The sequence below is a fragment of the Candidimonas nitroreducens genome, from assembly GCF_002209565.1.
Taxonomy (GTDB): domain Bacteria; phylum Pseudomonadota; class Gammaproteobacteria; order Burkholderiales; family Burkholderiaceae_B; genus Candidimonas; species Candidimonas nitroreducens.
Genome location: NZ_NJIH01000006.1, coordinates 170,569 through 228,239 on the forward strand (window position 1 = coordinate 170,569; position 57,671 = coordinate 228,239).

The following is a 57,671-nucleotide window of genomic DNA, read 5'->3' on the forward strand; positions in this document are numbered from 1 at the left end:
GACTGTCGGCCGTCCAGGCGGAAGGCTGCTTCAGATAAGCCTGATTCGCTTCTTCAACCGCACGAATGAATGCCTCCAGGGATTGCGCGTGCGATTCGGCAAATTTCGTGTTGACGACCCACACGTTGAAGGTGGGATACCCCCACTTGGCGACATCGTCGGCGCCAATCAGGCGCTTGCCCGTCTTGAGGATCTCTGTTTGGGCGGGCGGCCAGACGAATGCGGCATCTATCGCCGCTTGCTGCCATGCGGCAACTATCTGGTCGGGTGACATATTCAAGATGGTCAGCTCATTGCTTTGAATTCCCGCATGCTTCAAAGCGCCCATCAATGAAAAGTGTGCGGTCGAACCAACCGGCACTGCAACCCGTTTGCCCTTTAGATCGGCCAGAGACCCAACACCGGAACCATTTCGAACAATCAAGGATTCCGACTTGCCGATGACATAGTCAATCATGAATACTTTCAGATCGACGCCCTGCGTTGCCGCGATCGCGAGCGGGGAAGAGCCCAGCTCCGCAATACTGACATCCCCCGAAGCCATTGCTGCGATGACATCGGTTCCCGACGCGAACTTGCGCCAATCGACATTCCAGCCGGTTGCCTTGCTAAACTTGCCGTCATGAGCAGCCATCTGGGCTGGAACTGGGTCGCCATACGTTGCGATCAAGACCTTTTCAGCCGCCCGTGCCGTTGTGATTGAGGCTATCGACAACAGCAGCGCCCCCATGGAAAAAATAAAATGCTTCCCGATCATTTTTTGCTCCTCCGTGTTTAATTCCCTTCTCGGCCTGATCATTTTTAATAGGCCTCAGGGACGACATTCAACTGGTTATTGACTCAATACAACCCCATCGAAGGGTTATTCAAAACCCGGCTGAGTCCGGGCACTACTGGGCACTACCAACATGCTTCATCGACATAGCGGCCATCGACATTTACTGCGCACAGGTCTCTTCGAGACACCTCAGGATGATATTGCCGATAAGCCGACAATCCGCGATCGAAAAAGTTAAAGGCAGACGCATATCGAAAAGGCTGGCCAATGTGGCGTCTGTATGCGGCAAGGATTGTGGATCGAGATACCTCCAGTTCCTATGGCTGCTGGTAAATCCTTTGGGCCCGGCATCACCGAACCAACTTATCTCCACCCCTTGTTTCGCACACCGGCTCACGAAGGCCCTTGCCTTTTGCGCAGAGATCCCCGGAAACAGAAATTGAATCGAACTGCCCACATAACGCTCCTGGAGCGGTCGATTCGGCAAATAAACACCGGGAATGCCTCGTAGACACGCCTCTACCGTCTGATAACGCTTATTCCAGCGCTCTGTCTTGGATACAAGCTCGGGAATCTGCGCCCTCAGGATTGCCGCACGAACATTGTCCATACGGCCCGAAAAGTTGGGGGTATCAAACTTGGCCCGGGAGAAGAAGCGCGCCTCCGGTGCGGCACCGTGCCGCTCGTAAAGCATATAAGACCCGGACATTAGAATCGCACGCCCCATGAACGCCGGGTCGTCGGACATCAGCAGCCCCCCTTCTCCCGAATTTATGTGCTTATACGTCTGGGTGCTGAAGCACCCGGCAAGTCCAAACGAGCCACTCTTCCGCCCATCCCAAGAAGCCCCCATGGTATGGGCACAATCTTCGATCAATGTCAGATGCAGGCGCCCGGTTAGCTCCATCAGTGCGTCCATATCGGGCATATGGCCACGCATGTAGGAAAGCACCATGAAGCGAGCACCAGACTTGCTGGCCTTCTGCTCAAGATCTACAAGATCAGGAACCAAGTCCATGGTGGTCTCGACGAGCACAACGCGACCACCCGCATTGACGATGGCGCCGGGCACCGGAGCAAGCGTAAAAGCATTGGTCAGCACCGGCTCGTCGGCCCGCAAGCCAGCGGCGCGCAGGGCGATATGCAACGCATAACCTCCCGAACTGCAAGCCAGGGCATAACGGCTGCCTTGATACGCGGCGAATTCCCGCTCGAGAAGAGAGGCCTCCGAGAGCTCGTCCCGCTCGGCGTTATAGCGATGCAGCCGGCCCGAACGCAGCACTTTGACCGCCGCGGCGATCCCTTCCTCGCTGATAGGCTCCTGTTGTGTGAAGCTACCTTTGAAAATATTCAGTCTCATCGGACTTGCCTCCACCCAGACACCCAGGCTACGTGTTAATTGCTGGCCGTCGGCACCACATCGAACGCAGACAGATAACCAAATAACGCTGCCGACCCTCCAGTATGAATAAACACGATTTTCTCGCCTTTCTTGAAATGTCCTTTTCTGACCAGATCGAGCATACCTGCCGCGCCTTTACCGGAATAAACAGGATCCAGGAGAATACCTTCGAGTTGAGCAAACATTTCAATCGCCTCGATAGTGCTGGCGGCAGGAATACCGTAACCCTCACCCACATAATCTGAATTGGCAACCACGTCGGAGCGCTTAACTACACCCGGACAACCCAGCTTTTCTGCGGTCGCGCAGGCCAGTTTATAGACGCTTTCCTCCTGCTTGGGCCGCGGCGCACGCACACCGATCCCCAGCAGTGGAATGTGGACATTCATCGCCTTCAGCCCGGTAATCAGCCCGGCCTGCGTCCCAGCGCTTCCGGTGGCATGCACAATATGATTAATCGTCAGCCTGCGATCATTGGCTTGCGACACCAACTCGAATGCACAATTGACATACCCAAGCGCCCCCGTCGGATTGGATCCGCCCCCGGGGATGATATAGACCTTACGGCCCTGCGCCCTGAATTTCTCGGCAACGGCTTCCATTTCGGCCTGCATATCCAAACCACCAGGCCGCCTTTCTGCAGTAGCCCCGTGCAGATAATCCAGAAAAACATTACCGCTACGGTTGTAGTTGTCATCTTTAGAGCCCGTGCGATCTTCCAGCAATAAATGACAGCCAAACCCCAGTTTTGCCGCGCAAGCCGCTGTCTGACGTGCATGGTTGGATTGAATGGCGCCCTGTGTCATTACGATTTCCGCCCCCAGCGCCTCGGCTTCCGCCATCAGAAACTCGAGCTTGCGGGTCTTGTTACCTCCGGTAGACAAACCGGTGCAGTCGTCGCGCTTGATCCAGATTTCCGGCCCACCCAACTCTTTCGAGAGTCGAGTCAAAGGCTCTAACGGAGTGGGAAGATGTGCTAAGTGAGTTCGAGGGAAACCAGCAAGATTCATTTTTTCTTTCTCCGATTAAAACATGCATATTTTTCATTTTGAATACGAAATCCATGGATTGCAAATGCTTTTTTTTGGGAATAACATGCAGTTTCCGCATATTAATGCCTTAGAGATCAAGAGACCTTATGCGCCTGGAATGGATTGAAGACATCTTGGCAGTCTTGAATGCCGGCTCGCTCAGCGAAGCGGCGAAGATACGCTACCTGACACAGCCGGCCTTCTCCCGGCGCATCAAGTTGATTGAAGACTATATTGGTATTGAACTTCTCGACCGCACACACAAGCCGGCACATTTGTGCAATGCCGTCATCGTCCAACAGCGGCAGCTCGAACATCTGGCGACGAGCATGCGCGACCTGCTCTACAACCTGCGCCACCAGGATCGCTTGCTCAAAAGCCGGATCATCATCGCGAGCCAGCATTCGATCACCGCTTCTACGGGGCCCGTGTTAGTTAAAGAACTTACCGCGGGGCTCGACACACGGGTTCAACTGCTTTCGGCAAATCGCAATGAATGTTTTTCTATGCTTGTTACCAAACAGGCAGATTTCGCGCTCTTTTATCGATTCGACGATGAAGAGCTACCCATGGGCACCGAATTCGTCGAAGAAATAGACTTCGGCGAAGAGCTTTTCGTGCCGGTATTCCAGACAGCCAATCTCAAAGAGCTGAATATGCAATATCGGAACGGCGAACTGCCAATCGTCGTTTATCCACCAGACGTGTTCATGGGCGAAGCCATGCTTCGTGAAATACTTCCCAGCTTGCGCAAAAACCTATTGCTGCAGGAAAAGGCCGAAAGCTCCTTGACACTGGCTGTCATGCAGCTTGCTCTTGCAGGGGTCGGTGTAGCCTGGATACCGCATACCTTGGCAGCCAAGGAAATCACCAACGGCAGCCTGACAGAACTGAGCCATCTGCTCGGCATGGAAAAATTTCGAATTTATGCAATTCGCCTATCCGGAGAAAAATCGGCCGTGGAACAAAAAGCATGGTTCGTCATGCAGGAAATGGCTAAGATTCGGTAGCCTTCCTGCACGTGCCGCTATGCAGCGAGCACAGCACCACTCGCTCGGCGCCCGGGCATGGGCCACCAATACGCACCTGCCGTCAACTGCTGCCTTGTGACTGGCCAAGTGCGCTTCAGGCACTCTTTGGCCTGGCCTATGTCCGGCCCATCGACGCCTGGGGCCCCTTTGTTCGCCTTCACGCTGTCAAACGCAATTGCAATGTGAGCCACTTCGCGCGTCGGCGCGCAAAGTAAATCTGGGCCATTCAGTTAACTTTTAGCGACCGGGACAAGCCCGGCTTTACGTTGCTGTTTCAGGCGGTAGCTATCTCCCTTGATTTGAATGATGTGGGCATAGAGCAGGATGCGGTCGGGCATGGCGACCATCAGAGTGGTGTTGCCATCGAAGGTGGCATCCCATTGCGTGAACGGTAGGATTCTAGTCAGAATCATGGAACCACGCTCATATCGCTTGGCGATGATCTAGAAGAAGTGGCTGGCCCGGCCTCCAGACAGCGGCAGGTAGCCAATCTCATCGATGATCAACAAGCGTGGCCCCAGAATGTTGTGTCATAGAACCGCGTCGTATCGCCTCTGACGCTTGGCGAATTCGAGCTGCAGTATCAAATCGGCCGCAGCAATGAACTTGGTTTTAACACCAGCCTGGGCGGCCACATAGCCCAGCGCGGTGGCCAGATGCGTCTTGCCCACGCCGAAAGGCTCTAGCAGCACGGCGCTCTCGCATCGATTCATGAACCGCAGTGTGGCTAACTCCTCGATCAGCTTCTTGGAGCGCCCACGACAAAGCTGTGACCGCACTCGCCCAGGGCCCTGATGGCTGGGAATCCAGCCATACGAACCCGAGTCTGTCGCGAGCGCGCCTGCCCGGTGTCTCGCTCACGCGCCAGCACGTGCTCCAGATAATCCAGGAAGCTCCAGTCCTTGTTGGCAGCCTCGCCGGCTGCCGCCGCCCAGTAACACTGCATCAGCCCTTCGAGCTTGAACGTCTGGCAGTGCGCGTCGATGCGTCCCTGTTGTAGGTTCATGCGTGCATAAACACCTCGGTCAGCAGTTGCTAATAGGTAATAGGTCGACAGCGGGTACAGCAACGACGCTGCCAAGTTGGGTATTGCCCACTGAGCGAAGGTCGCCGGTTGTGTCGAGATGGCAAACCCACGCAATGGCTGCAAAGCGGCGCACTCTCGCTGCTCGAACAGTACGGCGGCCGCTGCACCCGTGACCAGATGCACACGCTGATTAGCCACCTCACGTAGCCATTTGCCCATTTCGGCGTTGGCCGTGTCCACTTCCAGCACCAGGCTTGACTGCTCGAGCCAGCCGGTGAGCGGCACATAGAAGTTGCCACACAGATAGCAGTGAAACCGCTCCACCTTGCCCATGGTCTGCGCTCGATAGGGTCGACACAACCGAGGTAGAAAACCTCTTTAACAGTCTGAACGTCAGAATGCCCGCTGGCAGCGGCACATACACGATTCTGTAGTGGGAATTTTTTAACGCGCTTCTATATAAATTAATAGCTTGGGCTTCTAACCGTCGAACTCAGGCGCACTACACCACCCCGCACACAGATTTCCGCCTTCATATGCCTGCATGGTGACGGCGGACAACTTTTTTATGCTGTTCGCACAACTACGTATTGGCGACATCGACGTCGGCAAGAATGTAGGCATTGGACAATATTGATCTCCAAAACCTCTTTTCAGGTACGAGGCTGGCAAGTGCACAACGCCCATAATGCTGCTTACGGTACTTCATCTGGATGGGGCGCTGAGTGCAGCTATTGAGCGTCGTGACTCATACGTGATGAATCCAGACGGTCTGCGGATCGCAGGAGGCTGAATAAGCCGCCTCGGTGCCCGGCCCCCTACGGTTCAATCCTCGAATCTTATCGATGCAGAAGGCAATTTCACCTCTATAAGAAGAGGCACCTTCTTGTCCCGAAGTTTGATTAGCTCCACGGCTTCGGCCAGTTCCTGTTTGTCCGTCACGACCTTGGTTTTGAATCCCATGGCGCTTGCGACTAATGCGAACGGAGGGGTTTCGATATTTGAAACGTCCGGATCGCGTCCATCGGCTTCCAACTTTGCGTATTCCGCGCCATATGTTCCGTCGTTGATAATGACCGTGATGACATCCAGTCCCATGGTTCGGATGGTAAACAATTCATTCATGCCGCCCAACATGAAGCCACCGTCGCCCACAACCGCCAACACAGGAACGTCTGGAACGGCCACCGCCGAACCGATCGCAAGACCTATGCCCATGCCAATGGCAGCAAAATTGGCGGGAGAAATAAAGTATTCAGGTTTGCTGGCGTGCAGGTTGCTCCACACAGAACGCACGAACCGGCCAACGTCGGTCACCACGATTTTTTCGGTCAATGCTTCATTCAGCTTGATGGAAGCAAAATCAAGTGTTAGCGCGTCACCACTAACTCGACGAAGATCATCCAGACGTGGTTGGGCAATAACCTGCGTTAAGGCGACGACGTCATGCTCGGTGGCGAAGGCCGAAGGCTCCAATTCCACGTCGTCCAGCCAGCTCATGATCTCCGCCAGAGCCGACGGAATGTGGCCGTTCACGGTGTTGCGGGGTCTCGCAAACCGGTACATCAGTTGATCTTCCACTCCTATCATGACCAACGTCTTGTCATTGACCAAGCTGCCCTTGGCCGTCGTGAAATAATTACAGCTCGCACCGATGGATATTATGCAGTCACTCTTGTTGATGACATCCAGGGCCTCGGCTCTGGCAAGCGTACCCATGACGCCGATATGCCACTTGTGGCCCAGAAAGCTGTCTTTAGCCCGCAGCGTCGTTGCTATGGGAGCCTCAAGACGCTCGGCCAGTTCGCTTACCTGATTCAGCGCATCATTTTTTATGGCCCCGTATCCTACCAGTATCAAAGGTCGTTTTGCATTCGCAATCGCCTCGACGCAGCCCTCCACCGCGCTGTGGGTAGTGACAGTGGCTCTCGTGTTCAGTACGCCCGAAGGCGCCGGCCTGTATTTCGCCCTCATATTCTTCATCAAGTCGTAAGGGAGGAAATTCAGAACGACGGGGCGCCTTTCGCGCGCCGCCTTTTCTATGGCTTCGATGACGGCATCCTGAACCCTATCGGCGTTCACTGGCTCCACATAGCCGAGTTCGCAAGCCAGCGTGACCGCACCATGATTCATTTCCTGCAGGTGTTCCTTAACTGCCGCCGGCGACCCTGCAGTAATAAGTACGACCGGAGTGCTGGATTTCCTGGCCTCTATCAGGGCGCTAATCGTGTTGGCAAACCCAGGGCCGCAGGTGCAAGCCACTACCCCGACCTTATCCGATAGCTGACTGTAGGAAATCGCCATCTGGATCGCGCTGCTTTCATGATATGCCTTGATATAACGCCCTTGGCAGTCATTCACATAATGCTCTATAAAATACATGACAGCGTCGCCAATGACTCCGAATAAAGTATCGACACCCACATCAGAAAGGGTTTTAGCCGCAATAAGGTTCAAATTCATTTCACTCATAAGCTCAATCCTGGTTTTCAAAAAATATATGAAGGAAAGATTCTTTCTTGACTTCTGGCCGTGTTTTCAAAGCCGACAGGCAATCACGAGATTAAGCATATTGCGTGTGAAGGATATTTCATTGTGTGCTAGCCAATGTGACGGTCGCAGCATCCAATTGTTCAACGCGATCATGACTTCGACCGCTGAGCCTTGGGCATTGAAATCGACTTTTCACTGCCGTCATAACGTGTGATCTGCGCACTCAAGCAGATCACCAATTGGCGCAGCAGACCGCTGGTGATTCGCGACGACAACGACCTAGAATATCTGCAGCGACCGTCGAGTGGGCTGCTACACGAGGCATCAAGCTGAAATATATCCAGCCGCACAAGCCGCGGCAAAACACTAGGTCTGTTTTACTCCGACAATCCCGCCCTAAAGGCAGGGTTTCAACCAGCGTTGACACGAATGCCCAAATATGGCTCTTGGTGGAACCCCCCCAAAACAATGATTTGGCATAGCCGCATAATAGCCCTACTTCTGAGTAACCATTAAGAATAGAGGGATTATCACTCTATGTCGTTTAAAGAACTCAGCTACTAGCTTACCTACAGCGCGACCTGACACAACTTCATTTCCGGGCTAAATGTATGCGAGCGACCAAATCCTTGAACATCTGGCCTTCTTGTCGCATACGCTCTCGCAACCCGTCAGTAGTCTCATCAGTCATAATGTAGCCAGACTGGATCATGCGATCTTTAAAACTCTTTTTATTAGCAATTTTACGCGTCGCTTCTGCGAGTTTGTTCACCATGCTGATGGGCATGTTGGCTGGGCCAAGCAGTCCGAACCATGCCGCGTAGGTAAAATCTTTGAATCCAGCCTCTACCATGGTGGGCACCTCAGGAAAGCTTGGGTTCCGCTCCGACGATGTCACCGCCAAGGCTCTCAGCTTACCGCTTTGGACATTGCTCATTGCCGTCGTTGTCAAATCGAACACAAAGGTCAAACGGCCTGCCATGAGATCAGTCAGTGCTGGTGCGTTACCTTTGTATGGCACATGAGTGAACTGTACTCCTGCCATTTCCGCCAGCATTTCTCCCGCGATATGGCTTGCCGACCCGACTCCTGACGAGCCGAACGTAACGCTGCCTGGATTCTTTTTAGCGTACTCGACAATGTCACCCACCGTCTTGTACGGAGACTCGGCATTGACCATCAACACAGACACATAATTAACTAAAGCTGCGATGGGCGTGAAGTCGGACAAAGGGTCAAATGAGACACGTTGGATCGCTGGTGTTAACGTAACCGTCGGGCTTGCCACAAAATACAAAATATGGCCGTCAGGCGCAGCCCCTATTACGGCTTGGGCACCGACTACCCCACTCGCCCCTCCACGATTTTCCACAACAACCGTTTGCCCCAGCTCTTTAGAAAGCTCCTGTGCGAAAATCCTGGCTACAACATCAGCAGAACCACCTGCAGCGTAGCCAACTATTAGCTTTACTGCTTGCGAGGGGAAATCGGAGGCTCCCTGCGCTAAGGCAGGAATAGAACAAAGAATCGCCAGTAACAGCTTCACTGCACCAAATCTCATGATGAACTCCTTATCTATAGTCTTATAATCGCGCCCTGCAGTTTGTTACATAAACTGGCGTATTCATCAGCTAGGGCAGCACCGTTAGGTAGCGCCTAATCCGATAGTTTCATCCAAGACCGCCTCGATCTCTGACCCGGTTATCCGCCTATTGTTGCGAGGTGCATCAAGCAGGCCGATACAGGCCATAATCCGATGCCGCTAAATATTGGGTTGACTGGTTATCTCACATAAGGACACCGTCAACCTGCCATTTATGCCGATACATGAAGCGTTCATCGGCATAGCGTGTAAATAACATCAACAAAAATTCCTAACTTTCTTCTTCGTATAGTCTGCATCCATGACACCCACAGACTTCCATCCTCCCGCATGTTCGACAACACTGGAATTTCGGACGCCCCTTTAGACCAGCGCTTGGGTCTCTAAGCAGCGAAAGGGTGGTTGAATTATGAAATTTAAGCGCATCGATCCGATAGGTGTCGTTCAAATCAAGTTTTAACCGAATCGCCCCTAACGATCAGGCCAACAACGCGCAGCGACTATATGGATCAGTCGGAGCACATACTATCGCATTACAAATGCGTTTCCGACACTTGCCCCAGTGTTAATCCATACCGTTTTGGTCTGCAGGTATTCCCGCACAGCATCAATACCATTTTCCCTACCAAGGCCTGATTCCTTGTATCCACCAAACGGGGATATATAACTAAGCACACGATAAGTATTAATCCATACTGTACCGGCCTTTAATCTTTCAGACATCCGCATCCCCCTAGCAATGTCCTGAGTCCACACGCCCGCCGCCAGGCCAAATCGCACATCGTTGGCGATGTCGAGGGCATCATCTTCATCTTTAAATCGTATGATAGATAATACTGGGCCAAATACTTCTTCCTGCGCGATACGCATAGCGTTGTTCACTTCGCCAAAAATCGTTGGCTCCACGAACCACCCTTTCCCGCATTCGGCTCGTGCCGCAGCCTTCCCACCCAACAATAGCTGTGCACCTTCCTTTATGGCAATATCAATATAATCTAATACTTTTCTATATTGCGGCGGAGTAGTCACAGGGCCTATTTGAGTATCTAAACTCATCGGGTTACCCAACTTCACGGTACGTGCAATCGCGATCAGCTTTGAAACAAAGACATCATAGATTGAATCTTGAACCAATAGCCGTGAGCCGGCAATGCAAGTTTGCCCTGTAGCTGAAAATATCCCTGATATGGCTCCCTGTGCAGCTTGATCCAAGTCGGCATCATCGAACACTATATTGGGCGATTTGCCCCCAAGTTCGAGCGACATATGTTTAAGTTGGGATGCTGCCTGCTGATTGATAACTCGACCGGTGGTATCTGAACCAGTAAATGAGATTTTGCGTACAAGTGGATGGCTGCTAAGTGCCGCGCCGACGTCTTTTCCAAACCCTGTGACGACATTAACCACACCTGGCGGAAAGCCAGCCTGCTCAAACAGCTCCGCGAATTCAAGAGTAGATGCGGAAGTAAATTCGGACGGCTTGAGAACAACAGTACAACCGGCAGCAAGTGCCGGAGCGATTTTCCATGATGCGAGCAAAAGAGGTGAGTTCCACGGGGTGAGCGCTGCAACCACTCCAAGTGGCTCGTGTCGCGTGTAGCTGAAATAACCCTTTTTATCTAGAGGAAGTGTTGCACCCTGTATTTTATCAGCTAAGCCTCCATAGTAATAAAACCACTGAGGCAAATAGGTAAGTTGGCCGTACATTTCGGCGAAAAGCTTGCCGTTGTCACGAACCTCTATCTCTGCAAGCCTCTTCGCGTTTGAGGCAATAAGGTCACCAACCTTATGCAATAGCAGGCCCCGTTCTGAGGGGGACTTAGCAGGCCAAGCCCCCTCCGTAAACGCTGTATGCGCCGCTAGCACAGCTCGGTCAACGTCCTGAGATGTGCCCAACGGAATGTTGGCCCAGGGCTCTCCAGTATATGGGTCGTAAGTATCAAACCATTCGTTGGAACTCGGCTTAACCCACTCTCCATTAATACGTAGATCGTAACGTTTCATATTTTCCTGCCCGATTAAATTGACACATGCCCCACTTCGTCAGGTTCAACTACATAGTGAAATAATAGCTGCCTTATTGCTGTGGGCCTTGAATTCCTGCTTTCTGTATTACGTTGCTCCATCGAGCATGATCGCTGGCGAGAAATTGGGAGAACTGTGCCGGATCGCTGTTTACGGTTAGCGCTCCTAGTGACGATAAGCGCCGTTGCACCTCCGGCTTATGTAAGGCTTTAGCTACTTCTTGATGTAGGAGCTTAACAATGTTCTTCGGCGTTCCTTTAGGCGCGAGAATACCTAACCAGATGGCTGTGCGTTCAAAGCCGGTATAGCCAATCTCCTGCAGAGTCGGGACATTTGGGAAATCTGCCATACGCTCAGAAGTGGCGACAGCAAGTACGCGAACCTGCTTTTGCTGAACTCTGTTTGCAATGCCAATAGTGGGGTAGAACATAAACGATACGCGCCCGGCAATCACCTCGCTTAAACCCGGAGCATTGCCGTTAAACGGGACATGCAACATATCTACGTCCGCACTTTGTGCCAACATTGCCCCGGCGAGATGGCCGGATCCTCCAACTCCCGCTGACGCGAATGTGATATGTCCAGGCTCTTTGCGTGCAACGGAAATCAAATCAGCTACTGATTGATATGGACTGTTGTAGCTGGTGACAATAACCAATGGCAGAGTAACTACACCCGCTATGGGAGCGAAATCCCGCACAGGATCGTATTGAGCTTCTTTAGGATGCAGAACCGGATTCACAACATGCGAAAGCGATGCCATCAAAATGGTATAGCCGTCAGGCTTGGAACGACGTAACTCATTTGTTGCAATTAAAGCGTTTGCGCCTGCCTTGTTTTCAACTACTACCGAAGCGCCGAGACTATTTCCGATCTCTTTAGCCAACATGCGAGCGACAACATCAGCAGTACCGCCAGCCGCATAGCCGACAAACAGCTTGATGGGCCGACTTGCATAGCCTCCCGTGGCGTTCATCGCAGTAGCGCATGGTCCTAGCACAGAAACTCCGAAAATACTGCACATTAGCAGTAAGCGCTTAAACATAATTTTTTCTCATATAAAAATTTATAGAGGAGCCACCCGGACATGCCTTTCAATAAGATGGGGAAGGGGCCATGATCAGAACGAAATGTTGAAATCAGGAGCAAACCTTGGAAACCAGCGACGACTAAGTCGCTCATTAACCTATAGGCTAGCTTAATGTGGCTTGATTCCAGCCTGCTTTATCCATTGGGCCCATTTTTTTACGTCGGTTTTGATGATGTTTTTGAACTGCTCTGGAGATGTAGTTCCGTCAATTTCGAATCCTATTGCAACAAGCTTGCTTTTTATGCCCGGATCAGCCAGCACTTGCTTGATTGAATAGTTGAGCTTGGTAATAATATCGGCTGGAGTGCCGTGAGGAGCCAGAATTCCGTTCCATGAAGTAATAGAAAACCCGGGAAGGGTATCACTAATGGCTGGCAAGCTTGGTAATAGGGAGGTTTTTTTACCAGCAACTGCAAGTGCTTTTATGCTTCCATCCTTAATATGGCTCAATCCTGTTCCATAGTCTATAAAATATAGTTGTGTTTCTCCTGCGATGAGATCAAGCACTGCTTGCGGGCTCGACTTATACGCTACGCTGATTACGTGAATATCCGCCATTTGCATAAAAATAGCGCTCGATATTTGAGATGTCGGAGAGGCATATGCGAAAGATAAGCGATTGGGGTGCTTATTCGCGTAGACTCTTAGATCCTGAATGGATGACACCGGCAATTTGTTGTTCACCACCAAAGCGAAGGGCACCTCTCCAACCATTATTATTGGGTCAAAATCTTTGATTGGATCGTAGCGAACCGTGCTTTTATAGAGAGCCGGATTAATTGCCAAAGCCCCGCTTGTTGACATTAGTATAGTGTACCCATCCGGGGCTGCTCGTGCTCCGTACTCAGTTCCTATCTGTCCTACTGCTCCTGCTTTTGTTTGGACTATCACTGGCTGGCCGAGCTTTTTAGAGAGGCCATCAGCGACAATGCGTGCAACGCTGTCTGTTGCACTGCCAGCAGCAAAAGGCACTATCAAGGTGATAGGTTTTTCGGGGTAGCTGGCATATGCCCGGGCCATGAAGAGACTACAGAGTAAAGCTGCACCGAGGCGCCAGATACTTAGCATTTTATTTCTCCTTTGGTTGAATTTTTGTTAGCCTTTTATAATAAATATTTAAACAATGCCCTACAATTTATTGAACCGCAGTGCCCGTGATAGTGGTGCGATGCATTAGGCGTGGTTGATCAATGCCATAATCAGCAATCGCAAAATGTTGCGTTGAGCAGTTATCCCACATCAACACGTCGCCAACTTGCCACTTATGCCGATACATAAATTTCTCCTGAGTGCAATGGTTGAATAGTTTTTGAAGAAGGCGATTGCTGTCCTCGAGACTCATACCTGCAATACCAGTTGTAAAGCCTTCATTCACATAGAGACACCTGCGGCCAGTATATGGGTGGGTACGGATAACAGGGTGTACAACGGGGGGAACCTCTTGTTTTTGCTTCTCAGTGAGTTGTTGCCGAGACTCGTTTTGCTGGCGTAGTCTTTCATACCGAGCTTCATACCGATGCATTGCTTTCAAGCCCGCAAGTTGGGCTTGCTCATTTGGTAAAAGCGCGTCATATGCAGCGGCTGTACTTACGTAGCAGGTATCGCCATATGTTTTATCGTTACCCGAAAATGGAATACGTTTAGCGTATAGAACTGATCCCTTGCTAGGAACTTCCTTGTAGGACAGGTCAGTATGCCAATATTGCCCTGCATCATTAATCCCAATTTGCTTTCCATCTTCCAGGACGTTAGAGATGACAAGAATTTCGGGGTGATTCGTTAGCAAATACTGTCTCAGAACGTGAACTTCGAGCGACCCAAAGTTTCGACTGAAGCCTATATGTTGCTCTGGCGTCAACGATTGCTTTCGAAACAGAAGCACGCCATGCGTGTTAAATGCATCATTTAGTTCTTCCGCTTGGCGTGGTTCTAATGTTTTTGACAAATCAATTCCAAGCACTTCGGCTCCGACATGCTCAGCTAAGGTTCTTAGTTCGATAGGCATTTTCAACTCTCCCATGCAGTGATGTGATATCGAATTTCTAACTATTTTAGGTATAAGTGTGATAAATTTATATTCAATTTTAATGAACTTGTGATAAGCCTAGCTTATATAGATGCAGATGATTAGTTCCCGAATAGCACAACTTCGAATCAAGCACCTTGCACTTCTCGATATCATTGCGGATCGTGGCTCCTTGAGGGAAGCTGCGAAGGTATTGTGCGTAACACAGCCTGCCGTGACGTCCATGCTTAAAGACATGGAGTCATTGCTTCAGGTCTCGCTGGTCGAGCGAGGGCAACATGGTGCGAAGCTGACGACCGAAGGCGTAATTGCCCGAGATAGACTTACACTGGTGTTAAATGCCTTGCAGGGGCTCGAAGATTGCATCCGAGCACCTAACGTAAAGGAGCATTTACGGGTTGGCGCGCTTTCATTGGCAATGCTAGAAATGCTGCCAGCAATTATTTGTAAAGTACGAGCTCGTAGGCCCGATATTACGATTGAACTTCAGGAAGGGACTGTCGATGGGATTATCGAAGGGGTGATGAATGGGCAGCTCGACTGCGCCATTGGTAGGCTCAGTGATAACTTTCATCAAGAACACTATGATGCGCTTTTCGTCCGGCCTGTATCCATAATGCCGCTTAAGGCTGTTTGCAGCGTGCGCAACCCGATTGCCAGAGAAAGAACTGTAACGTTAAAGCAGCTACGTAATCAGGCTTGGATTCTGTTGCCGAAAGGGACAGCCTCTCGTGAAACTTTCGAAAGAGCTTTCATACAGCAAGGCTTGCAGCCACCGGCCCCGGCTATTGAATCGTTCTCTTGGTTGTCGAACTTTCATTTGGCCGCTTCCTCAGAGTTGGTTACCGTCGCTACGGCCATTGCCGTGGATAGATTTGTCCAATATGGCTTGGTCTCTGCAATTGATATACGGTGGCCAGTAAAATTGCCCCCTATAGTCTTTTTTTGTCGAAAGGAAGCCGTACAATTGGGCACGGTAAAGATATTTCATGAAGAACTGAAGAGAACGTTCACCAACAGCCCCGATGTAAAAGCGATGTAGAGTTTCTCTTTTTAATAAATGCCAAACATAATGATATAAATAATGTCGCATAAATAAGCTAAGCTGACGACAGTTTCCAACCCTGAAGATACCGTTATGGGACAGCTGGAAATTCCTGATCCCGACGTGATGCGAATTGCTATCCCACAGGAGGTTTCCCGCTTTGATGACTCGCACTATAATTATCGATTTCATAGTTCGTTCTTGATCGCCAACGTCCATAGTTGCCAACAGGCCACGGAATTGTTTGGTGAAGACCGGCGCACAGTGCAGCGCTGGGTTAGGCGTTTTGAGCGAGGCGGCTTGGCAGATTGCGGGAGAGTGTACGCCAGTGTCAGCGCCTCTTCACCAAAATGGGTTTTCGGCTTCGCAAGCCCAGGTCGCCCAGCCCGACCCAATCAAGGTCGCGGCTGTTAAAAAAACAGCACCGACTGGCCAAGTACCCAGCATCGAGCTATGGAGCCTGGGCGACTACCATTTCCAGCAACTTCACGCCCGGTGTCGAATGTGGATGCCGCCCGAACTCAAGGATCCAGTTTTGTTGCACACTCCCACCCGTGAGTCAGTGGCCTGCTTAGGCGCGGTCAGCCTCGCCATGAGCAAGTTTGTGCGCTCGCTGTGCCAGACGGTCTGATGCGCTGATGTTCGAAGCCTTCCTCAAAAAATTGCTGCGGCACCGCTCGCACGCCAAACGCATGGTGATTGTGCTGGACAACGCCAGGTACCACAGTGATCTCCCATTTTTAACGATTACGGATTCAGACGATCAGTGCAACATTGCGTCCAACGCTTCAGCTGGGGTCTTGAGCCCCAACGTCTTTCTAGGACGGGAATTTAACTTGATAGCGACTTCGTCGAGATTGCGCTGTGTATAGCTTGCCGAGCCTGTTCTTTTCGAGAAGTACTGGCGTAACAGGCCGTTCGTATTTTCGTTGGTGCCCCGTTGTCAGGGGCAACCCGGATCGCAAAAGTAAATGGCCATATTGGTATCCATACTAAAGCGTCTATGTGCTGACATCTCGACCCCACGATCCCATGTCAGGCTTTTTCTCAGTTGAGCAAACAGCTGGCGCATCTGCTCGGTAAGAGCTCGGGTGACGGTTTCGGCCCGCTTATCCTTGATGTCCTCGCCGATACGCTGCAATAGACAGCCACATCGGCGGATCCTATTCCACAGCTCATAATGGAACTCGATGCAAGGTAGGTTCTCGAGCAACGGCTTGCGCTTGGCTTGCTGTCTCGACTTGGACGGCGCCATCTAGATCAGTAGCTCCCGTCAATCATGGAAAGCAAACCTCTAAAACCCGCATAAACACGGGTTTTATGGCGCGGCAGGAGGGGTTCGAACCCCCGACCTACGGCTTAGAAGGCCGTTGCTCTATCCAACTGAGCTACTGCCGCCTCGCGATGGCGAGTGGGCATTTTACATGGTGTGCGGCACGGTACGAGAATTCCTGCTGACGGCACCCTGCTGACGGCGCTTCGGGGACTCAGGCTGCGAGCCCGTGATGCGGCCGCGCGTCAGGAGCGCAGACCCAACAGCCGTCTTGCCTTGCGCCGCTCTATAGCGCCGCATCATTCCGTCCAGACACCCGCTGTCCGAGGCCCGCGCCCCTCGCGCTGCCGGCCGCCGGTGTATTTGCTTACATCAGGTTGCGCCCCCGCGGCGCGGCAATGCTACAGTTTCGACGGACTCCAGCCGCGCCCGCGGGCGATTGCCCAAGCCAGGGGCGTGGCATTTCGAAGAAAAACGATACATGATGCTTGCGATTTTCAGATCTTTGCTTTTCAGGTTTTCGGCTTCCCAGTTCGGGTTTTCGGCTTCCAGATCCGGGTTTTCGGCTTCCAGATCCGGGTTTTCGGCTTTTGGCCTCAGGCTTTCAGCACCAAGGCCTTCGCCTTCCCAGCCTGCATTCGTACGCCCCGGGCCGTTCCTTTCCGGCCTACTGGCTACGGCCACCCTGCTGGCGGCGGCTACGGCCCATGCCGGGGTGGCCTATCGGCTGGACACCACGCATGCGGTACCGGGTGAAACCCTACGAGTCAGCGCCGTGCTGTTCAACGACACCGGCGACACACTCAGCTGGACGCCGCAGCGCAAGCTGGTGCTGCAATGGCGTGACGACCATGGCGGCGCGGTGCGCAGCCTTGCCTATCTGGACAGCCCGCCGGGGCAGGTCAACATTCCCGTGAACAACTTCGTGAAGGTGCGCTGGCGCGCCGTGGTGCCCAAGGGTTTGAAGGGGCTGCAGGCGGTGAACGTCGAAGGCCAGCCGGTGCTGCTGGCCCTGGATACCAGCCCGCTGGAGAAGAGCCCGGTGGCCGGCACGCCGGCATCGGTGCCGGTGGTGGATGCCGGCGCGGGCACGCTGGCGTCGGCCGAACCCGTGCTGCCCGCCGATGTGGTGCAGGCCGCAGGCGCTTCGCCCAGCGCCGGGCCGCCCGCCGACGGCCAAGGCGCCGCGGCCAGGACGCCGCCCACGCCGTTCGAGAATTTCCGCAACGCCCTGTCGCCCTACGAGCCGATTTATTTCGACGTGGGCACCAAGGGCGGCGCCAAGGCCCGCTTCCAGGTCAGCTTCAAGTACCGTTTGTTCACTCCCGACGATGCGCAGCATCCGTCGTTCAAGAACCATTTCTACTTGGGCTATACGCAGACCTCGCTGTGGGATCTGGCGAGCAATTCCACGCCCTTCATCGACACGACCTATAACCCCAGCCTGTTCTGGCAGAAGGACGCACTTTGGCAGAGCCGCAGCAAGAAGTGGTTTGCCGGGCTGAGCAGCGGCGTGGAGCACAAGTCCAACGGCAAATCGGGTGCGGACTCGCGTTCGCTGAACGACGGCTTCATCGAACCGCAGTTGAATTACCGCCTCGACGGCGGCAGCACCCTGAGCTTCGCGCCGCGCTTCAAGGCCTATTTCGCCACCAACGACAACCCGGACTATGCCGACTACGCCGGCCACGTGGACTGGAAACTGCGCTGGGCCCAGGACAACGGCCTGGTGTTAAGCGCCCTGTACCGCAAGGGCAACGGCAGCCACCAGAGCACCGAGCTGGACGCCGCGTGGCCGCTGCAGCGTACCTTCCTGCACATGAACGGCTATTTGCACCTGCAGTATTTCAATGGCTATGGCGAAACGCTGCTGGGCTACAACCAGCGCACCAGTTCGCAGGTGCGCATCGGGCTGTCGCTGGTGCCTTGATCGCAGCTTGGCCGGCGGCGAATACCCAGGCCCCGGCCAAACCCTCATAGACCCAGCCGAAGCCGCCGTGGCACCGGCCGCGCGCCCTCAGGCCTGATAAAAGCAGGTGATCGGCCTTCGACCGCCAGGCCGCATCAGCGCGGCGCGACCGGGCGCGCCGCGGTGGCGGCGCCACGCATTTCGGTGTCGTAGTCGCAGGCCTGGATCAGGAACTGCCTGAATACGTCCACCAGGCCCTCGGGCTCGCGCTCGCGCGGCCAGAGCATGCCGACGTCCATGGGGGCGACCGGGTCGGCGATGGGAATTGCCACGATCTTCCGGCCCTCCAGCGACCAGGGCCTGTACACCAGGTCGGAAAGAATCGACACGCCGAAGCCATAGGCCACCAGGCCGCGCACCGCCTCCAGCGAACTGGTGCGCATGGCGATTTTCAAGGCCTCGCGGCCCCGCGGCCAATGGGCTGCGGCGGCGGTATCGGCATCGTCCACCGTCAATAATATGTACGGATACTCGGCGATCTGAGCCAGGCTCGCCACCTGATGGCGCGCCAGCGGATGCGCCGCGCCCGCCCATACCCTGCGGCGCGAGCGCACCAGCAAATAATGCCCGTAGCGATCGGGATCGGCGACGTTTGACAGCAGCCCTATGCCCAGGTCTATGGACTGCGCGTCCAGCGCCTGTTCCATGACCGGCCTGTCCATGTCCACCAGGTCGATCTCCACTTGCGGATAGCTGTGCTTGAAGCGGCTGAGCAGGTCGGGCAGGAAATAGCCCAACACTGTATAAGTGGCAGCCACGCGTATGGTGCCGGCCACCGTCTGCGTGCGCAGTGTCGAATGGCGCATGGCGTCGTTGACCGAGTCGACGACGTGGCGTGCATGGTGGAAGAAGATCTGGCCCTCGGCCGTCAGCACCACGCCATGCGGCAGGCGATCGAACAACCGCACCCTGAGCTGGCTTTCAAGGCTTTGCACGGCGCTGGTAATGGCTGATTGCGAAACATGTTCCGACAGCGCCGCCGCCGAAAACTGGCCGGAGGTGGCCGCGGCAATGAAATACCGGAACTGGCGCAGAGTGACTTCGCTCTTCATCTGTTTTTCTAATACCAGATAGAGAAAAATTTGATTTTACGATATCAGCTCCATGGCCAATAATGCCCGCAAATAATGTAAGGGCAGCTCTGAGCAAACCGGCACGGCCGCAGCGACCCGCCATAGGGCGCTGCGAGCCCGGCCCCAATGCCCCGAACGCCCCCCAGGGAAGTCCAGTACACCCCGACAGGAGACGCGCAAATGAACGCCCCACTCGATCCGGCTCTGCAGGCGGCGCTCGCCAAGGCCAGCCTCGACGACAAGTACACGATAGAGCAAGGCCGTGCCTACCTCAGCGGCACGCAGGCGCTGGTGCGCCTGCCCATGCTGCAGAAGCTGCGCGACAAGCGCGCCGGGCTGAATACGGCCGGCTTCATTTCTGGCTACCGCGGCTCGCCCCTGGGCGGGCTGGATCTGGCACTGTGGAAGGCCAAGCAGCATCTGGTGGAAAACGACATCGTGTTCCAGCCCGGGCTGAACGAGGATCTGGCCGCCACCGCGGTATGGGGCACGCAGCAGGTCTCGCTGTATCCCGACGCCACGCGCGACGGGGTGTTCGGCATGTGGTACGGCAAGGGGCCGGGCGTGGATCGTTCCATGGACGTGCTCAAGCACGCCAACTCGGCCGGCACCTCGCGCCATGGCGGCGTGCTGCTGCTGGCCGGCGACGACCACGCCGCCAAGTCTTCGACCGTGGCGCACCAGTCCGAGCACGTATTCCAGGCGGCCGGGCTGCCGGTGCTGTATCCGTCCAATGTGCAGGAATACCTGGACTACGGCCTGCACGGCTGGGCCATGAGCCGCTATTCCAGCCTGTGGGTCGCCATGAAATGCGTGACCGACGTGGTGGAATCCACGGCTTCGGTGGACATAGACCCGGATCGCGCGCAGGTGGTGATTCCGACCGACTTTATTCTGCCGCCCGAGGGCCTGGGCATACGCTGGCCCGACCCGCCGCTGGCGCAGGAAGCCCGGCTCATGAACTACAAGTGGTATGCGGCGCTGGCCTATGTGCGTGCCAACCGGCTCAATCGCATCGTCATCGATGCACCGCGGGCGCGCCTGGGCATCATGACCGCGGGCAAGGCCTACCTGGACACGCGCCAGGCGCTGGCCGACCTGGGCCTGGACGAGCGCACCTGTGCGCAAATCGGCATCCGGCTGCTGAAGGTGGGCTGCGTGTGGCCGCTGAACGCGCAGGACGCGCGCGAGTTCGCCACCGGACTGGAAGAGATCCTGGTGATCGAGGAAAAGCGCCAGATCCTGGAATATGCGCTCAAGGAAGAGCTGTACAACTGGCGCGACGACGTGCGCCCCAAGGTCTATGGCAAGTTCGACGAAAAGGACAATGCCGGCGGCGAATGGTCGGTGCCGCGCGGCAACTGGCTGCTGCCGGCGCAGGGCGAGCTGTCGCCCGCCCTGATCGCCAAGGCCATTGCGCGGCGCCTGGATCGCGCCGCGCTGCCGGACGAGATCCGTGCACGGGTGGCGGCGCGCATGGCCATCATCGAGGCCAAGGAAAACGAGCTGCGCCGCCCGGCGCCCGCCGCCGAACGCAAGCCCTGGTTCTGTTCCGGATGCCCGCACAACACCTCGACGCGCGTGCCCGAAGGTTCGCGCGCCATGGCCGGCATAGGCTGTCACTACATGACCATCTGGATGGATCGCAACACCGAGACCTTCAGCCACATGGGCGGCGAAGGCGCGGCCTGGATCGGCCAGCAGCCTTTCACGCGCGAGAAGCACGTGTTCGTCAACCTGGGCGACGGCACCTACTTCCATTCCGGCATCCTGGCCATACGCGCGGCCGTGGCGGCGCGTTCCAACATCACCTACAAGATTCTGTACAACGACGCCGTGGCCATGACCGGCGGCCAGCCGGTGGACGGCGTGCTGAAGGTTACCGACGTGATCGCGCAAGTGCATGCCGAAGGCGTGGCGCGCATCGTGGTGGTTACCGACGAACCCGAGAAGTACCGCGGTGTGGCGCTGGCCGGCAATGCCCCTGTGTACCACCGCCGCGAACTCGACCGCGTGCAGCGCGAACTGCGCGAGGTCGAAGGCACCACGGTGCTGGTCTACGACCAGACCTGCGCCACCGAGAAGCGCCGCCGGCGCAAGCGCGGCGCCTATCCCGACCCGGCGCGGCGCGCCTTCATCAACGATGCGGTGTGCGAAGGCTGCGGCGACTGCTCCGCCACGTCCAACTGCTTGTCGGTGGAGCCGCTGGAAACGCCGCAAGGCACCAAGCGCAAGATCAACCAGTCTTCCTGCAATAAAGATTTTTCCTGCGTGGACGGCTTCTGTCCCAGCTTCGTCACGGCCGAAGGGGCGCAGCTGCGCAAGCCTGGCGGCCAGACGCAGGCGCACGGCGTGCAAGGCCCGCAAGGCGAGCCCCTGCCCTTGCCCGAACTGCCCGCGCTGCACAAGGCCTACGGCATACTGGTGACAGGCATAGGCGGCACGGGTGTGGTCACCATCGGCGGCCTGCTGGGCATGGCGGCTCACCTGGAAAACAAGGGCGTGACGGTGCTCGACATGGCGGGCCTGGCGCAAAAAGGCGGCGCCGTGCTCAGCCACGTGCAGATCGCCGCCGCGCCGCAGGACATCCACGCCACCCGCATCGCCATGGGCGAGGCCGAGGTTATTCTCGGTTGTGACTCCATTGTATCTACATCAGCCGAAGTGCTGTCCAAGGTGCGCCAGGGCGTCACGCGCGCCGCGATCAATAGCGCCGGCCTGCCCACGGCCGACATCATCCACAATCCCAAATGGCAATATCCGGCCGCCGCCACCGAGCAGGAACTGAAGGCCGCCATCGGCGGCGACTGCGAATTCCTGGACGCCGGCGCGCTGGCGCTGGAGCTGCTGGGCGATGCCATCTACACCAACCCGCTGATGCTGGGCTACGCCTGGCAAAAGGGCTGGATACCGCTCAGCTACGAAAGCCTGCGGCGCGCCATCGAGCTGAACGGCGTTACCGTGGACAAGAACCTGGCGGCCTTCGAATGGGGCCGGGCCGCCGCCCACCGCGGCGCCGCAGCCCTGGCCGCCATGCGTGGCCCGGCCGACCTCGGCCAGACCGATCGTGGCCCGGCCGACCGCGGCTCTGCCGGCCGTGCCCCAGCGGAGCGCGACCCGGCGGATAAAGGCGCACGCATCGTGGCGCTGCCCGAAACGCTGGACGCGCTGATCGAGCGCAAGCGCCTCATGCTGACGGCCTATCAGAACGCCGCCTACGCGGCGCGCTACACGGAAGCCGTGGCACAGGTGCGGCGCCGCGAGACCGGGCTTGCCGGGCAGGCCAGCCTGCCCCTGACGCGCGCGGTGGCCGTCAACCTAGCCAAGCTCATGGCCTACAAAGACGAATACGAGGTCGCCCGCCTGTACACCGAGCCGGCCTTCATGGACAAACTGCGCGCCCAGTTCGAGGGCGAGCCCGGCAAGGACTACACGCTGCGCTTCCATCTGGCGCCACCGCTGCTGGCCCGCAGAGATGCGGCCGGCCATCTGGTGAAGCGGCCCTACGGCCCTTGGATGATGACCGCCTTCCGCCTGCTGGCGCGGCTGAAAGGCCTGCGCGGCACGGCGCTGGACGTGTTCGGCAAGACCGAGGAAAGGCGCCACGAACGGCAACTGGTGCAGGACTACCTGGAGCTGGCCGGCGAGTTCGCGCGCGGCGTCGACGAGCGCAACATCGCGGTCGCCCTGGAGCTGGCGCGCCTGCCGGACGACATACGCGGCTTCGGCCACGTGAAAGAGCGCAACCTGCAGGCGGCGCAGACGCGCCGCGCCGAGCTGCTGCGCCAGTACCGCGAACCCGGCTTGCGCAGCAAGGCGGCATAAGGGCAGAGCGACGCCCGTGCCTGCATGCGGGCCGCCCCGACGTAGGTGGCCCGCATGTGGGCGGCCCGGATGCGCCTGCCCGCATATAGACATTCTTGTTGCTTTGACTTACTATGTTTTACACATTCTGCATGCGTTTTTTTCCGCTATGCGTGACGTGCCTGATTCCTACGACCGCTACGCCGCTGCATTCCTAACAGAGGGATAGCTTCGCGCACACCGACAAGAGGCCCCCTCATCCACACCAAGGAGGCCGGTAATGTCAAACATCCCCGAGCAAAACAAGCACAACAGCACTGCCGATGGCAGCCCTGCGCCGGATCTTTCCCGGCGCCGCCTGATCCAGGCGGCGGGCGCCGCCGGGCTGGCCGCCATCGCCACGCCCTTGTTCCCGTTCGGCAAGGCCTATGCGGCCGAACGCACCCTGAAAATCCTTCAATGGAGCCACTTCGTACCCAGCTACGACAAATGGTTCGACCAGTTCGCCAAAGACTGGGGCGAGAAAAACAGCGTCAAGGTCAGCGTCGACCACATCAGCATCGCCGACCTGGTCACCACCACGTCTTCTGAGATATCCGCCAATTCCGGCCACGACCTGATCGAACTCGGCTCGGAGGCCGCCGCGTTCTCGCCCAGCGTGCTGGACATGGCGGACATCAACCAGGAAGTCGCCAAGGCCTGCGGGCCGGAATTCTATGCGTCCGAACGCGTGTCCTACAGCCCCGTGACCAAGTCCTGGTATGGCTTCTGCCACGGCTGGACCATAGACTGCGGCGACTATCGCCAGTCGCTGTGGGCCAAGGCCGGCAAGCCCTACGGGCCGGATACCTGGAACGATGTGTTGGCCGTCGGCACCGAAATCATGCAGAAACAAGGCATCCCGGTCGGTATCGGCATGTCGCAGGAACTCGATTCCAACATGGTGGCGCGCGCCGTGATGTGGGCCTGGGACACCTATATACAAGACGAATGGGACAACGTCGTGCTGGATCAAGGCGTCTTCAAGCGGCGCGCCGTCGAGGCCGTGAAGTACATGACCGAGCTGTTCCACAAGGCCATGACACCCGAGGTGTTCTCGTGGAACGCCGCCTCTAACAACCAGGCCCTGATCGCCGGCAAGGCCTCGTATATCGTCAATTCCATTTCGGCCTACCGCTCGGCGCAGGACACCAAGCCCGACATCGCCAAAGACGTCTTCTTCACCGGCCCGCTGGCTGGCCCCAACGGCACGCGCTGGGCCAATGTGCACGTGCTCTACAACTACATCATCCCGAAATTCGCCAAGGCCCGCGAAGACACGGCCAAGCAGTTCATCAAGCACCTGGCGGAAAACTACGACCAGGCCATGTACCACAGCAAACTCTACAACTCGCCCAGCTTCTTCGACACGGCCGTGCCCAAGGGGGATCGCGGCTACCCGGCGGTCGCCGGCGCTGCACGCCTGCTGGATCTGAACAATGCCTGGTTCGCCGACGACCCGTTCCGCCTGAAGGGCGAGGCCGAGGGCAAGCTCAAGCCTTTGCTGGGCGCCACCAACTGGACGACCAACCTGGGCCATCCGGGCTATTCGAACCCGGCCGCCGGCGAAGTATTCAATACCTTCGTGCTGCCGAACATGATGGCCAAGGCGGCGCGCGGCAGCCTCAAGCCCGAGGCTGCAGTCGACGACGCCGCGCGCCAGATACGCCGTATCTACGCAAGCTGGCGCAAACGCGGCCTGATCGGCGGCAAGGCCTGATTCCGCCCAGCACGCGGGCCCGGCACTGGTGCCTGGCCCGCGCCCTGCCCGTCCGCCATCCGGCATGCGGGCACCGACATCAGGAGGACTGTCTTGGCGAGCCTGAGCATCAAGGATCTTTGCACCTATTACGACGGCCGCGGCAAAACCGGCCGCGTGAAGGCCGTCGACGGCATCAGCCTGGACGTGCAGGACGGCGAATTCCTGGTGCTGCTGGGCGCCTCGGGTTCGGGTAAATCCACACTTATGCGCACCATCGCCGGGCTGGAACACCCCAGCAGCGGCGAAATCTACATCGACGGGAAGCTCGCCAACGACCTGCCGCCCAAGGCGCGCAATATTTCCATGGTGTTCCAAAGCTACGCGCTGTACCCGCACAAGACGGTCGCGAAGAACATCTCGTTCCCGCTGGAAACCGCCCGCATGCCTGCCGCCGACATCCAGAAAAGAGTCGCCTGGGCCGCCGAACTGTTCGGCATAGGCCACTTGCTGGCACGCAAGCCGCGCGAATTGTCGGGCGGCGAACGCCAGCGCGTTGCGCTGGCCCGCGCCATGGTGCGCTCGCCCAGCCTGTTTCTGATGGACGAGCCGCTGTCGAACCTGGACGCCAAGCTGCGCCACGCCGCAAGGCGCGAGTTCAAGCGGCTGCACGGCGAAACCGGCGTCACCACCATCTATGTCACGCACGACCAGGTAGAGGCCATGGGGCTGGGCCAGCGCGTGGCCGTGATGAACTTCGGCAAGATCCAGCAGATCGGCACGCCGCACGAAATCTACCATGAGCCCGGCAACACCTTCGTGGCCCAGTTCATGGGCTCGCCGCCCATGAACCTGCTGCCCGACGGAGCCAATCTGCTTGGCTTTCACCCCGAGCAATGCTTCCTGGACAGCGCGGCCGGCCCCGCACCGGATGCCTACCCCATCACACTGCACGTCCAGCAGGTGGAAGAGCTGGGCGCCGACGCGCTGGTCTACGGCACGGTCGGCAACGACGCCCGCACGGACGTCATCATCAAGCTGCCGGAACGCGATGCGCACCGCGTCCAGGCCGGACAGGACTGCGGGTTCCATGTGCCCAGGCCACTGCTCAAGCGCTTCGATGCCAAGACCGGCCTGCGCAACGACCACGGGAACACCTGAAATGGCACGCACTGCAGGGCACACCGGACTCGACCAGCAGGGCCGCGACACGCTGCTGGCCATGGGCATGGTGCTGCCGGCGATTCTGTACATCGCCCTGCTGCTGGGCGTGCCCATCGTGCTGGCCTTGTACTACAGCCTGAGCGACGTCACCACCGGCGGCTCGGCCGCGCACTTCGTCGGCCTGGAAAATTTCACGGCGCTGCTGCAAGACCCGGATTTCATCGGCGCGGTGCAAAACACGCTGGTCATCACCATCGCCACGCTGATCGGCACCCTGGTTCTGGCCGTCATCCAGGCCGAGCTGCTGGCTCGCAACTTCCGCGGCAAATGGGTGGTGCGCTTCCTGATATTGCTGCCCTGGACGGCACCGGCCTCGCTCAGCGTCATCGGCTGGCTATGGATGCTGGACTCGACCTTCAGCCCCTACGACTGGCTGCTGCGCCAGCTGGGCCTGCTGGGCCGCCCGGGCGATCTGCTCGGCACGTACTCCAATATGTACTGGCTGGGCCGCGCCGGGCTGGCCACGTTCTCGATCATCCTGGTTAACATCTGGCGCATGCTGCCGCTGGCCACGGTCATCATCCTGGCGGGGCTCAACGGCATGCCGCGCGACATCTACGAACAGGCCCAGATCGACGGCGCCGGCTACTTCCGGCGCCTGTTTCACGTGGTGTTCCCGATCCTGTACCCGGTCTTCGGCGTATCCATCCTGTTCACCTTCGTCTTCACCTTCACCGACATTGTCACCGTCTATATCCTGACCCGGGGCGGGCCGGCCAACAGCACCCAGGTGCTGACGACGCTGGCCTTCTTCACCGGGGTGCAAGGCGGGTCGCTGGGGCAAGGCGCGGCCATCGCCCTGTTCCTGCTGCCCGTGCTGGCCGCGGTGTCCATCGTCATCCTGGCGTTCATACGCCGCCGGGAGATCTGAAATGGCGCGCACCACCAAGCAACTGGGCCTGCGCGGCGGGCTCTACGTGGGCATCTGCCTATTCACGCTGTTCTCGGCCCTGCCGTTCTACGTGATGCTGATCACCACGTTCAAGAGCCAGGCCGACATCTTCTCGCCCGCCAACAATCCGTTCTGGTTCACCGACGCGCCCACGCTGGCCAATATCCAGCTGCTGTTCCTGCACACACAATTCGTGCGCTGGCTCGCCAACACCGCCTTCGTCGGCCTGGCCGTCGTCGTCATCACGCTGCTGCTGTCGATTCCCGCCGCCTACGCGCTGGCGCGCATCGCCGGAGGCTGGGGCGAAACCCTGGGCATCGGCATCTTCCTCAGCTACCTGGTGCCGCCCACGCTGCTGTTCATCCCGTTTTCCAAGGTCATCGCCTTCCTGGGGCTGCAGAACTCGCTGTGGTCACTGGTGCTGGCCTACCCCACCTTCACCATCCCTTTTTGCACCTGGCTGCTGATGGGCTTCTTCAAGGGCATACCCACAGACATCGAAGAACAGGCCATGATAGACGGCCAGGGGCGCCTGGGCGCCTTCATCCATGTAGTGCTGCCGCTGGCCGTGCCGGGCATCCTGACCGTGGTCGTCTTCGCCTTCACGCTGTCGACCAGCGAGTTCATCTACGCCCTGGCCTTCGTCACCAACTCGGCGCAGAAAACCATCAGCATCGCGGTGCCCACCGACCTGATACGCGGCGACGTCTACCACTGGGGGCCGCTGCTGGCCGGCGCACTGATCGCCAGCGCGCCGGTGGCGGTGCTGTATACGTTCTTCATCGACCAGTTGGTGGCGGGGCTGACGGCCGTCGCGAAAGATTGATTCACTCCGCGGCCGAGGTGGCCGCGCGGGGCGGCGAAGGCCGGCTCTACTGACCGAAGTTCCATGCCTCTCTGGCTTGCGGCAGCGCCGACGCCTACACGGCAGCATCCCGGCTAAATTCCCAGATAAGCGCGCAGCACTGCCCCGTTGCGCGCCAGCTCTGCCATGCCGCCCTCGTGGCGCAGCACGCCCTTCTCCAGCACATAGGCGCGGTCTGCGACCCGCTGCGCGAAATGCAGGTTCTGCTCGGACAGCAACACTCCCACTCCGTGTCGCTTGAGTTCCAGCAGCATGGCGGCGATCTGTTCGACGATTACGGGCGCCACGCCTTCGGAAGGCTCGTCCAGCAGCACCAGATAAGGGTTGCCCATCAGGGTGCGCGCGATGGTCAGCATCTGCTGTTCGCCGCCGCTGAGCGTACCGGCCTGGCGCCGCCGCAAACCCGCCAGCACGGGAAACAGCTCATACAGCGCATCGAGGCTCCAGGCGGGCGCGGCGCCGCCGGCGGGCCAGGCACGCGGCGCCTGTCTGCCGGTTTCCAGGTTCTGCTCCACCGTCAGCTCAGTGAAGACGCGGCGGTCTTCGGGCACGTAGCCCAGGCCGCGGCGGGCGATGCGAAACGAGCGACGATCGGCCAGGGGCTGCCCCATGAAACTCACCTCGCCCGAGACCCTGGGCATCAGGCCCATGACGGCCTTCAGGGTGCTGGATTTGCCGGCGCCGTTGCGGCCCATCAGGGCCACGATTTCGCCCCGCCCCACCTGCAGCGCCACGTCGAAGAGTATCTGCGCGGCGCCGTACCAGGCGTTCAGATGCCGGACGTCCAGCAGCGCGGCGGGCCCCGCGGCGCCTTCGGGCGGCCGGGCGGCGCCGACAGGAATACCTTCGCCCTGGCGGGCTACGGTTTGAGCGCCATGGGGCGGCTGGGCAGTGCTCAAGCTCCCCCCTATACCCGACGCGATGGCGGAGGCCTCGAAACTCGCACCGGAACCAAAATACACGCGTCGCACTTCGGGGTGGGCGCGTACTTCGCCTACGCTGCCTTGCGCGATGAGGCGCCCGCGCGCCAGCACGATGATGCGGTCGGCGTAGTCGAACACGACATCCATACTGTGCTCGGTAAATAGCACCGCCATGCCGCGCGCCCGCGCCAGCCCGCGGATCAGCTCGAACAGTGCCTTGCGTTCCTGCGGCGCCATGCCGGCCGCGGGCTCGTCCATCAGCAACAGCGTCGGGTCGCCCGCCAGCGCCATGGCCAGCTCGACGCGCTTGACGTCGCCGTAGGCCAGCTCGCTGCATGGCCGCTGCGCCTGTTCGCGCATGCCGACCTGCCGCAGCAGTTGCAGCGCCTGCGCGTGCTGCTGTGCGCCGGCCTGGCGCCAGAAGCTGTAGACGTGGCGCCGTGCCGCCAGCAGTGCCATCTGCACGTTCTGGCACACGGTCATCGAGCCGAACACGGCCGCGATCTGGAAGGTGCGGCCGACGCCCAGCCGTGCGATGCGGCGCGCCGACAAATCCAGCAATTCACTGCCGCGGAAACGCACGGATCCGCCGCTGGCCCGCAGCTGGCCGCCCACCATATTGAAGGTGGTGGATTTGCCCGCGCCGTTGGGCCCGATCAACGCCAGCATTTCGCCGGCGTACACATCGAAGTCGACGCCGTCCACCGCGACGTTGCCGCCAAAGGCCTTGCGCAGGCCGCGCACGCTGAGCACGCTTGCGCAGGCCGAGGCAGGCTCAGGCGTCCCGCTCTGCACCGTGTCATGGCTGGAGGCCGGCATGTTTTGGCCTGGCGCAAGCTCGCTTAATCCGATGCCCGGGTCGCTTTGGCTGAAGCCCGGATCGCTTAGGCCGGAGGCCGGCGCACCAAGATTCGGAGCAGGCCCGCCGCCAGGGGAAACCGGCGCACCCGGGATAGAAACCGGCCGATTCATTGTGCCCCCTCGGTGGACGCGCTGCGCGCCGAACCGCCGAAAATGCCCGCGAGGCCGCGCGGGAAGGCCATTACCAGCAGCAGGATGGCGGCGCCGAGCCAGGCGTGCCAGTACTGCGTGGCGCCGGCCAGGTAGTCCTGCAGCACCTTGTATGCCGTCGCGCCGGCAATGGGGCCCGCCAGCGCTTGTATGCCGCCTAGCAGCACCATCACCAGGCCGTCCACCGACTTGCCCACGGCGATGATCTCGGGCGAAACACTGCCCTTGGAATAGGCGAACAGCGCCCCCGCCAGGCCCGCGAAGGCACCGGCGATGACAAAGGCCTGCCACTGCACCAGGCGCGCGTTCACCCCCAGTGCCTCGGCGCGCAGGGGGTTGTCGCGCACGGCCCGCAGGCCCTGGCCGAAGGGCGAGTAGACAATGCGCCACAGCACCAGCAGGGCCAGCGCCACCAGCGCCAGCACCAGATAGTAATAGCCGTCGCGCAGCAGCCAGGCGGCAGGCCAGATGCCCAGCAGGCCGTTGGAGCCGCCGGTAACGCCGTCCCATTGATACGCCACCGACCAGACGATCTGCGCGAAGGCCAGCGTCAGCATGGCCAGATAGACGCCCGACAGGCGCACGCAGAACCAGCCGAACACCAGCGCGCCCAGGCCTGCCACCAGCGGAGCGGCGACCAGTGTCGCGGCCATGGGCCAGCCGGCGGCTTTGAGCAGCAGCGCCGCGCCGTATGCCCCCAGGCCGAAGTACGCCGCATGGCCGAACGAGGGCATGCCGCCTGGCCCCATCATGAAGTGCAGGCTGGCCGCAAACAGTATGGACACCAGCACGTCCAGCGCCAGCACCGGTGCATACGGCATGCTGCCTGCCAATAAGGGCAAGGCTGCCAGCAGCACGGCCAGCAGCGGCATCGACCAGAGCAGGCCCCAGCCCGGCGCACGCAAGGGCGGCTCGGGCAGCCCGGTCACGCGCGCCGCCGCCAGCGGCCGGCCCAGCAGGCCCCAGGGGCGCCAGACCAGCACCACGGCCATCACGATGAACTCCATCACCAGCGTCAGCTTGGGGAAGGCGATCGCCACGCCGCCCAGCGTCACGGTGCCCAGCGCGATGCACAGCGACTTGGCCAGGGCGATCACCAATGCGGCCAGGTAGGCACCCGGAATGGAGCCCATGCCGCCCACCACCACCACCACGAAGGCATCGCCGATCACGCTCAGATCCAGCCCCAGGCTGGCCGGCTGGCGTGGTATCTGCAGCGCCCCGCCGAAAGCCGCCAGGAACGAGCCCAGCGCGAACACGCCCGTGAACAGCCAGGCCTGGTTCACGCCCAGCGCTCCCAGCATCTCGCGATCCTGGGTGGCGGCGCGCAGCAGCCCGCCCCAGCGCGTGCGGGTCAGCAGCAGCCACAGGCACAGCAATACCGCCGGCCCGATGAAGATCAGCGCCAGGTCATAGACCGGTAGGTAGCGGTCGTGAATCTTCAGGGCGCCGTTCAGCCCGGGCGCCAGCGGCCCGAGCAGATCGTCCGGCCCCCACAGCCACAGGGCGGCATCGTTGATGATGAGCACCAGGGCGAAGGTGGCCAGCAGCTGGAACATCTCGGGCGCCGCGTAGATGCGCCGCAGAACCAGCATTTCAATGGCGGCCCCCAGCAGCGCCACGGCCGCGGAAGCCAGCAGCAGGCATAGCCAGAATCCGGCCGGCCCGTGGCCCCAATGCTGCAACAAGCTGTAGGCGATATAGATGCCCAGCATGTACAGCGAGCCGTGCGCGAAATTGACGATGCGCGTGACGCCGAAGATCAGCGACAGGCCGGCCGCCACCAGGAACAGCGAAGACGCCTGGGCCAGGCCGTTCAGGAACTGAACCAGGAGGCCTGTCAGGGACATGGGGTCAGGCGCCCGCTCCGCGGCGGCATGGCGCGGCCGCGCTCAACCGGCGCTGGCCGGACGCCACTTCCGGACTTGCTCGTCGCTGGGCTGCAGTTTGGCCCCGTCGACATATTCGATGTCGGTCATGATGCCCTTGCCGTCCTTGACGGCCAGCCGGCCCACGTACTCGCCCATGGTCGACTGGTGATCGATGCCGCGGTATACGATGCGGCCGAAAGGCGTGTCCACCGGCAGGTTCTTGAAGGCTTGCACCAGCGCATCGGTCTGGGTCGAGCCGGCCTTGCGTATGCCGGCCGCCAACGACTGGATGGTGTTGTAGCCCACCACCGAGCCCAGGCGCGGATAGTCCTTGTAGCGCGCCTGATAGGCCTGCAGGAACTTGTCGTGCTCGGGGGTGTGGATGGCATACCACGGGTAGCCCGTGACTACCCAGCCCGTAGGCGTCTCGGCACCCAAGGGGTCGAGGTATTCGGGCTCGCCGGTCAGCATGCTGACCGCGTCCAGGCCCTGGAAGAAATTGCGCTGCGTGCCGGCGCGCACGAACTTCGCCAGATCGCCGGCGAACAGCGCATTGAACAGCGCCTGCGGCTTGGCATCGGCCAGCGCCTGCACCACGTTGCCGGCCTCGATCTTGCCCAGCGGCGCGGCCTGCTCGGCCACGAACTGCACATCGGGCTGAGCCTGCTTGAGCAGACGCTTGAAGGTGGCTGCCGCCGACTGCCCGTATTCATAGTTCGGGTACACCAGCGCCCAGCGCTGCTTGTGCATCTTGACCGCGGCCGGGATCAGCATCGCCACCTGCATATAGGTGGAGCTGCGCAGGCGGTAGGTATAGGGGTTGCCGTCGGCCCAGACGATCTTGTCGGTGAGCGGCTCGCTGGCGAGGAAGAAGGTTTTGTTGTGCCCGGCGAAATCGGCCACCGCCAGCCCGATGTTCGACAAGAAGGTGCCGCACAACACGTCGACCTTGTCGCGCTGCAGCAGCTCTTGCGCGGCGCGCACCGCGTCGCCCGGGTTGGCATTGTCGTCGCGCGTGACGAGCTCGAGCCGCTTGCCGTTGACGCCCCCAGCCGCATTGATCTGCTCGATGGCAAGTTCCATGCCTTTCTTGTAGGGCCCGAGAAACGCCGGCACGGTCTTGTAGCTGTTGAGTTCGCCGATGCGGATCGTGCCCTGGGCCTGGGCCAGCGGCGCCGCGGCAACGGCAGCCAGGGCCAATGCCCCCGTCAGCGTGGCCATACATCCTGTTCGATACATGATGCGCAAATTCCTGTGTGGGGCGGCCCCGTCGGCCGGTTCGGAAATTATACCCAATTTGAGCATAATTACACCGGCCACCTGGAAATAAGCCCGCTCGGCTTCAAGCCCAAGCATCAAATACCGTCTTCACTCACGCTTAAAGCCTTCGACCTGCTCCAATCTCCACACCAGCTAACGCATGGGCGGGCACGCTGTTTAAGCCAGCGGCGAACTCCGCTCTTTGGCACTGCGAAGCTCGCCCACGCCTGCCACCCTATGTCATTCGTATAAAGGGAGTGCCGCCATGCCGGATCTCCGGACTCCCCGCGCATACGCTGTCTTGCCTACGACAAACTCTTCTTCCTCGTCTCTTTCGGGCTGGATATTCACGCTTTGATAGGCCGACCGAATGGACAGCCTAGCCTCTCGAGTAAGCACCGGTACTTGGTCACGCGGCTTTCCTATATCTCTTATCAGGCCACCGTTACCACCGACGCACCACTGGTTGTACTTGATATGCTGCCAGGGATGACCGCCTTTCAGCAAAAGAGGCGTCTGTAGTTGAAAAAATGCGCGATAAGCGGGCTCCAACATCCAATAAATTTTCTCAGCGAAGTCTAGATCCTTGCGTGAAATTGCATCGATATACTCGACAACGTAAGGATGTTGTGGAGATTGCGCGCATTCCGCATTCCACTGCCCGCTCCATTGCACATGACATACCTGGGACAATAAAGGCATCATGTCCAAATGTACCGGCCCAACCAATATTCTTTCCCCAAGGCGCCTAGCACACTCCACAGCCCGCACAAGATTTATAGCTTGTGTCAACTTCACGGCAATCACCGATGGCAGTTCGGCCAACCTATCAAAAACATCGAGAGCTATTCCGCTGGGGTGCAGATGCTTCAAGCGCGGGTTATTCTGCGCATAGAGCACAATCGGCAATGACGTGGACTCGATCAACTCAGCGTACCATTGATACAGCTCATCCGACGACGCAGGGGTCAAATAGCGCGGCACAAGCACGGCATGACTGCAACCGGCACGTGCAGCATGCGCAAGCAATTTTCGATTCGCATCCTGATCCTTTTCCCCGATATACGCACCCACAAAAATTCGACCGCGCGCTTCCTCGCAAGCGATCTCGAGCATACGGACATACTCAGCGAAAGAGCACAATGGTGCAACGCCACTGGTCGACATGAACCCATGCTGAATGGACTGCCGAACATCGTGCCTGATGCCCGCCTCATCCAGGCCGGCGAAATCGGGGGTATGGGAAGGCAGCAGGAGGTTATCGATTCCCCTGTAATACGCACGCGCCCACTGTTTGGCTTCCGACAATTCCATCTTGCTCCATCCAATTCATGATTTTAGGGATTGATATTCCGACCGTACTCTCGCAGTTTTTAATAGGTATTTGTCACTGTCATATCGTGCTTCACGATACTCGCCCAGCGCTGATGTTCCTGCTTAACGATCGCTAGTAATTCAGCGGGTGTCGACGACACTGGCAGGAATCCCGCTGCTTCCAGCTTATTGCGCAAATCTGGGTCGCTCAACGCCGCAACGACCGCAGCGTTGTAACGCTCGACCAACTTATTAGGCAGGTTTTTCGGTGCGAACAGTGCGCCCCAACCGGCGACATCAAACCCAGGATAGGTTTCGGCAATTGCTGGCACATCGGGAAGCTGCTTGGTTCTGGTTTTATCTGCAACTGCCAATATGCGTATGATTTTGGATCGATATAACTCGAGCGCTGCCGCCTGCGCTGACACGGCAATCTGGATATGCCCACCAGCCAGATCAGTGAGCACCTTTGCACTTCCTTTGTATGGAACATGCGTCATACGAATACCTGCCTCGCGCTGTAACAGTTCACACACAAGTTGATGCGGCGTGCCGACCCCAGGAGTTCCATAGCTAAGCTTCCCAGGGTTTGCCCTCGCATAAGCGACTAGCTCTGCCAAAGAGGTAGCAGGAAATTTCTCATTCACCGCAAGCACTAGAGAATTGCGGTAGAGCATCGATATGGGCGCAAAACTCGTAATAGGATCATAGGAGAGCCTGGGTATATAGAACGGCGCCGAGCCATGGCTGGCCGAATTACCAAGTATCAAGGTCGCGCCGTCCGGAGCTTCCCTGCTACCCAATGAGCTTCCAATGGTTCCACTGGCACCGGCGCGATTCTCCACGTATATATTCGTGTGTAATCGGCGGCTGAGCATCGCCGCAATCAAGCGGCCCGCGATATCGCCCCCAGAGCCGGCAGGCCATGGAATGATAAGCCGAACATCCGAAGGCACTGCCTCCGATGCCCAGGACATTGCTGGAAGCGCCGATAATGCAGCCGTCAAAATCAGTCCGCGCCGTCTGGGATTCATATCATCTCCTTTATATTTTTGACGATAAGATAATGGTAGATCACCCTAGCGAAGCAATAGAAACGACAATTTCTTATTGATATTCATAAGGCTTGTTTCTAAATACTAGGGACGGGTGTAAACCGCACGGCACGCCCTGCCCATAAACTCAATGAGGAGACATCCCAAATGAACTTGACTATGCGGCAATTGCGCGCATTCGTAACTCTTTCCGAATGTGGAAACTTCACACTTGCCGCCAAACATATGCACGTCACACAGGCCGGACTCAGTGCCATGATCCGGGAACTGGAGTCGCAGCTCGACAGTCAGCTTTTTCTGCGAACTACGCGCAAGGTGGAAATCACCACTGCCGGTAATGCGTTTCTACCCTACGCAGCGGAAGCCTTGCAACGCCTTAATGACGGGATACAACGTGTGACCTCTGAAAAAGGCCGGCAGTGCCTGTGCATAGGACTGACACCGCTGGTGGCGGCCACGATACTTCCAGCCATCAGCGATAGATTCAAGCAAGCCTGCCCGAACGTCGAGCTGGACGTCATAGATGCAGACAGGGAGCAGTTGCAGAGAATGGTCGAGTCCGAACAACTCGATGTGGCCTATGGGCTTTTCTTCGAGCAGAAATCGGTACTGACGCAGGCCCTGGTATTTTCAGCAGGACTGATATTAATCGCACCCGCAAGCTGTGTTCAGCTCAATAGCAGCGCCGAAGCCAGCTATGAAAGAAACAGGAATTTGGCCTGCCAGCTTCCATTGCTTACGTTGCGCCGCGGTAGCCATTTCGAACGGTTTGTTCAGGCTTTTCTCCAGGAGATCGATTACCCCAAGGTTGTGCGCCATGACTTCCAGCACTTGGCCACATTAATATCCATGGTAGACGCCGGCCGAGGGTGGGCTCTAATTCCGTCGTTCGCGCAACTGGCATGTAAACGATACAAAAACGTGCGAATCATGAGTGTGGGAAAAACCTCCCCTCGATTGGATTTTTTCTGCATTACTCGGCGAGGAACATCCATTCCTGCGGCTTTGCACTCGCTCTCGGAAATCGTCGCCAACGAATGTACGACAGTACGATGAAGGCCCCCCTTCCCAGCCGCTGCGGCGTTTTCCAATGCATGATCCTGCCGCTGCCTACAAAGAGCTGGCCCCGCCCCCAAAAATTCCCACAACACAATCACTAAACTGGAAAACATCCGTTCGGAGCGCCAGGCTACTGCCAACATCGTCGCGATACCAACCAGCCCCTCAGGCAATAGCATTTAAACTTACGACAATTTCACAAGCCTGCGCCTAGGCGCGACGCCACACTGCCACTCTTGTACCAACGATATGCGCACACAGATCTGGATTTTCATCGTTGCGGCCTTCTGCCTGCTGACACTGAGCCGCTGCCTGCTGGCGGCATGGCAGTGGCCGCGCGTACGCCAGGCCGGCGGCCTGCTGCCCATACTCAAGGGTGGCGTGCGCATCGACGCCAACCAGATCGCCGTGTTTGCCGGCATCCCCGCACTGCTCGCCCCTTGGCTGGGGCACTTTCCGTGGGCAGTGGAAATCACCGGCTGGTGGCTGCAGATCGCCTGGTTCCTGCTGGTGCTGCTGGAAGTATCGACCCCACAGTTCATCTATGAATACGACACGCGCCCCAACCGCCTGTACGTGGAATACCTGAAGCATCCGCAGGAAGTGTTCGGCATGCTCTGGAAGGGCTACAAGGCCGTGATCATCGGTGGGGTCATCGTACTGGCGCTGTTCGTATGGGCCGGCCACGGGCTGTTCGGCCGGACGCCGGCCGACGCGCCCATGACGTGGTGGCTGCGGCCGCTGTACAGCCTGGCCGCGGCCGCCATCACCTTCCTGGCGATCCGCGGCACGCTGGGGCACCGCCCCATCAACCCGGCTACGGTCGCCTACTGCGGCGACAGCATGCTCAATACGCTGCCGCTGAACTCGCTGTACAACGTGGCCTACGCGGTCTACAGCATGAAGAACGAGCGCTCGGCCGCCGACGTGTACGGCGGCATGCCGGCCGGGGAAATGCACGACATCGTCAACCGCTGCGCCGGCCTGCTTGCGGGCGCGTACGCGGGTGCGGCTATAGCTACAGCTACGGGCACAGGGACAGGCACAGGTGCAGGTGCAGCTATGTCTATAGGCGAAGGCACGGGCACAGCTACAGCTACCGGCGCAGGGACAGGCACGAGTGCGGCTATGCCTACGGGTACGGGTACGGGTACGGGTACGGGTACGGCACAGAATATCCCTTCGCTGCACCTGCAAGAGCCCAGCGTGCGCCGCGAGCGGCCCCTGAACGTGGTGCTGATCGTGGAAGAAAGCCTGGGCGCCCAATACACCGGCGTGCTGGGCGGCGCAGGCCTGACGCCCGAATTCGACCGGCTCGCCGGCCTGGGCTGGAATTTCACGCAGGCCTACGCCACCGGCACCCGCTCGGTGCGCGGGCTGGAGGCCGTGGTGGCCGGCTTTCCGCCCACGGTCTCGGACGCCGCGCTGCGCCTGCCCGACGCGCAAAGCAATTTCTTCACGCTGGCGCAGGCGCTGCGGCGCCAGGGCTATCGCTCGCGCTTCATCTACGGCGGCGAGGCGCACTTCGACAATATGAAGAGCTTCTTCTTCGGCAATGGCTTCGACGACCTGTACGACCGCGCCACGTTCGAGAACCCGGCCTTCGTCGGCACCTGGGGCGCCAGCGACGAAGACATGTTCGCCCAGCTCGACCGGTTGCTGAGCAATCCGCCGAATCAACCCACATTGACCCTGGCGTTCTCGGTGACCAATCATTCGCCTTGGGAATATCCGCAAGGCCGCATCGAGCCGCTGGGCGAGCCGGCCAGCGTCGAGAACACCGTGCGCTACGCCGACTGGGCGCTGGGCCGTTTCTTCGACAAGGCCATGCGCAGCGACTACTGGAAGGACACTGTGTTCCTGGTGGTGGCCGACCACGATTCGCGGGTCTTCGGCGCGAGCCTGGTGCCGCTGCGGCACTTCCACATCCCGGCCCTGATCCTGGGTGCGGACGTGCCCGCGCGCAGCGACGAGCGGCTCATCAGCCAGATCGACCTGCCCCCCACCCTGCTGTCGCTGGCGGGCATACGCGCCGAGCACCCCATGATCGGGCACGACCTGTGCCGGGCCGAGGCAGGCGGGCGCGCCCTGATGCAGTACAGCGACAACTACGGCTATCTGCGCGACGACAGGCTGCTGGTGCTGGAGCCGCACCGCCCGCCAAGCCAGTATCGCTACACCGCGCCCGAAACCTACGAACCGGCGCAGCTAGACCCCGAACTGGCGCGCGAGGCCCAGGCGCACGTGCTATGGCCGGCCTGGATGTACAAGAACCGGCGCTACACCCTGCCGCCCTCGCGCAGCACTGCCTGAGCCCGGGCCGCCTAAATCGGGGGCTGCCTAAATCTCGGGGCCCCCTGAATCAAGGCCACCTGAGGCTTGCGGGGCGCGAGCCACACCACACCACAGCCCGCGCCAGGAAAATCCACGAACGCATGGCTTGGCCTGCACCGGGCTCTCGGACTTGGATGACTGCCCGGCGCGGCGCCAGCCGCCGCACCATGTAACATATACTTTTCATTTTCATACTCGGAGTTCTGGATGGAGCTGCTGCTGGATCCCACTGCGTGGGTCGGCCTGGCGACATTGGTCGTGCTGGAAATCGTCCTCGGCATCGACAATCTTATTTTCATTGCCATACTGGCCGAACGCCTGCCGCCGGCGCAGCGCGACCGGGCGCGCGTCATCGGCCTGCTGCTGGCCCTGGTCATGCGGCTGGTGCTGCTGTCGGCCATCTCGTGGATTTTCTCGCTGACCCAGCCGCTGCTCGATATCGGCCCGCTTACTTTCGCGGGCCGCGACCTGATACTGATCGCCGGCGGCTTCTTCCTGGTTTTCAAGGGCACCCTCGAAATGCACGAGCGCATCGAGGGCAAGGCACGGCCCGAGGCAAGCGCCACGCGCATGCATTCCAGCTTCTGGGTCATCGTCACCCAGATCGTGGTGCTCGACGCCGTGTTTTCGCTGGATTCGGTCGTCACCGCCGTGGGCATGGTCAGCCGCATCGAAATCATGATGGCGGCGGTGATCATCGCCGTGGGTGCCATGCTGCTGGCGTCCAAGCCGCTGACGCGCCTGGTCACCGCCCATCCGACGGCCATCATCCTGTGCCTGGGCTTCCTGCTGATGATCGGCTTTGCGCTACTGGCCGAAGGCTTCGGCTTCCACGTGCCCAAGGGCTATCTGTACGCCGCCATCATCTTTGCCGTGCTCATCGAGACACTGAACCAGGTGGCGCGCCGCAACCTGATGAAGATCGGCGGACGGCGCCCCCTGCGCGAACGCACCGCCGAAGGGATATTGCGCATGCTGGGCAAGCGGCCGGCGGCCGAGGACGCTCCGCAGGACGGCGAGCCGGCGGCCGACGGTGTGGTCGCCTTCGGCGTGGAAGAGCGCAATATGGTCAGCGGCGTGCTGAAGCTGGCCGACCGCAACGTGCGCTCCATCATGACGCCGCGCACCGACATCAGCTGGATCGACCTGAACGACGACGCCCACACCATCGAAAAAGAGCTCCGGCAGGCGCCGCACGGCTTCTTTCCCGTGTGCCGCGGCACGCTGGACGAGCTAGTGGGCATAGGCCGCGCCAAGGACATGATGAGCGACCTGCTGCTGCACGGCCGCATCCGCGTTCAAGGCCTGCGCCCGCCCATCATCGTGCACGACTCGGTGCCCATGCTGGAACTGATCCACACCCTGAAACGCGCCCGCGGCCAGCTGGTCATCGTCGCCGACGAGTTCGGCGCCATCGAGGGCCTGGTCACGCCCATCGACGTGTTCGAGGCCATTGCCGGCGACTTTCCCGACGAGGACGAAGCACCCGACATCCTGCCCGACGGGCCTGGCCGCTGGAAGGTGGACGGCGCCACCGACCTGCATCAGCTGGAACAGGAATTGAATATCACTGGCCTGGTCGACGATTCGGACGACTACACCACCCTGGCCGGATACCTGCTCAGCCGCTTCGGGCACCTGCCCGAAACCGGCGAGCAATACGCGCAGGCGCAGCCCCACGGCCACATCCGCTTCGAGGTTTTGAGCATGGAAGGCCGGCGCATCGGCCGCGTGCTGATCGAGCGCCACGCCGAAGAGCTGGAAGCGGGCGAAGCCCAGGCGGCATAGAACAGCGGCACTCTTGCCCATGCCGCGAGGGGCTCGGGCTGCTGCCCACCAGGTCACGGCACCATGCGCCATGCCTGCGCGCCATGCCTGCGCGCCGGGCCTGCACGCAACACCCACGCACCATGCCCGCGCCTGATTCCTGCCCTGATTCCCGCCCGTATTCGTTACGGCTTACGCGTCACTGCGTAGCCGCTGCAGCACGGCAATGATTGCCGACACGTCGCCCGCGGGCGCGCTGCCCGCCACGTAGGCATCGGGCCGGATCAGGTAGATATGCCCGGCCTGGTAGCCGGCCGCCGCGCCGGTACCGGAGCCGGCAGTGCCGGCGTTGGCAACACTGGCCCTGGCCGCGATGGCCAGGGCGCCCAAGCCTTCCAGCAGGGCAAGTTCCGCGGTGCCCACCGACAGCACCACGAACTTTCCCGTGGCAAGCAGTTCGTACAGCCGCGCCGCGCCTTGCGTTACGGACGCCAGCGGCAGGTCGGGCGCGCGCTCGCCTGGCGCGGGGTGGCGGGCTGCCCCAGGCATCGCATAGGTCAAGGGGCTGTGCGGATAGTGCAGATCCATTTCGGTCAGCTGATCCACGATGCGCTGCTGTACCGCTGGCAGACGGCTCAGGGCCTCTATGGAGAAATTGCGGATCTGCTGCAGCAGCGGGTTGCGCAAGATCGCGACCTTCGTCATGGCGCCGGCATTGCGCAGCACCTGGTCGCCGATGGCGCTGCGCTCGGGCGAATAACTGTCGAGCAGTGCGGGCGTGGCATGCCCATGCCAGACCATGGCCAGCTTCCAGGCCAGGTTGAAGGCATCCTGCATGCCGGTGTTCATGCCCTGTCCGCCCGCCGGACTGTGCACATGGGCGGCATCGCCGCACAGGAAAACGCGGCCGCGGCGGTAATCCTTGACCTTGCGCTCGTTGATGCGGAAGCGGCTGAGCCATATCTGGTCATGGGCACGCAGGCTGGCCGGAGCCCGGCGATCGAGCAAGGCCTGGATCTCTTCCATAGCTGGAGCCTGCGCCTGCGGCCCCGAAGAGGCCGGCACGTCGGCGATCACGCGGAAACGATTGCCGCGTATGGGTATCAGCACCAGCACGCCGTCCGGCGTCCAGCAGATGGAAAGCTTGTCATGGGCGATGTCGCCGTCGACCAGCACATCGGCCAGCACCCATTCCGAGGGCAGCGTGTCGCCCTCGAATTCCATGGCCAGGCCGTGGCGTACAGTGCTGTGCGCGCCGTCGCAGGCAATGAGGTAGCCGGTGTCGACGGTTTCCTCGTGCCCGTCGGCATGACGCAGCACTGCGGCGACGGCATCGCCGCCATCACTGAACGTGGTCAGCTCGACGCGCCGCTGTACGCCTACGCCTAGCCGGTCGAGCAGTTCTTCCAGCAAGCGCTCGGTGTCGCTTTGCGGAAGCATCAAGGCATAGGCATGGACGCTGTGCGCGATGTCGAGGTGCACCTGCGCCAGCAGCTTGCGCCGGGCAAACAGGCGCGCGCCCGCGGCTTTCATGCCGGCATCGATGAAAGGCTGGGCGCAGCCCCGTATATCGAGCATTTCAAGGGTGCGCGGCCAAAGTACCAACGCCTTCGACTTGTCGGTGCGGGCAGCCGACTTGTCGATGATGCGCACCGGCACGCCGAGCTGCTTCAAGGCCAGGGCCATGGTCAGGCCCACCGGGCCCGCGCCTGAGATCAATACAGGCTCACTCATGATTCGGCAAGCTCCATGAAGGCGGCGCCGCAGACACTGCCGGCGCCAGGGAAGTCGAAACCAGAAGCGGAAACGCAGCACGAACAGGCGGTCAGGCGGGCGCGCCGAACCTGTAACGCACGACTACGAAGGCACATTTATTCCCCTGCACATGATAAAGTCAAACTCATGCTGATCGGGCGAATGCCAAGAAAAATTTTTACATTGCCCTGCACTACGCAAATACCCGAGATGCCCAGGGCCACGGCGCCCATCCTTCTTCCTACCGTTGCACGCTCATGTCGTCCATCCGCACCCTGAAGACCTTTCTCGCCGTAGCGCGCCACGGCACCTTCGCCGCGGCGGGCAAGCAGATCGGGCTGACCCCGGCGGCGGTCGGACTGCAGATCCGTGCCCTGGAAGACGCCCTGAACTGCCAGCTTTTCGATCGCAGCGCCCGCGCCGTCATCCTCAATTCTTCAGGCCGCGCGCTGGTGCCGGAAATCGAAGACATCGTGCGCCACTTCGAGTCGCTGGCGGCACAGACCAGCCTGGACAGCATGTCGGGCACCATCATCATCGGGGCGCTGGTTTCGGTGCTGATGGGAGCCTTCGCCGATGCGCTCTGGACTGTACGCCAGCGCCACGCCAAGCTGGACGTACGCCTGTTTGCGGGCCTGTCCAGCGACTTCACGCTGCGCGTCGAACAGGGCGAACTGGACGCCGCCATCGTCACCCAGTCGCCGTTTCCCCTGTCGGCCAACCTGCTATGGACGCCGCTCTACAGCGAGCCGATGATACTCATCGTGCCGCGCCGGCCGCACTTCGCGCTGCCCTCGTCGCAAGCCATGGATATTCTGGCCGACGCGCCATTCATGCGTTTCGACCGCAACACCTGGACGGGCAACTTGATACAAGACGTGCTGGAGCGCCTGGGCATACAGGTGCGCGACAGCATGGAGCTGAATTCCGTCGAAGCCATTATCGAACTCGTCCGGCACGGCTTCGGCATATCCATCGTGCCCCAGCTGGCGAACGTGGCCTGGCAGGAAGATCGCGAATTGCAGGTCATCCCCCTGCCCACCACAGACATCGAGCGCCACATAGGCCTGCTGGAACGCGCCAGTCACAGCCGCACCGCATTCACGGACGCGATCAAGCTGTACTTCAACCAGGTTTCCGAAAGCGGCTGCGCTCCGGGCATGCAGAGCCCGGCGCCCGTTTGCCCGCCAGTGCGGCATCCGTTTTAATGTGAAAGAAGCCTCTTTCATCCTCGGGGGTGGCCGCAACTGCCATCCTCGTTAGGGTGAGTAGGCCCGCCGAAGAGCGGCGGGATCCTGAAACGCCGGCTCTCAGCCGGCCTTGGCGTATTTCTTTTCCGGCGGCGCCGAAACCTCCCGCAAGGCGTCCAGCAAGGCATGGGACAGATGCGAGCGCGGGTTGTCGCGCGGCATCAGCAGCCCCAGGCGCCGCATGATGGGCGGGTCGCCGAAGGGCAGCACACGGATCGTAGCGGGGAACTCGTTGGCCACGCCGCGGTTCGGCACCACCGACACGCCCAGGCCATTGGCCACCATGGCAACCACGCCTTCGACCGAGTCGATTTCCATGGTCGACTGCACCTCGAGCCCGCGCTTTTCTATTTCGGCGCCGACAATGCGGCCGACGCGCGCCATGCGGTTGAAGCGCACATAAGGGTTGTGCTCGAGCAGCTCCTGATCGGTATCGCCGGTTGCGCTCTTGTGGGCGATCACGACCATGGCCTCTTCGAAAAATTCGTGGAACTGCAGGCTGCCGCGACTGACCTCCGGCTCGGTGACCAGGGCCACGTCGAGCTGGCCATGATAGACCTCCATCTCGAGCTCGTGGGTAAGGCCGCTGGTCAGACGGATCTCGATGCCCTGCCCGCGCTGCTGCAGGCGACGCAGCGCCAGGGGCAGCCAACCCGAAATGGACGTATGCACGGCGCCCAGCTTCAGCACGCCGCCTGCGGCGTCGCGCTTCAGGCTGTCGCTCAGGCTTTCCCAATGCTCGATCAGGTCACGCGCCCGGTCGATCAGGCGCAGCCCGCTGGCGGTAAGCACGGGCGGACGGCGGGTGCGGTCGAACAACACCGTACCCAGCTCTTCTTCGAGCGCACGCATCTGCATGCTGACCGCGGACAGCGACAAGCCGATGACCTTGCCGGCTTCGGCGAAGCTGCCGCGGTCGGCGACCGCGACCAGTGTGTATAGCGTCTTGACGTCCATGGATATCCTGAAAATATGCCCGCCGGCGGCGCCGGGTGCGCCGGCCGGCCGCCCTTACAGGCCGAGCAGCTTGCGGGCATTGTCCCCCATTACCTTGGCGCGGTTCTCGGGCTTCAGGGGCAGTTGCTCGAACCATTCTTTGTAGCCCTGCACCGGGCAGAACGGAAAAGAGCTGGCGTACAGCATGCGGTCGGCCAGAAAGCCGTCGGCCGCCTTGACGTATTCTTCCCAACCCGGCATGCGCGAGAAGTACATGTCGGGCGACAGGTACAGGTTCGTCCGGCGGAAGGCCACGTGCAGGATCTGGTCGACCCAGGGCCAGCCGCCATGCGCGACCACTACCTTCAGCGACGGGAAATCGGCCAGCACGCGGTCGGTGCGTATCGGGTCGGAATAGCCCAGGTCGGGCCCCGCCGTGCCCCCGACCATCATAATGACCGGCACCTGGCGGTCTTCGCAATGGGCGTAAATGGGATACAGGCGGCGGTCGTCCGCATACATGGGCACGGGATACGCCCCCGGCTCGATATTGATCAGCTTGAAGCCTTGTTGCAGGGCTTCGTCTATGGTGGCGCAGGCCTGGCGCCGCGAGGTGGGGTCGATGGACGCGGCGCCGATGAAGCGCGGGCCATAGGTCTGCATGATGTGCAGCACGTCTTCGTTCGAGACACTGCCCAGCATGCCGGCGCGCCGGCCCACCACCACGCCGTATTCGATGTCGGCGCGATCCATCTCGGCCAGCAGCATGTCCATGGACTGCTGCTGGGCGGCCGGCGAGGGCTCGAAGCCGACGGTGCGCGTGAAGCCGTCGCGCCGCTCGCCGGCGTTGTACATCAGTGTGTCGAGAAATCCGCGCAGCGGCGGACGCAGGCGGAAATCGATGATCCCCATGGGTTCCTCTCGTTTTGCGGGGCCGCGGGCCCCTGCGTTCAAGTTGATCGGGCCGGGCGCGCCGCTGGCGGCATACCCGCAGCGCCCGGCACGCAGCCCCGCCCTGCCCGCCGCAACCGTATGCGGGCCGCGGCGGACGGGACGCAAGCGCGGCCCGGCGCTTTTACATCACTATCGCTACATCACTTCTTTCTTGCGATCGTCCGTTTCGCCATAGCGATGCAGCGCGGGCGGCTTCAGGCCGGCATACAGCTTGTCGATGCCGGCATTGATTTCCTCGCCATGCTTCTGGAACAAGGAATTGCCGGCGGCATCGCTTTCGACAATGAAAGGCCCGAAGTCCTTGACGTCGAATATCCACATGGCCTGGGCAATGCCCAGCTCGTCCAGCCAGAACACGTCGCGCACGCCGACGATGCCGCGGCCCAGCAGCGCCCCGGTGCCGTAGCCCACGGTGGTCAGGTAGACCGCGCCATGCGGCACCATGACGCGCGCATAGTCTTCGTGCGGCATGCCGCCCTTGCCGATGACGATGCGGGTGCCGGTCATGTCGAGCCAGCGATCCATCCATTTCGAGAACCGGAAGCTGGCCGTGGCGGTGACCGCCCCGACGTTGTAGCCACCCTTGCCGTCGGGCGCTGCCGCCGGCGAGCAATGGAAGTTGACATTGCTGACGGCTTTAAGATCGCAGGGCGGCGCAATGCCTTCGCCGAGTATCTTGTTGTAGACGCCCTCGCGCGCCGTATACACGGTGCCTGTCATGTAGACGATGGAGCCGATCTCCAGGCGCTTGATGTCTTCATCGCGCGCCGGCAGATCCAGGCGGAAAATTTTCAGATCGTCACTGTCGTTTCGGTCGGCCATTCGACTGTCTCCCTGCGCATGTATGGGGTGAACCACTGAGGGTCACCACGGTATTCGATTCTGCCGTCGGCGTGGATGCGGGCGGTGGCCCGGCGCGACGACAGGCAGAAGGTATGCATGCTGACCGGCATGCCTCCGGTGTGTGTGAAGCCGACTTCGATATGGCAGTCGACCACCATGGACGATCCCACGAAACCCATGGCGCCCATACCTATGGAATTGCCCATTTGCTTGATTTCCATCTCGAGCTCGGCGATGCGCGGGTCGGGATTGCGATCGCCGACCACGCGCAGGCAGGCGGCCTGCTTGCCCAGCTGCATGCAGGTGTCTTTCGAGCCGCCCACGCCGATGCCGACGATGGCCGGCTGACAGGCCAGGCCGCGCTTGCCGAAGGCGATCAGGCCGTCCAGCACGAAGCGCTTGATGCCGTCCAGGCCGTCGCCCGGAAACAGCATGCGGTAATCGGTGCCGAACAGGCCGCCCTTGTGCACGGTGGTGATGTCGATCCAGTCGACGTCGGGCTCGAATGACCATTCGATTTCCGGCGCGTTGATGCCGACATTGTTGTTGTACTCGTTGCGCCACAAGGGATGCACGCGGTTGGGCCGCAGCGGCACATCGTGCGTGGCGCGCGCGGTGGCCGAGCGCAGCGCTCGTTCCACCCCGACGAAACCGGTCTGCACCGCCGCGTCGTTGCCCACCTTGACGTAATAGCGCGGCACGCCGGTATCGGCGCACATGGGCCGCCGGTCTTTGCTGGCGGCATCCCAATTGTCCATCATGGTGTGCAGCACGAAGCAGGCCAGCTTGCCCTGCTCGGTACGGCCCATCTTGCTGATGCCGTCTTTGTAGTCTTCGGGAATATCGATAGCGGCGCGCGACATGATCTCGTATGCCGCCGCCTCGATAGTGTCTATGTCTATGGCCATAAGCCTTCTCCTGATAAGTACTGCGTCCGTCAGGCCGCCGTAGCCGGCTGCGCCGGCGGCGGTGCACCGGCCTCGTCGTCGATCAGCGACTCGCCCGGTTTGACGATATCGAAAGCCACCGGCACCATTTCCAGGTTCAAGCCGGTACCTTGCTGCGTGACCCGCGTATAGCAACTGCTGTCCAGATCGCCAGGCTCGGGGAAATCTTCACGATAATGCGCGCCCCGGCTGTTCTCGCGCGCCTGCGCCGCCGTGGCAATGACCCGGGAGATCGTCACCAGGCTTTCCAGATTCAGCCAGTCGTGCCAGCTGAGGTTGAAATGGCGCGCGCCGTCTTGCACACCCACCTGGCGCAGCGCGTCGTGATGCTGGGCCACTTCCGCCATGCCGGCCTCGATGCTGGCGCCGGTGCGCATCACGCCGACCTGATCCCACATGGTGCGCGACAGGGCCTCGCGCACCGGCAGGCTGGTGCCCGCGGGCCTGGAGAACGGGAATTCGGCGCGCGCAACGCCGGCCTCGATGACGCTTTCATCGGGGTCGCGCAAGGGTGCGCCCTTGCGCACGTAGGCCGCCATGGAATCGCCGGCGATGCCGCCGAACACGGTGGAATTGGCCACGCCATTGCCGCCCAGGCGGTTGGCGCCATGCACGCCGCCGCAGTCTTCGCCCGCCGCGAACAGGCCCGGCGAGGCCGTGGTGCAATCAACATTGAATTCCACGCCCCCCATCAGGTAATGGGCGGTAGGCACCACCTCGACCAGGCCGCCGGCCAGGTCGAAGCCGCAATCGGCGCAGCGCTGCACCATGCCGGGGAAAGTCTTGGCGACTTTCTTCGGGCCCAAATGGCTCATCTGTATGTACACGCCGCCCATGGGGCTGGTGCGCCCGGCACGCATTTCCGCATAGATGCCGCGGCTGACCACGTCGCGCGTGGAGCGCTCGGCGCGCGCGGCATCGTAGTTCGACATGAAGCGTTCATGGTTGCCGTTGAGCAGGTAGCCGCCGGCGCCGCGCAGGCCCTCTTCCAGCACGGTGCCCGTCATGCGGGTGTCGGGGCCGCCCAGCAGGCCGGTGGGATGGAACTGCACCATCTCCATGTCGCGCAGCTGCAGCCCATAGCGCAGCGCCATGGCCAGGCCGTCGCAGGTCTTCTCGCCCGAAGGCGTGTGGTACAGGTACATGGTCGGGCCGGCGCCGGTGGCCAGCAGCACGGCCTTGGCCTGCACGAAGCGATAGCCGCCGCTGCGCATGTCGATGAACAGCACGCCGGAAATGCCCGAGCCGTCGCGCGCCGGCACCAGCTCGATGGCGCGGTGCTCTTCCATGCGCCGCACACCGGCGCCGCGCACCTGTTCCATGAGCCGGTTGATGATCTCGATGCCGGTCAGGTCGGACTTGTGCACCGTGCGGTCGAAGCTCTGGCCGGCGAAGGCCTTCTGGTGCAGCGTGCCGTCGGGATTGCGGTCGAAGAAGCAGCCGATCTCGTTTTCCAGTTCGCAGACGCGCTCGACGGCCCCCACCACCAGGCGCCAGGCCAGATCCTGGCGCGGCAGCCACTTGCCGCCGACGATGGTGTCCATGAAGTGGCGTTCTATGGAATCGCCCTTGGACAAGGCAACGTTGTAGCCGCCCTGCACCATGCGCGTGCAGCCGCTCTTGCCCATCAGGCCCTTGACGGCGACCGTGACTTCCAGGGTCGGGTCGGCCTGCAGCGCGTGCAGCGCGGCGAACAGGCCGGCGCCGCCGGAACCCAGCACCAGAATATCTGTTTTAGTGCGTTCGATTTGCATGTTCAAAATACCCCTATCAGGAACGCCGCGCCCACCACAATGGCCGCGCCGGCGCCCCAACCCACCCAGTTGAGCCGCGCATCGCGAGGCGCGCGCCACGGCAGGAATTCCAGCACCAGTAGCCGCAGGCCGAAGGCCAGGTGCAGCGTCAGCAGCAGCACCAGGCCCCACTCGGCGACCTTGACCACAGGCGTGTCGGTGAGTGCCAGGAAACTGTCCAGGGGCGCCGCGCCTTCCAGCGCCAGCCCCAGCGCCAGGAAATGGAACGGCAGGAAAATCGCCAGCAACAGACCCGACACACGGTGCCCGATGAAGGCCCAATAGGCCTTGTGATTGTGGACGGATTTCATGCCAGCCACCCCCCGACGGCAATCACCGCGCGCAAGCCCAGCACCAGCAGCACTATGCCGAACAGGGTGCACAGCACGCCCGCCAGGCCGCGCGGCAGGCGCGCCCATTCAATAAGAATGTTGCGTAGCCCGATCGGCGCATGCACGGAAACCGCCAGCACGAACAAACCGTAAAAGGCCAGCCAGAACCAGTTGCCCTGGGTGCGGCCGAGGATTTCTCCGGCGGTCAGGCCGCCGCGCACCGCATAAAGAATCACGCCCAGGTGGATCAGGAGGAAAGGGCCCATGAACATCGCCGTCAGGCGCTGCAGGAGAAACAGCTTGTTTTCCATGGCGTCAGTCCCTCCGGAACAATTCCAGCAGCGAGCGCTTCTTCAGGCCGGCGATGCTGCCGGTGGGGCTCAGGCCCACCGGGCAGTGCGTCATGCAGCTGCCCTGCGTATGACAGGAGTTGCAGCCGCCGTCGGCAGTGGCCTGCTTGAGCACGCCGCGAATGTCCGCATGCCGCACGTCGTTGACCAGGCTCCAGGCGCGGTTCAGCGCGGCGGGGCCCAGATAGTCTTTGTTCCATTCCACGACATCGCAGGCGGCATAACAGATGCCGCAATTGATGCACTCGATGGCGGCATCGGCCAGCTTGCGTTCTTTGCTGGCCGGATCGACGGCCACCGGGCGCTCTTTGCGCGTGGTCTTGCCGACGAAGCGGCCGCCCGCCTTCAGCCATTTGTCGAAGAACTCGGTCATGTCGACCACCAGGTCTTTGATGCGTGGCATATTGCGCAGCGGCTCGAGCTGGATCACGCCGTCGCGCTCTACACGGCTGACGTGGGTGCGGCAAGTCCAGCGCGGCTTGCCGTTGACCGTCATGGCGCAGGTGCCGCAGACTCCGACGCGACAGGAAAAACGGTAGGCCAGATCCGGCTCGATGCGGCGCTGGATTTCCGTGACCACGTCGAGCACGGTCTGGTTGTCGCGCCAGGGCACCTCGTAGGTGGCGAAACCTCCCTCGTCGGCGCCGCGCCACACCCTGACCTTCAAGGCCCTGCCCGGCTCGGCGGGCTCCTGCCCCGACGGGGGCGCGAACTCCTGTGTCTTCATTTCATCCTCTCAGATTGGAAACCTATCCATGGCCCGGCCTGTGGCCGCCCCTGCAATGTGCAAGCTAGTGCGGCCCGCTGGGCGTGGCGCCCTGCATCGCATACACCGGCGCCGCCTGGCCGTTCATCTCGACATTGACGCAGGCGGCCAGACCGGCCGACTGCGCCTCGGCCAAAGCCTGCGGCAACTGCGCCGGCGTGCTCACATGGGCGGCGTGCGCCCCCAGGCCGGCCGCCGCCAGGTCGTAGCGCACCGACGGGCTGAGAGTGCAGCCGATCAGCCGTTGCGGCCCGTATTCGCGCATCTGTATGACGTGCTCGGCGTTCCAGCGTGAATCATTGCCCACCACCGCCAGGAAGCGCGCCCCGGCCCGCACGGCAGTCTCGAATTCCGCCAAATGGAAGCCCACCGTGCCGTCGCCCATCAGCGCCACCACCGTGGCCTCGGGGCGGGCGATGCTGGCGGCGATGGCATAGCACAGGCCGCCGCCGATGGCGCCCGAAACACCGTTGATGACCCGGGTGGGCGCGTGGCAGAAGCCCTGCGCCCATTGGCCGAATTCGCCGCCGTCGCAAACCAGAATCGGGTCTTGGGCCGCGTCCAGCACCTGCTGCACGGCGGCGCATATCTCGGTCGGCAAGGCGGGCGCCGTTGCCGCGCCGTCCGGCGCGCCGGCCTGGACACTGCCGGCCTTCAATTCGCGCAAAGCCAGGGCGGCCGACACTTCGTCCAGCCACGCGCTCCGGCCTGCCGGGCGCGTCGCCTGGCATAGCGCGTCCAGGGCCGCATCGGCGTCCGCAACCACGGCCCGCTGCAGGCGTCCGCCCAGCAAGTTCCGGGCGCGCTCGACCAAATGGGCCTCGGGGTCGACGACGATCGCCTGCGCATCAGGGTTCCAGGCCGGTGTGCGGCCGAAGCCCAGGGTGAAATCCAGGGACTTGCCCAGCAGCAGCACCAGATCGGCGCGCGCCAGAGCGGCGGCAAAACCTCCCAGGGCCGGGTCGCGCAGGCCGCGCGGGCTTTCCATGGAGACGACGGGAGCACAGAGAGCCTGGCGGGCCGCATCCAGACGCTGTCCGGCGCGGGTCTCGTTGAGCATGGGGCCGACCAGGATCAACGGACGGCTGGCCTGCGCCAGCCGCGCCGCGATGGCGTCGACATCGGCCTGCGCCGGCTCGACCCGGCGGCGTAGCGGCTTGTCGGCGGCCACGACGTGCTCGGCCGGCACTTGTTCTTGCAGCAGATCGAACGGCAGGGCCACGTGCACGGGGCCGGGACGGCCCGAGAGGGCCACCGTGATCGCGGCGCTGACGTCCTTGTCCAGCTCGGCCGCCAGGCGCGGCCGCAGCGCCGCCTTGACCAGCGGCGCAGTGATCTGCGTCTGCGCCAGTTCCTGGAATGCGCCCGTGCCGTCGGCTGCCAAGGGGGAATCGCCGGACAGCAGCAGTACCGGGCTTTCGGCGCTGCGCGCCGAGAACAGCGGCGACAGGCCATTGGTAAGGCCCGGCGCGGCCGTCAGCAGGGCAACGCCAGGGCCGCCGGTCAATTGCGCCCAAGCATCGGCCATGTGCACCGCCGCCGCCTCGTGGCGTACATGCACGATGCGGATACCGGCGTCGATACAGGCGTTGTAGATCGGCATGATCTGGTTGCCCGACAGGCTGAAGATCGTTTTGACGCCCGCACGCACTAGGGCGTCGGTGACGAGAGAGGCTCCGGAACGAGCTGGCATGCGTGGTGGACTCCGTAAGGCGGCGCTTGGCGTTGCGCCATGAATACCCCTGTGGGCGACATAAAATCAGTATATTTATGGTTTTTATTTGAAGCAAGTTTTTTTTGCTACAGTTTTTTTGATTATATAAAACCGCCACAGCCACCGGCCGCGCACCGCCGCATCAGTCGTGCGCATGAAATCAAAGCCACACGGCAAAACCACACTGCCATAAAGAGTTTCTTGTGCTCAAGGCGAAAAATACTCGCTTTACCTTTAGCTCCGATCGCCGATATTCTGAAAAAAAGTTCCTGCCGGACGCAGCCGCAGCCGCACCGGAGCGGCGCCAAGACCCAAGACATCACGCAACGGAGACATGCATGTCCAAAGCAGCACAAGCCGTCACCTCTTTTTTCTCCACCCTGCTCAAGCGCCGCCATCCGCCCGGCGGCCACAGGCCCCGGGCCGGCACGCGCCCGCTCGCCTGTGCCGCAGTGGCACTGGCCGCCTGTACGGCCGGCGCCTCCGCGCCGGCGGCCAACTGGCCCGACCACCCCGTATATATGGTGGTGCCATTCGTGGCCGGCGGTGCCACGGACAATATCGGACGCGCCCTCGCCATGCGCCTGGGCGCCATCTGGAAGCAAAGCGTGGTGGTCGTCAACAAGCCGGGCGCCGCCGGCATGATAGGCGCCGAGTACGTGGCGCGCGCCGACCCCGACGGCTACACGCTGCTGCTGGCTTCGGGCTCGATGTTCACCGTCAACCCGTATATTTATACGCACATGCCCTACAAGCTGTCCGACTTTGCCCCCATCAGCAATGTCGCCACGGGGCCCATGGTGGTGGCGGTGCGTCCCAGCCTGCCCGTCAAGACGCTGCAGCAGTTGATCGATTACGCCAAACAACACCCGGGCAAGGTCAATTTCGGCTCGGCCGGCGTCGGCAGCCAGGTGCACATGGCCGCCGAGAAGCTGGCCGCGGCGGCCAATCTGAACGTCATGCACGTGCCCTACAAGGGCGAAGCCGCGGCCTACGCCGACCTCATGGCCGGGCATATCGACTTCGTGGTGGGCAATATCGCCGCCCTGGCGCCGCTGGTGGCCAGCGGCCGGATCCGCGCCCTGGCGGTCACCGGCGAACACCGCGCCAAGATGCTGCCCGATGTGCCGACCGTTGCCGAAGCGGGCTACCCGCAAATCCAGGTGCATGGCTGGTTCGGCCTGCTGGCGCCGGCCAAGACGCCGCCGGCACTGGTGCAGGCCATCCAGCGCGACGTCGCCAAGGCACTGGCCAATCCCGATACCGTACGCAACCTCGAGGCCCAGGGCAGCACACCCGCGCCGACCAGTCCGCAACAACTGACACAATTGATCAAAACCGAATCGGTAATGTGGAGCAAGGTCGTCCACGACCGTAAACTAAAGGCCAATTGAGCATGGCCCCATAATTAGGCTGGATACCAAGAAGTAAAACCGGCGTCGCCTACCGCGGCGCCTTTGTCGCTTCTAAAACCAAAGGAGGTTTTCATGCATCAACGCACACGCATCGCCGCACTCGGCACGATCGCTACCCTGGCATTCGCGCTCGCCGGCACCGCAAAGGCCGCGGATCAATACCCCTCGCACCCCATCACCATCGTCATCCCCTTCAGCCCGGGCGGCGACTCCGACCTGGCGGCGCGCAACCTAACCGCGCACGTGTCCAAGTACCTGGGCGCAACCATGGTGCCGCTGAACAAGGCGGGTGCCAACGGCGCCATCGGATCGCAGTTTGCCCATGACGCCGCGCCCGACGGCTACACGCTGCTGCTGGCGCGCGTCGGATCGCAGGCGGTGCTGCCGGCCCTGCAAAAAAGCCTCACCTACCGCTGGAACGACTTCACCTTCCTGGGCCTGCTGGAACTCAACCCCATGGCCTGCGTGGTCAACGCCAAATCCCCCTATCACAAGCTGTCCGACCTGATGGCCGCCATCAAGGCCCACCCCGGCAAGCTGAACTACAGCACCTCGGGGCCGGCCACGGTGCTTAACCTGGCGGCGCAAACGCTGCTCTCGGCGGCCGGCCTGTCCAAAGACGCCGCCACGCAGATCCCCTACAAAGGCGGCGGCGACGCCACCACCGCGGTCATAGCGGGCCAGGTCGACTTCAGTTGCGCCAACCTCACGTCGCTGATCGGCGCGATAAAAGGCAAGCAGGTGCGCGCCCTGGTGACCACCTCGCCGCAGCGCCTGCGCGACCTGCCGGACATCCCCACGGCCCGCGAAGTGCATTACCCGCAGCTCGAGTCGGTCAATGGCTGGAGCGCGCTCTATGGCCCTCCCGGGCTGTCCAAGCAGGTACAGAAGAAATGGGAGCAGACCCTGGCCGAGCTGAGCAAGGACAAAGGCTGGATCCAGGGCGAAGAGCGCCTGGGCTCGGTACCCCACGTGCTGCCAGCCAAAGAAACCCACAAGTACGTCGCCGACCAGTACGCCTTCTACCTGCAACTGGGCAAGAAACTGGGGCTGGAGCTGAAGTAGCGGCCTTCTTCACGTCGATGCCGCGGCGCCCAATGGCGCCGTGGCGTCAAGACGCCTCCATGGGCTGGCCGTAGAAAATAACGAACAAGGCCTGGCAATAGCTGCAGTGAACGAGTCGGCCGCGCGGCATCGCCCGCCACCGGTACGCAGCAGGCCCTTCTCATCCAGACTGCGGCCTTCGCAGTGCCGCCCGATGTCGGCCTCGTCCGTCTCGGCCGTTCCGCGGCTTCACCCGCGACACCACAATGTCATGGAAATGAGAATTATTGTTAATATTGACGGCCGCTTATCAATATCAAATCGGCCACTCGAATAATTTTCCGCTTTCCATTTTTTCGCCGCACTTCCCGTCGCCATGTCCCGCCCCCGCCCTTCCGAACACGGCTGGCTCGCCTATTACCGCGAGCTGATCGGTACTTGGGCCAAGGGCCATTCCTCGCGCCATGACGCCGAAGATGCCGCACACGACGTCGTCGCCAACATGCTGGGCCGGGATCAGACGGCGGTGCTCGACCAGAAGGCCTACCTGTACCGGGCATCGCACAACCGGCTCCTCAATGAAGTGCGGCGGCAGACCCGCCGCGAAATGCTCTGCCTGGAAGACCTGGCCGACGATGACCACCCCCAGGCCGACCCCGAAGCGCCGGCACGCGCGCGCGAGCTGGCGCAGGCGCTGGAGCGCGCCCTGGAACGCCTGCCGCTGAAGAAGCGCCAGGCCTATATCTACCATCGCCTCGAAGGATATACCCAGGCCGAAATTGCCCAAAAAATGGGCGTCGCAATTAATACGGTCGAACGCTACATCATGGATGCCACTCGGGAAATTCGCGAACAGTTACAAATCTTCTGCCCCAAATGATCAGGAATCCAGTCTGCTGCGGTGTCTTTATGATGAAAGGCTACGAATCCGGCCCGTACAGCCGGGCGGCCGCGCACAGGCCAGCTCCTGCAACAAATGAATGCCGGCCCATCCCGGCGATCGCCCGATGACCGCTCCCATTGATCCGGATACGCTGACAGACCCCCGCGATGCGGCCGCCTATTGGTTCGCACGCGAGCGGTCGGGCCGCATGGACGAAGCCGACCGCCGCCGCTTCGACGACTGGCGCCGTGCTCATCCCGAACATGAGCGGGAATACCGGCGGGCACTGGGCATCTGGAACGCCGCACGCCTGATTCCGCCCGAACGGCTGCGCGCGCTGGCGAACGAGCCGGGCAAAGCGGACGCCCCCGCCTTTTCGCGCCGCCGGCTGGCCCTGGGCCTGGGCACGGCCTGTGCCGCCGCAGTGGCGGCGGCGATCATGCTGCCCGGCCCCGGCTCGCCCAGCTATACACAGCAATTCTCTACGGAACACGGCAGGCGCCGCCAGGTCACGCTGCCGGATGGATCCACCGTCGACCTGAACAGCGGCACGTCGCTGGCGGTTCATTACTACGCGGGCCGGCGCGTGATCGAACTGGCCGCGGGCGAAGCGGCTTTCGCCGTCGCCCACGATGCCGACCGCCCCTTTTACGTGCACGCCGCGGACACGGTGGTGCGGGTCACGGGAACCCGCTTCGGCGTGCGGCGCGATGTCGGACTGGTGCGGGTGACGGTCGAATCCGGCTCCGTCGAGGTCAGGCACGGCCCGTGGTGGAACCGTGATACGGTGCGCCTGACAGCCGGACAGACTGTCCAGGCGAATTCGCAAGGGCTTGCCCCGGTGCGCCGCGCCGACGCCGGCGCGCTACTGGCCTGGCGGCAGGGGCGAGTAGTCTTCCGCGACACGCCGCTATCGCAGGCCGTGGCCGAGATCAACCGCTACGCGCCACAGACCATCCAATTGAGCGACGCCTCGGTCGGCCGGGAACGTATTGCCGGCGTATTCAGTACCGACGACACCCAACCCTTCCTCGACCTGCTGCCGGCCATTGCGCCCGTACGCGTCCTGCGCCGGCCGGACGGAACCCCGGTCATCACCCGCCGCTAGATAGCTGCCCGCCATCGCCGGACGTGGACGCGTCCGGCATACACCCCGGGCTTGGCATCGTCTCTCCGCCTTTTTCCTAAATGAAAATACATCTTGTTTCAATTTAGATAGGAAATTTCATCAGGGATCCGGACAGCTGCGGTGTCTGTTCTATGAGAGGGCAGTTTTTGCAAGGAGACTTTCCAGGCAGGGCGCCCTACGCAAAACCTTCGGATTAGGGCGGCGCATTGGCGCCTTGATGAACTATTTGGAAAACCGTCCCGTGGATCGTCGTACTACCTGCAAGCCGGCACGCCGCAGCGCGCTGCCCCCCTCCCCCCCGATCTCGCATGGGTTGAGCGCGGCGGCGATGTCGCTGCTGCTGATCTTTGGCCTGGCACCCCGTCCGGCCCGTGCGCAAGAAACCCCCATGCAGATCAGTATTGCCGCGCAGCCCCTGGCCAACGCGCTGGTGCAGCTCGCCAACAAATATTCATTGGAGCTGGCCTATGCCCCGGGCATCGTGGCGGGGCTGGACGCGCCGGCTGTCGCAGGCAACGTGACCGCCGACCAGGCGCTGCGACAGATGCTCGCAGGCACCGGCATAGAGTTCACGCGC

At 60.8% G+C, this 57,671-nt stretch carries 43 protein-coding genes, 1 tRNA gene and 3 pseudogenes (2 of these 47 only partly in view); 18 read left to right on the forward strand and 29 right to left on the reverse strand.

Features of this window, described 5'->3' with window-relative positions; translation table 11 throughout:
• The 3 genes from tauA to cuyA form a co-directional block, all read right to left on the reverse strand.
• A protein-coding gene (gene tauA, locus CEY11_RS11015; protein WP_198958883.1) for a taurine ABC transporter substrate-binding protein crosses the window boundary here: on the reverse strand, nucleotides 1-757 show its 5' portion. 242 nt of this gene lie to the left of the window's left edge; only the first 757 of its 999 coding nucleotides appear in the window; its start codon is at nucleotides 755-757; its stop codon lies beyond the left edge, outside the window.
• A gap of 181 nt (nucleotides 758-938) precedes the next feature.
• Nucleotides 939-2,138 (reverse strand): DegT/DnrJ/EryC1/StrS family aminotransferase, encoded by a 1,200-nt coding sequence (locus CEY11_RS11020; RefSeq protein WP_088603448.1) that lies wholly within the window; start codon nucleotides 2,136-2,138, stop codon nucleotides 939-941.
• 35 nt (nucleotides 2,139-2,173) lie between these two features.
• Complete coding sequence (gene cuyA, locus CEY11_RS11025) at nucleotides 2,174-3,190, reverse strand: D-cysteate sulfo-lyase (protein WP_088603449.1); 1,017 nt, start codon at nucleotides 3,188-3,190, stop codon at nucleotides 2,174-2,176.
• A 128-nt stretch (nucleotides 3,191-3,318) separates the two neighbouring features.
• Between cuyA and CEY11_RS11030 the strand changes: the two genes are divergently transcribed.
• Complete coding sequence (locus tag CEY11_RS11030; RefSeq protein WP_088603450.1) at nucleotides 3,319-4,221, forward strand: LysR family transcriptional regulator; 903 nt, start codon at nucleotides 3,319-3,321, stop codon at nucleotides 4,219-4,221.
• A 251-nt stretch (nucleotides 4,222-4,472) separates the two neighbouring features.
• On the opposite strand, the pseudogene istB reads toward CEY11_RS11030, so the two are convergent.
• The 8 genes and pseudogenes from istB to CEY11_RS11070 all read right to left on the reverse strand — a co-directional run bounded on the left by istB (nucleotide 4,473) and on the right by CEY11_RS11070 (nucleotide 14,485).
• Nucleotides 4,473-5,248, reverse strand: a pseudogene (gene istB, locus CEY11_RS11035) (IS21-like element helper ATPase IstB).
• 15 nt (nucleotides 5,249-5,263) lie between these two features.
• Nucleotides 5,264-5,644 (reverse strand): annotated as a pseudogene (locus CEY11_RS26080) (IS21 family transposase); the annotation flags it as partial.
• A gap of 450 nt (nucleotides 5,645-6,094) precedes the next feature.
• On the reverse strand, nucleotides 6,095-7,741 hold the full coding sequence (locus CEY11_RS11045; RefSeq protein WP_088603451.1) for a thiamine pyrophosphate-binding protein: 1,647 nt from the start codon (nucleotides 7,739-7,741) through the stop codon (nucleotides 6,095-6,097).
• 613 nt (nucleotides 7,742-8,354) lie between these two features.
• Nucleotides 8,355-9,323 (reverse strand): Bug family tripartite tricarboxylate transporter substrate binding protein, encoded by a 969-nt coding sequence (locus tag CEY11_RS11050; RefSeq protein ID WP_088603452.1) that lies wholly within the window; start codon nucleotides 9,321-9,323, stop codon nucleotides 8,355-8,357.
• Nucleotides 9,324-9,890: 567 nt separating this feature from the next.
• The gene (locus CEY11_RS11055; RefSeq protein ID WP_088603453.1) at nucleotides 9,891-11,369 is read right to left on the reverse strand and encodes an aldehyde dehydrogenase; all 1,479 of its coding nucleotides are present in this window, start codon (nucleotides 11,367-11,369) and stop codon (nucleotides 9,891-9,893) included.
• A gap of 73 nt (nucleotides 11,370-11,442) precedes the next feature.
• On the reverse strand, nucleotides 11,443-12,366 hold the full coding sequence (locus CEY11_RS11060) for a Bug family tripartite tricarboxylate transporter substrate binding protein (protein WP_158215282.1): 924 nt from the start codon (nucleotides 12,364-12,366) through the stop codon (nucleotides 11,443-11,445).
• A gap of 222 nt (nucleotides 12,367-12,588) precedes the next feature.
• On the reverse strand, nucleotides 12,589-13,548 hold the full coding sequence (locus CEY11_RS11065) for a Bug family tripartite tricarboxylate transporter substrate binding protein (RefSeq protein WP_088603455.1): 960 nt from the start codon (nucleotides 13,546-13,548) through the stop codon (nucleotides 12,589-12,591).
• Between the two features lie 67 nt (nucleotides 13,549-13,615).
• On the reverse strand, nucleotides 13,616-14,485 hold the full coding sequence (locus CEY11_RS11070) for a TauD/TfdA dioxygenase family protein (protein WP_158215283.1): 870 nt from the start codon (nucleotides 14,483-14,485) through the stop codon (nucleotides 13,616-13,618).
• A 118-nt stretch (nucleotides 14,486-14,603) separates the two neighbouring features.
• On the opposite strand from CEY11_RS11070, the gene CEY11_RS11075 reads away from it, so the two are divergent.
• The gene (locus CEY11_RS11075) at nucleotides 14,604-15,548 is read left to right on the forward strand and encodes a LysR family transcriptional regulator (protein WP_233154852.1); all 945 of its coding nucleotides are present in this window, start codon (nucleotides 14,604-14,606) and stop codon (nucleotides 15,546-15,548) included.
• Between the two features lie 129 nt (nucleotides 15,549-15,677).
• Nucleotides 15,678-15,965 carry a helix-turn-helix domain-containing protein gene (locus tag CEY11_RS26085; RefSeq protein WP_408608121.1) on the forward strand — a complete coding sequence of 96 codons (288 nt, stop codon included), beginning with the start codon at nucleotides 15,678-15,680 and terminating at the stop codon, nucleotides 15,963-15,965.
• A 349-nt stretch (nucleotides 15,966-16,314) separates the two neighbouring features.
• On the opposite strand, the pseudogene CEY11_RS26160 reads toward CEY11_RS26085, so the two are convergent.
• Both CEY11_RS26160 and CEY11_RS11090 read right to left on the reverse strand, forming a co-directional pair.
• A pseudogene (locus tag CEY11_RS26160) lies at nucleotides 16,315-16,671 on the reverse strand (IS30 family transposase); the annotation flags it as partial.
• Nucleotides 16,672-16,872: 201 nt separating this feature from the next.
• Nucleotides 16,873-16,949: transfer RNA gene (locus tag CEY11_RS11090), tRNA-Arg, on the reverse strand.
• Between the two features lie 545 nt (nucleotides 16,950-17,494).
• On the opposite strand from CEY11_RS11090, the gene CEY11_RS11095 reads away from it, so the two are divergent.
• Nucleotides 17,495-18,754 (forward strand): phospholipase A, encoded by a 1,260-nt coding sequence (locus tag CEY11_RS11095; protein ID WP_408608122.1) that lies wholly within the window; start codon nucleotides 17,495-17,497, stop codon nucleotides 18,752-18,754.
• A gap of 134 nt (nucleotides 18,755-18,888) precedes the next feature.
• Here the strand turns inward: CEY11_RS11095 and CEY11_RS11100 are convergent, their stop codons facing one another.
• Nucleotides 18,889-19,845 carry a LysR substrate-binding domain-containing protein gene (locus CEY11_RS11100; protein WP_088603460.1) on the reverse strand — a complete coding sequence of 319 codons (957 nt, stop codon included), beginning with the start codon at nucleotides 19,843-19,845 and terminating at the stop codon, nucleotides 18,889-18,891.
• A gap of 201 nt (nucleotides 19,846-20,046) precedes the next feature.
• On the opposite strand from CEY11_RS11100, the gene CEY11_RS11105 reads away from it, so the two are divergent.
• From CEY11_RS11105 to CEY11_RS11125, 5 genes are all read left to right on the forward strand, one after another.
• Nucleotides 20,047-23,691, forward strand: coding sequence for an indolepyruvate ferredoxin oxidoreductase family protein (locus tag CEY11_RS11105; RefSeq protein ID WP_088603461.1), 3,645 nt, complete (start codon nucleotides 20,047-20,049; stop codon nucleotides 23,689-23,691).
• A 259-nt stretch (nucleotides 23,692-23,950) separates the two neighbouring features.
• On the forward strand, nucleotides 23,951-25,429 hold the full coding sequence (locus CEY11_RS11110; RefSeq protein WP_088603462.1) for an ABC transporter substrate-binding protein: 1,479 nt from the start codon (nucleotides 23,951-23,953) through the stop codon (nucleotides 25,427-25,429).
• Between the two features lie 93 nt (nucleotides 25,430-25,522).
• On the forward strand, nucleotides 25,523-26,569 hold the full coding sequence (locus tag CEY11_RS11115) for an ABC transporter ATP-binding protein (RefSeq protein ID WP_233154834.1): 1,047 nt from the start codon (nucleotides 25,523-25,525) through the stop codon (nucleotides 26,567-26,569).
• A 1-nt stretch (nucleotide 26,570) separates the two neighbouring features.
• A complete protein-coding gene (locus CEY11_RS11120; protein WP_233154835.1) occupies nucleotides 26,571-27,503 on the forward strand; it encodes a carbohydrate ABC transporter permease in 933 nt (310 codons plus the stop codon).
• A gap of 1 nt (nucleotide 27,504) precedes the next feature.
• On the forward strand, nucleotides 27,505-28,350 hold the full coding sequence (locus CEY11_RS11125; protein ID WP_088603463.1) for a carbohydrate ABC transporter permease: 846 nt from the start codon (nucleotides 27,505-27,507) through the stop codon (nucleotides 28,348-28,350).
• 113 nt (nucleotides 28,351-28,463) lie between these two features.
• On the opposite strand, the gene CEY11_RS11130 is transcribed toward CEY11_RS11125, so the two are convergent.
• From CEY11_RS11130 to CEY11_RS11150, 5 genes are all read right to left on the reverse strand, one after another.
• Nucleotides 28,464-30,131, reverse strand: a complete 1,668-nt coding sequence (locus tag CEY11_RS11130; RefSeq protein ID WP_088603464.1) for an ATP-binding cassette domain-containing protein — start codon at nucleotides 30,129-30,131, stop codon at nucleotides 28,464-28,466.
• Nucleotides 30,132-30,280: 149 nt separating this feature from the next.
• Entirely contained in the window at nucleotides 30,281-32,173 is a 1,893-nt protein-coding gene (locus CEY11_RS11135; protein WP_088603465.1) for an ABC transporter permease, read from the reverse strand.
• 42 nt (nucleotides 32,174-32,215) lie between these two features.
• Entirely contained in the window at nucleotides 32,216-33,415 is a 1,200-nt protein-coding gene (locus CEY11_RS11140) for an ABC transporter substrate-binding protein (RefSeq protein WP_088603466.1), read from the reverse strand.
• Between the two features lie 279 nt (nucleotides 33,416-33,694).
• Complete coding sequence (locus tag CEY11_RS11145; RefSeq protein ID WP_088603467.1) at nucleotides 33,695-34,768, reverse strand: dihydrodipicolinate synthase family protein; 1,074 nt, start codon at nucleotides 34,766-34,768, stop codon at nucleotides 33,695-33,697.
• Between the two features lie 59 nt (nucleotides 34,769-34,827).
• Complete coding sequence (locus tag CEY11_RS11150) at nucleotides 34,828-35,802, reverse strand: Bug family tripartite tricarboxylate transporter substrate binding protein (protein WP_088603468.1); 975 nt, start codon at nucleotides 35,800-35,802, stop codon at nucleotides 34,828-34,830.
• A gap of 168 nt (nucleotides 35,803-35,970) precedes the next feature.
• Here CEY11_RS11150 and CEY11_RS11155 point away from each other — a divergent pair, with 168 nt between their 5' ends.
• The 3 genes from CEY11_RS11155 to CEY11_RS11165 all read left to right on the forward strand — a co-directional run bounded on the left by CEY11_RS11155 (nucleotide 35,971) and on the right by CEY11_RS11165 (nucleotide 41,004).
• Nucleotides 35,971-36,879, forward strand: a complete 909-nt coding sequence (locus CEY11_RS11155; protein WP_088603469.1) for a LysR family transcriptional regulator — start codon at nucleotides 35,971-35,973, stop codon at nucleotides 36,877-36,879.
• Nucleotides 36,880-37,131: 252 nt separating this feature from the next.
• The gene (locus CEY11_RS11160; RefSeq protein ID WP_233154836.1) at nucleotides 37,132-39,195 is read left to right on the forward strand and encodes an LTA synthase family protein; all 2,064 of its coding nucleotides are present in this window, start codon (nucleotides 37,132-37,134) and stop codon (nucleotides 39,193-39,195) included.
• 228 nt (nucleotides 39,196-39,423) lie between these two features.
• The gene (locus tag CEY11_RS11165; protein ID WP_088603470.1) at nucleotides 39,424-41,004 is read left to right on the forward strand and encodes a TerC family protein; all 1,581 of its coding nucleotides are present in this window, start codon (nucleotides 39,424-39,426) and stop codon (nucleotides 41,002-41,004) included.
• A 171-nt stretch (nucleotides 41,005-41,175) separates the two neighbouring features.
• Here CEY11_RS11165 and CEY11_RS11170 read toward each other — a convergent pair whose 3' ends face one another.
• Nucleotides 41,176-42,717: an FAD-dependent monooxygenase gene (locus CEY11_RS11170; protein ID WP_088603471.1), complete on the reverse strand. Its 1,542-nt coding sequence runs from the start codon at nucleotides 42,715-42,717 to the stop codon at nucleotides 41,176-41,178.
• A 278-nt stretch (nucleotides 42,718-42,995) separates the two neighbouring features.
• On the opposite strand from CEY11_RS11170, the gene CEY11_RS11175 reads away from it, so the two are divergent.
• Complete coding sequence (locus CEY11_RS11175) at nucleotides 42,996-43,946, forward strand: LysR substrate-binding domain-containing protein (RefSeq protein ID WP_088603472.1); 951 nt, start codon at nucleotides 42,996-42,998, stop codon at nucleotides 43,944-43,946.
• Nucleotides 43,947-44,048: 102 nt separating this feature from the next.
• On the opposite strand, the gene CEY11_RS11180 is transcribed toward CEY11_RS11175, so the two are convergent.
• The 9 genes from CEY11_RS11180 to CEY11_RS11220 all read right to left on the reverse strand — a co-directional run bounded on the left by CEY11_RS11180 (nucleotide 44,049) and on the right by CEY11_RS11220 (nucleotide 52,602).
• Entirely contained in the window at nucleotides 44,049-44,945 is an 897-nt protein-coding gene (locus CEY11_RS11180; RefSeq protein WP_088603473.1) for a LysR family transcriptional regulator, read from the reverse strand.
• Between the two features lie 54 nt (nucleotides 44,946-44,999).
• A complete protein-coding gene (locus CEY11_RS11185; protein ID WP_088603474.1) occupies nucleotides 45,000-45,836 on the reverse strand; it encodes an amidohydrolase family protein in 837 nt (278 codons plus the stop codon).
• 177 nt (nucleotides 45,837-46,013) lie between these two features.
• Nucleotides 46,014-46,700 carry a fumarate hydratase C-terminal domain-containing protein gene (locus CEY11_RS11190; protein WP_088603475.1) on the reverse strand — a complete coding sequence of 229 codons (687 nt, stop codon included), beginning with the start codon at nucleotides 46,698-46,700 and terminating at the stop codon, nucleotides 46,014-46,016.
• Complete coding sequence (locus tag CEY11_RS11195; RefSeq protein ID WP_088603476.1) at nucleotides 46,670-47,629, reverse strand: fumarate hydratase; 960 nt, start codon at nucleotides 47,627-47,629, stop codon at nucleotides 46,670-46,672. Before CEY11_RS11195 ends, CEY11_RS11190 begins: the two co-directional genes overlap by 31 nt.
• Before the next feature lie 29 nt (nucleotides 47,630-47,658).
• On the reverse strand, nucleotides 47,659-49,422 hold the full coding sequence (locus CEY11_RS11200; protein WP_088603477.1) for an L-aspartate oxidase: 1,764 nt from the start codon (nucleotides 49,420-49,422) through the stop codon (nucleotides 47,659-47,661).
• 2 nt (nucleotides 49,423-49,424) lie between these two features.
• The gene (sdhC, locus tag CEY11_RS11205) at nucleotides 49,425-49,772 is read right to left on the reverse strand and encodes a succinate dehydrogenase, cytochrome b556 subunit (RefSeq protein WP_088603478.1); all 348 of its coding nucleotides are present in this window, start codon (nucleotides 49,770-49,772) and stop codon (nucleotides 49,425-49,427) included.
• Nucleotides 49,769-50,104 carry a succinate dehydrogenase gene (locus CEY11_RS11210; RefSeq protein WP_088603479.1) on the reverse strand — a complete coding sequence of 112 codons (336 nt, stop codon included), beginning with the start codon at nucleotides 50,102-50,104 and terminating at the stop codon, nucleotides 49,769-49,771. The genes sdhC and CEY11_RS11210 overlap by 4 nt, the downstream gene beginning before the upstream one ends.
• Nucleotides 50,105-50,108: 4 nt before the next feature.
• Nucleotides 50,109-50,870, reverse strand: a complete 762-nt coding sequence (locus tag CEY11_RS11215; RefSeq protein WP_088603480.1) for a succinate dehydrogenase/fumarate reductase iron-sulfur subunit — start codon at nucleotides 50,868-50,870, stop codon at nucleotides 50,109-50,111.
• A 64-nt stretch (nucleotides 50,871-50,934) separates the two neighbouring features.
• Complete coding sequence (locus tag CEY11_RS11220) at nucleotides 50,935-52,602, reverse strand: thiamine pyrophosphate-binding protein (RefSeq protein ID WP_088603481.1); 1,668 nt, start codon at nucleotides 52,600-52,602, stop codon at nucleotides 50,935-50,937.
• Nucleotides 52,603-52,961: 359 nt separating this feature from the next.
• On the opposite strand from CEY11_RS11220, the gene CEY11_RS11225 reads away from it, so the two are divergent.
• From CEY11_RS11225 to CEY11_RS11245, 5 genes are all read left to right on the forward strand, one after another.
• Nucleotides 52,962-54,017, forward strand: a complete 1,056-nt coding sequence (locus CEY11_RS11225; protein WP_088603482.1) for a Bug family tripartite tricarboxylate transporter substrate binding protein — start codon at nucleotides 52,962-52,964, stop codon at nucleotides 54,015-54,017.
• Between the two features lie 93 nt (nucleotides 54,018-54,110).
• On the forward strand, nucleotides 54,111-55,103 hold the full coding sequence (locus tag CEY11_RS11230) for a Bug family tripartite tricarboxylate transporter substrate binding protein (RefSeq protein WP_088603483.1): 993 nt from the start codon (nucleotides 54,111-54,113) through the stop codon (nucleotides 55,101-55,103).
• Between the two features lie 355 nt (nucleotides 55,104-55,458).
• Nucleotides 55,459-55,962 carry an RNA polymerase sigma factor gene (locus tag CEY11_RS11235; RefSeq protein ID WP_088603484.1) on the forward strand — a complete coding sequence of 168 codons (504 nt, stop codon included), beginning with the start codon at nucleotides 55,459-55,461 and terminating at the stop codon, nucleotides 55,960-55,962.
• 127 nt (nucleotides 55,963-56,089) lie between these two features.
• The gene (locus CEY11_RS11240) at nucleotides 56,090-57,073 is read left to right on the forward strand and encodes a FecR family protein (RefSeq protein ID WP_088603655.1); all 984 of its coding nucleotides are present in this window, start codon (nucleotides 56,090-56,092) and stop codon (nucleotides 57,071-57,073) included.
• Between the two features lie 262 nt (nucleotides 57,074-57,335).
• A protein-coding gene (locus CEY11_RS11245) for a TonB-dependent receptor (protein WP_158215284.1) crosses the window boundary here: on the forward strand, nucleotides 57,336-57,671 show its 5' portion. It continues 2,070 nt past the right edge of the window; 336 of the gene's 2,406 nt are visible here — the first part of the coding sequence; it begins with the start codon at nucleotides 57,336-57,338; its stop codon lies off the right edge, out of view.

Bases quoted from the DNA above. Each gene is read 5' to 3' on its own strand.
- CEY11_RS11020 (WP_088603448.1), bottom strand. From the start codon at position 2,138: ATGAGACTGAATATTTTCAAAGGTAGCTTCACACAACAGGAGCCTATC.
- cuyA (WP_088603449.1), bottom strand. From the start codon at position 3,190: ATGAATCTTGCTGGTTTCCCTCGAACTCACTTAGCACATCTTCCCACT.
- CEY11_RS11030 (WP_088603450.1), top strand. From the start codon at position 3,319: ATGCGCCTGGAATGGATTGAAGACATCTTGGCAGTCTTGAATGCCGGC.
- CEY11_RS11045 (WP_088603451.1), bottom strand. From the start codon at position 7,741: ATGAGTGAAATGAATTTGAACCTTATTGCGGCTAAAACCCTTTCTGAT.
- CEY11_RS11050 (WP_088603452.1), bottom strand. From the start codon at position 9,323: ATGAGATTTGGTGCAGTGAAGCTGTTACTGGCGATTCTTTGTTCTATT.
- CEY11_RS11055 (WP_088603453.1), bottom strand. From the start codon at position 11,369: ATGAAACGTTACGATCTACGTATTAATGGAGAGTGGGTTAAGCCGAGT.
- CEY11_RS11060 (WP_158215282.1), bottom strand. From the start codon at position 12,366: ATGAACGCCACGGGAGGCTATGCAAGTCGGCCCATCAAGCTGTTTGTC.
- CEY11_RS11065 (WP_088603455.1), bottom strand. From the start codon at position 13,548: ATGCTAAGTATCTGGCGCCTCGGTGCAGCTTTACTCTGTAGTCTCTTC.
- CEY11_RS11070 (WP_158215283.1), bottom strand. From the start codon at position 14,485: ATGCCTATCGAACTAAGAACCTTAGCTGAGCATGTCGGAGCCGAAGTG.
- CEY11_RS11075 (WP_233154852.1), top strand. From the start codon at position 14,604: ATGATTAGTTCCCGAATAGCACAACTTCGAATCAAGCACCTTGCACTT.
- CEY11_RS26085 (WP_408608121.1), top strand. From the start codon at position 15,678: ATGCGAATTGCTATCCCACAGGAGGTTTCCCGCTTTGATGACTCGCAC.
- CEY11_RS11100 (WP_088603460.1), bottom strand. From the start codon at position 19,845: ATGAAGAGCGAAGTCACTCTGCGCCAGTTCCGGTATTTCATTGCCGCG.
- CEY11_RS11105 (WP_088603461.1), top strand. From the start codon at position 20,047: ATGAACGCCCCACTCGATCCGGCTCTGCAGGCGGCGCTCGCCAAGGCC.
- CEY11_RS11110 (WP_088603462.1), top strand. From the start codon at position 23,951: ATGTCAAACATCCCCGAGCAAAACAAGCACAACAGCACTGCCGATGGC.
- CEY11_RS11120 (WP_233154835.1), top strand. From the start codon at position 26,571: ATGGCACGCACTGCAGGGCACACCGGACTCGACCAGCAGGGCCGCGAC.
- CEY11_RS11125 (WP_088603463.1), top strand. From the start codon at position 27,505: ATGGCGCGCACCACCAAGCAACTGGGCCTGCGCGGCGGGCTCTACGTG.
- CEY11_RS11130 (WP_088603464.1), bottom strand. From the start codon at position 30,131: ATGCCGGCCTCCAGCCATGACACGGTGCAGAGCGGGACGCCTGAGCCT.
- CEY11_RS11135 (WP_088603465.1), bottom strand. From the start codon at position 32,173: ATGTCCCTGACAGGCCTCCTGGTTCAGTTCCTGAACGGCCTGGCCCAG.
- CEY11_RS11140 (WP_088603466.1), bottom strand. From the start codon at position 33,415: ATGGCCACGCTGACGGGGGCATTGGCCCTGGCTGCCGTTGCCGCGGCG.
- CEY11_RS11145 (WP_088603467.1), bottom strand. From the start codon at position 34,768: ATGGAATTGTCGGAAGCCAAACAGTGGGCGCGTGCGTATTACAGGGGA.
- CEY11_RS11150 (WP_088603468.1), bottom strand. From the start codon at position 35,802: ATGAATCCCAGACGGCGCGGACTGATTTTGACGGCTGCATTATCGGCG.
- CEY11_RS11155 (WP_088603469.1), top strand. From the start codon at position 35,971: ATGAACTTGACTATGCGGCAATTGCGCGCATTCGTAACTCTTTCCGAA.
- CEY11_RS11160 (WP_233154836.1), top strand. From the start codon at position 37,132: ATGCGCACACAGATCTGGATTTTCATCGTTGCGGCCTTCTGCCTGCTG.
- CEY11_RS11165 (WP_088603470.1), top strand. From the start codon at position 39,424: ATGGAGCTGCTGCTGGATCCCACTGCGTGGGTCGGCCTGGCGACATTG.
- CEY11_RS11170 (WP_088603471.1), bottom strand. From the start codon at position 42,717: ATGAGTGAGCCTGTATTGATCTCAGGCGCGGGCCCGGTGGGCCTGACC.
- CEY11_RS11175 (WP_088603472.1), top strand. From the start codon at position 42,996: ATGTCGTCCATCCGCACCCTGAAGACCTTTCTCGCCGTAGCGCGCCAC.
- CEY11_RS11180 (WP_088603473.1), bottom strand. From the start codon at position 44,945: ATGGACGTCAAGACGCTATACACACTGGTCGCGGTCGCCGACCGCGGC.
- CEY11_RS11185 (WP_088603474.1), bottom strand. From the start codon at position 45,836: ATGGGGATCATCGATTTCCGCCTGCGTCCGCCGCTGCGCGGATTTCTC.
- CEY11_RS11190 (WP_088603475.1), bottom strand. From the start codon at position 46,700: ATGGCCGACCGAAACGACAGTGACGATCTGAAAATTTTCCGCCTGGAT.
- CEY11_RS11195 (WP_088603476.1), bottom strand. From the start codon at position 47,629: ATGGCCATAGACATAGACACTATCGAGGCGGCGGCATACGAGATCATG.
- CEY11_RS11200 (WP_088603477.1), bottom strand. From the start codon at position 49,422: ATGCAAATCGAACGCACTAAAACAGATATTCTGGTGCTGGGTTCCGGC.
- sdhC (WP_088603478.1), bottom strand. From the start codon at position 49,772: ATGAAATCCGTCCACAATCACAAGGCCTATTGGGCCTTCATCGGGCAC.
- CEY11_RS11210 (WP_088603479.1), bottom strand. From the start codon at position 50,104: ATGGAAAACAAGCTGTTTCTCCTGCAGCGCCTGACGGCGATGTTCATG.
- CEY11_RS11215 (WP_088603480.1), bottom strand. From the start codon at position 50,870: ATGAAGACACAGGAGTTCGCGCCCCCGTCGGGGCAGGAGCCCGCCGAG.
- CEY11_RS11220 (WP_088603481.1), bottom strand. From the start codon at position 52,602: ATGCCAGCTCGTTCCGGAGCCTCTCTCGTCACCGACGCCCTAGTGCGT.
- CEY11_RS11225 (WP_088603482.1), top strand. From the start codon at position 52,962: ATGTCCAAAGCAGCACAAGCCGTCACCTCTTTTTTCTCCACCCTGCTC.
- CEY11_RS11230 (WP_088603483.1), top strand. From the start codon at position 54,111: ATGCATCAACGCACACGCATCGCCGCACTCGGCACGATCGCTACCCTG.
- CEY11_RS11235 (WP_088603484.1), top strand. From the start codon at position 55,459: ATGTCCCGCCCCCGCCCTTCCGAACACGGCTGGCTCGCCTATTACCGC.
- CEY11_RS11240 (WP_088603655.1), top strand. From the start codon at position 56,090: ATGACCGCTCCCATTGATCCGGATACGCTGACAGACCCCCGCGATGCG.